Origin of the sequence: Marinitoga sp. 1154, assembly GCF_013363285.1 — a bacterium.
Classification (GTDB): Bacteria; Thermotogota; Thermotogae; order Petrotogales; family Petrotogaceae; genus Marinitoga.
Genome location: NZ_LBFB01000018.1, coordinates 1 through 50,749 on the forward strand (window position 1 = coordinate 1; position 50,749 = coordinate 50,749).

At 27.8% G+C, this 50,749-nt stretch carries 34 protein-coding genes, 3 tRNA genes and 1 rRNA gene; 19 read left to right on the top strand and 19 right to left on the bottom strand.

What is annotated here, in order from left to right; genetic code table 11:
• Window positions 1–4 precede the first annotated feature (4 nt).
• The 5 genes from rrf to XO12_RS08235 all read left to right on the top strand — a co-directional run bounded on the left by rrf (window position 5) and on the right by XO12_RS08235 (window position 3,041).
• Window positions 5–118, top strand: a 5S ribosomal RNA gene (gene rrf, locus XO12_RS08215).
• Between the two features lie 387 nt (window positions 119–505).
• Window positions 506–745, top strand: a complete 240-nt coding sequence (locus XO12_RS08220; protein WP_047266861.1) for a hypothetical protein — start codon at window positions 506–508, stop codon at window positions 743–745.
• A complete protein-coding gene (locus XO12_RS08225) occupies window positions 738–1,562 on the top strand; it encodes an ATP-binding cassette domain-containing protein (RefSeq protein WP_047266862.1) in 825 nt (274 codons plus the stop codon). The genes XO12_RS08220 and XO12_RS08225 overlap by 8 nt, the downstream gene beginning before the upstream one ends.
• The gene (locus tag XO12_RS08230; protein ID WP_175420096.1) at window positions 1,562–2,302 is read left to right on the top strand and encodes an ABC-2 family transporter protein; all 741 of its coding nucleotides are present in this window, start codon (window positions 1,562–1,564) and stop codon (window positions 2,300–2,302) included. The genes XO12_RS08225 and XO12_RS08230 overlap by 1 nt, the downstream gene beginning before the upstream one ends.
• A gap of 1 nt (window position 2,303) precedes the next feature.
• Window positions 2,304–3,041 carry an ABC-2 family transporter protein gene (locus tag XO12_RS08235; RefSeq protein WP_047266864.1) on the top strand — a complete coding sequence of 246 codons (738 nt, stop codon included), beginning with the start codon at window positions 2,304–2,306 and terminating at the stop codon, window positions 3,039–3,041.
• A gap of 32 nt (window positions 3,042–3,073) precedes the next feature.
• Here the strand turns inward: XO12_RS08235 and XO12_RS08240 are convergent, their stop codons facing one another.
• The 5 genes from XO12_RS08240 to flgA form a co-directional block, all read right to left on the bottom strand.
• The gene (locus XO12_RS08240; protein WP_175420097.1) at window positions 3,074–4,366 is read right to left on the bottom strand and encodes a hypothetical protein; all 1,293 of its coding nucleotides are present in this window, start codon (window positions 4,364–4,366) and stop codon (window positions 3,074–3,076) included.
• Between the two features lie 70 nt (window positions 4,367–4,436).
• On the bottom strand, window positions 4,437–4,703 hold the full coding sequence (locus tag XO12_RS08245; protein WP_047266866.1) for a rod-binding protein: 267 nt from the start codon (window positions 4,701–4,703) through the stop codon (window positions 4,437–4,439).
• Window positions 4,703–5,689 (bottom strand): flagellar basal body P-ring protein FlgI, encoded by a 987-nt coding sequence (locus tag XO12_RS08250; RefSeq protein WP_047266867.1) that lies wholly within the window; start codon window positions 5,687–5,689, stop codon window positions 4,703–4,705. Before XO12_RS08250 ends, XO12_RS08245 begins: the two co-directional genes overlap by 1 nt.
• Window positions 5,690–5,725: 36 nt before the next feature.
• Window positions 5,726–6,337: a flagellar basal body L-ring protein FlgH gene (locus tag XO12_RS08255; protein WP_047266868.1), complete on the bottom strand. Its 612-nt coding sequence runs from the start codon at window positions 6,335–6,337 to the stop codon at window positions 5,726–5,728.
• Window positions 6,334–7,254, bottom strand: coding sequence for a flagellar basal body P-ring formation chaperone FlgA (gene flgA / locus XO12_RS08260; RefSeq protein WP_175420098.1), 921 nt, complete (start codon window positions 7,252–7,254; stop codon window positions 6,334–6,336). Before flgA ends, XO12_RS08255 begins: the two co-directional genes overlap by 4 nt.
• 102 nt (window positions 7,255–7,356) lie before the next feature.
• Between flgA and XO12_RS08265 the strand changes: the two genes are divergently transcribed.
• Window positions 7,357–8,928 (top strand): NFACT family protein, encoded by a 1,572-nt coding sequence (locus tag XO12_RS08265; RefSeq protein ID WP_175420099.1) that lies wholly within the window; start codon window positions 7,357–7,359, stop codon window positions 8,926–8,928.
• 48 nt (window positions 8,929–8,976) lie between these two features.
• Here XO12_RS08265 and XO12_RS08270 read toward each other — a convergent pair whose 3' ends face one another.
• Together XO12_RS08270 and XO12_RS08275 are read right to left on the bottom strand one after the other, a co-directional pair.
• Window positions 8,977–10,455 (bottom strand): carboxypeptidase M32, encoded by a 1,479-nt coding sequence (locus XO12_RS08270; RefSeq protein WP_217683674.1) that lies wholly within the window; start codon window positions 10,453–10,455, stop codon window positions 8,977–8,979.
• Between the two features lie 32 nt (window positions 10,456–10,487).
• Complete coding sequence (locus XO12_RS08275; protein WP_047266870.1) at window positions 10,488–11,477, bottom strand: LacI family DNA-binding transcriptional regulator; 990 nt, start codon at window positions 11,475–11,477, stop codon at window positions 10,488–10,490.
• A gap of 111 nt (window positions 11,478–11,588) precedes the next feature.
• On the opposite strand from XO12_RS08275, the gene glmM reads away from it, so the two are divergent.
• On the top strand, window positions 11,589–12,914 hold the full coding sequence (gene glmM / locus XO12_RS08280) for a phosphoglucosamine mutase (protein WP_368493437.1): 1,326 nt from the start codon (window positions 11,589–11,591) through the stop codon (window positions 12,912–12,914).
• Window positions 12,915–12,980: 66 nt separating this feature from the next.
• Here glmM and XO12_RS08285 read toward each other — a convergent pair whose 3' ends face one another.
• Window positions 12,981–13,340, bottom strand: coding sequence for a response regulator (locus XO12_RS08285; protein WP_047266872.1), 360 nt, complete (start codon window positions 13,338–13,340; stop codon window positions 12,981–12,983).
• Window positions 13,340–15,847: an ATP-binding protein gene (locus XO12_RS08290; protein WP_047266873.1), complete on the bottom strand. Its 2,508-nt coding sequence runs from the start codon at window positions 15,845–15,847 to the stop codon at window positions 13,340–13,342. The genes XO12_RS08285 and XO12_RS08290 overlap by 1 nt, the downstream gene beginning before the upstream one ends.
• A 209-nt stretch (window positions 15,848–16,056) precedes the next feature.
• Here XO12_RS08290 and XO12_RS08295 point away from each other — a divergent pair, with 209 nt between their 5' ends.
• From XO12_RS08295 to XO12_RS08310, 4 genes are all read left to right on the top strand, one after another.
• A complete protein-coding gene (locus tag XO12_RS08295; protein WP_175420101.1) occupies window positions 16,057–22,761 on the top strand; it encodes a hypothetical protein in 6,705 nt (2,234 codons plus the stop codon).
• A 16-nt stretch (window positions 22,762–22,777) separates the two neighbouring features.
• Entirely contained in the window at window positions 22,778–25,336 is a 2,559-nt protein-coding gene (locus tag XO12_RS08300) for a hypothetical protein (protein ID WP_175420102.1), read from the top strand.
• A gap of 389 nt (window positions 25,337–25,725) precedes the next feature.
• A complete protein-coding gene (locus XO12_RS08305; RefSeq protein ID WP_175420103.1) occupies window positions 25,726–29,232 on the top strand; it encodes a hypothetical protein in 3,507 nt (1,168 codons plus the stop codon).
• A 1-nt stretch (window position 29,233) separates the two neighbouring features.
• On the top strand, window positions 29,234–30,463 hold the full coding sequence (locus XO12_RS08310) for a hypothetical protein (RefSeq protein ID WP_047266877.1): 1,230 nt from the start codon (window positions 29,234–29,236) through the stop codon (window positions 30,461–30,463).
• A 21-nt stretch (window positions 30,464–30,484) separates the two neighbouring features.
• On the opposite strand, the gene XO12_RS08315 is transcribed toward XO12_RS08310, so the two are convergent.
• On the bottom strand, window positions 30,485–31,093 hold the full coding sequence (locus XO12_RS08315) for a CoA pyrophosphatase (protein ID WP_047266878.1): 609 nt from the start codon (window positions 31,091–31,093) through the stop codon (window positions 30,485–30,487).
• Between the two features lie 76 nt (window positions 31,094–31,169).
• On the bottom strand, window positions 31,170–32,450 hold the full coding sequence (locus XO12_RS08320; RefSeq protein ID WP_047266879.1) for a Glu/Leu/Phe/Val dehydrogenase: 1,281 nt from the start codon (window positions 32,448–32,450) through the stop codon (window positions 31,170–31,172).
• Window positions 32,451–32,781: 331 nt separating this feature from the next.
• Here XO12_RS08320 and ackA point away from each other — a divergent pair, with 331 nt between their 5' ends.
• The 3 genes from ackA (at window position 32,782) to XO12_RS08335 (ending at window position 37,920) form a co-directional block, all read left to right on the top strand.
• Window positions 32,782–34,002: an acetate kinase gene (gene ackA / locus XO12_RS08325; protein WP_047266880.1), complete on the top strand. Its 1,221-nt coding sequence runs from the start codon at window positions 32,782–32,784 to the stop codon at window positions 34,000–34,002.
• Between the two features lie 484 nt (window positions 34,003–34,486).
• A complete protein-coding gene (locus XO12_RS08330) occupies window positions 34,487–35,152 on the top strand; it encodes an ABC transporter ATP-binding protein (protein ID WP_047266881.1) in 666 nt (221 codons plus the stop codon).
• Between the two features lie 14 nt (window positions 35,153–35,166).
• On the top strand, window positions 35,167–37,920 hold the full coding sequence (locus XO12_RS08335) for an ABC transporter permease (RefSeq protein WP_175420104.1): 2,754 nt from the start codon (window positions 35,167–35,169) through the stop codon (window positions 37,918–37,920).
• Window positions 37,921–37,983: 63 nt separating this feature from the next.
• Here the strand turns inward: XO12_RS08335 and XO12_RS08340 are convergent, their stop codons facing one another.
• The 6 genes from XO12_RS08340 to XO12_RS08365 all read right to left on the bottom strand — a co-directional run bounded on the left by XO12_RS08340 (window position 37,984) and on the right by XO12_RS08365 (window position 44,794).
• Window positions 37,984–38,838 carry a hypothetical protein gene (locus XO12_RS08340; protein WP_175420105.1) on the bottom strand — a complete coding sequence of 285 codons (855 nt, stop codon included), beginning with the start codon at window positions 38,836–38,838 and terminating at the stop codon, window positions 37,984–37,986.
• Between the two features lie 68 nt (window positions 38,839–38,906).
• Window positions 38,907–39,701, bottom strand: a complete 795-nt coding sequence (locus XO12_RS08345; RefSeq protein WP_175420106.1) for an ABC transporter permease — start codon at window positions 39,699–39,701, stop codon at window positions 38,907–38,909.
• A 12-nt stretch (window positions 39,702–39,713) separates the two neighbouring features.
• Entirely contained in the window at window positions 39,714–40,514 is an 801-nt protein-coding gene (locus tag XO12_RS08350; RefSeq protein ID WP_175420107.1) for an ABC transporter permease subunit, read from the bottom strand.
• Between the two features lie 11 nt (window positions 40,515–40,525).
• Entirely contained in the window at window positions 40,526–41,386 is an 861-nt protein-coding gene (locus XO12_RS08355) for an ABC transporter ATP-binding protein (protein ID WP_175420108.1), read from the bottom strand.
• Window positions 41,370–42,014: a TetR/AcrR family transcriptional regulator gene (locus tag XO12_RS08360; RefSeq protein WP_175420109.1), complete on the bottom strand. Its 645-nt coding sequence runs from the start codon at window positions 42,012–42,014 to the stop codon at window positions 41,370–41,372. Before XO12_RS08360 ends, XO12_RS08355 begins: the two co-directional genes overlap by 17 nt.
• A 275-nt stretch (window positions 42,015–42,289) precedes the next feature.
• Window positions 42,290–44,794 (bottom strand): alpha-amylase family glycosyl hydrolase, encoded by a 2,505-nt coding sequence (locus XO12_RS08365; protein ID WP_175420110.1) that lies wholly within the window; start codon window positions 44,792–44,794, stop codon window positions 42,290–42,292.
• A 274-nt stretch (window positions 44,795–45,068) separates the two neighbouring features.
• On the opposite strand from XO12_RS08365, the gene XO12_RS08370 reads away from it, so the two are divergent.
• The 3 genes from XO12_RS08370 to XO12_RS08380 all read left to right on the top strand — a co-directional run bounded on the left by XO12_RS08370 (window position 45,069) and on the right by XO12_RS08380 (window position 45,339).
• A tRNA-Lys gene (locus XO12_RS08370) sits at window positions 45,069–45,144 on the top strand.
• A 20-nt stretch (window positions 45,145–45,164) separates the two neighbouring features.
• Window positions 45,165–45,250, top strand: a tRNA-Leu gene (locus XO12_RS08375).
• 14 nt (window positions 45,251–45,264) lie between these two features.
• Window positions 45,265–45,339: transfer RNA gene (locus XO12_RS08380), tRNA-Gly, on the top strand.
• 64 nt (window positions 45,340–45,403) lie between these two features.
• On the opposite strand, the gene XO12_RS08385 is transcribed toward XO12_RS08380, so the two are convergent.
• Window positions 45,404–45,883 carry a metallophosphoesterase gene (locus tag XO12_RS08385; RefSeq protein WP_047266889.1) on the bottom strand — a complete coding sequence of 160 codons (480 nt, stop codon included), beginning with the start codon at window positions 45,881–45,883 and terminating at the stop codon, window positions 45,404–45,406.
• Window positions 45,884–46,000: 117 nt separating this feature from the next.
• Here XO12_RS08385 and XO12_RS08390 point away from each other — a divergent pair, with 117 nt between their 5' ends.
• Window positions 46,001–47,215, top strand: coding sequence for an MFS transporter (locus XO12_RS08390; protein ID WP_047266890.1), 1,215 nt, complete (start codon window positions 46,001–46,003; stop codon window positions 47,213–47,215).
• Between the two features lie 163 nt (window positions 47,216–47,378).
• Window positions 47,379–48,719 carry an FAD-dependent oxidoreductase gene (locus XO12_RS08395; protein WP_047266891.1) on the top strand — a complete coding sequence of 447 codons (1,341 nt, stop codon included), beginning with the start codon at window positions 47,379–47,381 and terminating at the stop codon, window positions 48,717–48,719.
• A gap of 93 nt (window positions 48,720–48,812) precedes the next feature.
• Here the strand turns inward: XO12_RS08395 and XO12_RS08400 are convergent, their stop codons facing one another.
• Window positions 48,813–50,075: an MFS transporter gene (locus tag XO12_RS08400; protein ID WP_047266892.1), complete on the bottom strand. Its 1,263-nt coding sequence runs from the start codon at window positions 50,073–50,075 to the stop codon at window positions 48,813–48,815.
• Window positions 50,076–50,749 lie beyond the last annotated feature (674 nt).

Consider the following 50,749-nt stretch of genomic DNA (forward strand, 5'->3'; position numbering starts at 1 on the left):
TTTGAGGGGTGCAGATACTGGATATGGGAACACGCGGAACCATGCCGAACCCGACCGTTAAGCATATCCAGGCCGATGGTAGTATGGGAAATCCATGCGAGAGTAGGTAGCGCCCCTCTTTTTATTTTACCCCCTGTTAAATAATCAGGGGGTTTTTTTATAATATATACTTGACAAAATATTAATAAAAGTGATATAATAGATATGAGGAGATATCTATGCCAACTGTAATCATATGGAAACTCCAAGCTTTATGGCTTAGTCCGAAACTATCTTTTTCCATATGATATTTTTAAAGCAGCCTTCAACGGCTGCTTTTTTGTTTAAAGAAAAATTATAAATTCACAGAAAGAAGTAAAAGATAACGTTTTATTTTGTCCAGCGATAAATTATTCTGAAAACAGGAATTTTTCAAAAATACCAAAATATATAGAAGATGTTTTTAATTTATTAAAATAAAGAGGAATAATGTTAGTTATATCGAGTTATATCGAGGAGTGAAATTATGATAAAATATTATAGCAATAATTACGGTGAAAGTTATTTGTTTATTGATATTAATAATAATATATTATTATTAAAAAATGACTGGGCAGACATTGGAAAACTTTTATTAGATGGATATACAATAAATGAATTACTTTCGCTATTTAATGATTTTATTGATGACAAAGAAAAATTTAATATAAGCTGCAAAACTTTAATAGAAAAATTTAAGTCTATAGAGGTGGGTAATTTTGATTGAACTTTCTGAAATTAATTTGAAAATTAAAAATAAAATTATTTTAGAAGACATAAATTTATCCTTTCCTGATAAAAAAACAATTGGCGTAGTAGGGAAAAATGGTTCTGGCAAAAGTACACTTTTAAAAATAATGGCTGGAATTATAAAACCCACGAATGGTAAGATTAGTGTCCTGAACTATGTTCCGTATAAAAGAAGCAAAGATTTTTTGAAAAAAATTTCTTTTGTTAATCCTCAAAAAGGGTTTCTTGATTATTCGTTACCTGCTATTGACTTTTATAAATTTTTATCCAAAGTTTACAAAATAAATAAGGAAGAATTTGAAAATAAAATTAATTATCTTGGAAAGATATTAGATATAGAAAAAAAGATTTATCAACCTGTTAGGTTATTATCTTTTGGTGAAAGAGTAAAGTGTGAAATTTTAGCTAAATTATTACATTCTCCAAAACTAATTTTTTTGGATGAACCATTTATAGGATTAGATATTGATACGAAAAAAAAATTAATTGAGTTTTTAAAAATTCAAAAAAAAGAAGATCGCACTATTTTTATTGTCACACATGAAATTAACATTCTATCTGAAATTGTTGATGAACTAATAATATTGGATAAAGGAAGAGTGTTAAGAAAAATTGATGAAAAAGAAATCGAAAAATTCAAGAAATTAAAAAAAATTATTTATGTATTTTCTGACGGTTCGACAAAAAGTGAAATCATACATGAATCAAAAATTCAGCATATTTCTCTAAAAAATATTAACTCAATTCAAATAAATGATATTACAATTGAAGATATATTGAAGGAGTTAATATAATGGAATATTTAGAATACAGCAAATTTTTATTAAAAAGATTAAAAATTTATAAAATAAATTGGTACTTGTATATTTTTCAAAATACTATTAATTTTTTCTTTTTATACCTTTTTTTACAATTAGGTATAGGAGAAAAAAATGAAATAATACATTATTATTTTGCACTTTCTTTTTTTCTATCTCATATCATTCCTGTAATAAAACCGGGTTTTTTTAATTTAGTAAGAAACGGAGAATTAGATAATTTGATACTATTACCTATAAATAAAATTTTGTATTTTTCTGTTGTAGAAATTGTATATCCTTTGTATAATATTTTTTTAACTTTACCAATCATTTTTGTTTTTTCATTTATCTTCAATATTCGTTTTACTAATTTAATTATTTTGATAATTATTTTTCCTTTTGCATTGTTGTTATCTTCTCTAATTTCAATATTATTTAGTTTAAGCGCTTTTTGGTTAAAAAAAGGAGATTCACTTTCGTTTTGGTCATATAGTTTATTTAAAATTATTTCTGGTGGATTAATTCCGCTTAAATATTTCCCTCAAAAAATCCGAGCAATTTTTGAATTTTTGCCGTTTAATTATATAATAAATTTTCCTGGAGAATCGTTTGCTAAGGGCACACTTGATATTCAGGAGTTTTTAAAATTAGTGTTCTGGATTTTTATAATATTTTTAATTTCTCAATTGTTTTATAAATTTGCAATGTCTAAATACGAAACTGCAGGTGGTTAATATGTTCATACAGAGTTTTTTAAATGGTATAAAAGTTAGAATATTGTTTTTAAAAGATACAATTTTAATGATTTTTTGGGGAATTTTTGAATTATTAATGACAATTATATTTTTTTCAGTAATAAAAATCAATTTCAAAATGGAAATTTCTGATGAAAAAATGTTTTTGCTAATCGGAACGGCGTTTATTGTAGAAACTATCTATTATGCATTTTTTGGTTCTTCTCTTCTTAATTTATCAAACCTTGTTGTGGAAGGAAAATTAGATAATTATATTTTACTACCTCGGAATATCAGCTGGATATTATCAATAATAAATATAGATTCCTTATATTTAATTACATTATTGCCGAATTTATATCTAATATTAGTTTCTTATAACTGGAATATTGAAGACTTTTTTAGATATATTATTAATGTTTTTATTATGGTGCTAATAAGGTATTCTTTTCAATTAATAATTTCTTCTTTTAATTTTATCTTTATTAATGTAAAGTTGCTTGAAGATACTATTAATAACCTTTTTTCTTATTCATATTTGCCTCGAAATATTTATACATCTTTTTGGAAATATATTTTTATCATAATTCCTGTAAGCCTTTTTGCAAATATTCCTGTAGAAAGTCTTTTAGAAAAGAAATATATAATAGAATATCTTATATTTGGTATTTTGTTACTTTTTATATCAAATATATTTTTAAAAAAAACATTAGAAAAATATATAAGTGCTGGTGGATAAAAAAACAGGTCTCAAAGAGAGACCTGTTTTTATTATTTCATTATAAAATTGAACTCAATTATATTTTTTCCATCAGGTGTTTTTGAAGCAATAGCGCTTCCTAATCCTCCAAATTCACCATCAAGACCTTCAACACCAAAAAAATCTTTTAAAAATGAAATTAAAGGTTTTAAATCAAGAAAAAATGCTCCAATATTAGCCTCAGGTATTTTGGACTTTAATTCTTTATACAATATATTATTGGATAATTTTTGAGAAGAATTTTCATATTTTTTTAATTCAATTTTGTTTAAATTTGATATGTATAAAAAGTCATCCTTTTTCCATATATACATAATCATGCTTTTTTCATTTACAGTTTTACTTATCTTTATATAATCTTTATCTAATTTTTCTTTTGTAATATCTTCAGGTATTATTTTTTCAATTTCATCAAAAGAACTATTGGTTTTAACCTTAATTTTCATAGCAAAATTTGATTCAATATCTCCTGTTTCATCATTCATTGATAAATTTATAGTTCCTGTTTGCTCAGCCCAATCTGATTTCGATAAAATCGAGTTGATTAAGTCTTCTGGAAGATTTATGCCAAATTTATTTAAATTCAAAGATGATCCATCAGGTATGTATGTTGTTTTTGAATAATATAAACCAAAAAATTCTGAGCTGTCAATGTTAACATTTTTTGGTGTGATTTGTGAATCAGTTAATAGGTTAAATTTACTATATAGGTAATTATCTTTTATATATGAAAAACCATATCCATTAAGTGTAGAAGTATTAATTTCTTCATAAATACCTGTTTCATTATATCTTTTTTTTGGTATAAAGTTTAATTTTGAGTTTTCGTAAGCATTTTTATTTGTGGTTATTATTAAATAATCCTGTAATTCACTTTGTTTTACAATATAATAAAAATTTATACCAGTATCTTCGGGCATTAAAGCATTTATGACTTTGCTGAAAACTTCTATATATTTTTTTCCATCGTCTAAAGGTCCCAATACAATTCCAAATTCATAATTATTGTTCTGTGGTTCAATAACAAATATTCCAACGTTTTTTTCAAATCCCGAATAGACTTCATCACTATTTAAATCAAGGGATTGGATATATGCATCTATCATTCCCGTTATCAGCGTTTCAGCATAAGTTGGATCATCCAGTATCTTTCCAAATATAGGAACGGTTTTTAAATCGTCGTATACGGTTTTTGCATTATTTAATACGATAACTGCTTTTGAATCTTGAGGAATAACTTCGTAAATGTTGGAAAAAACGGTTAATGATAATATCATAATTAAAAATAATAAAATTTTCTTCATAATCCACCTCCATAGATTTCTTATTCATGTTTAATTATACCATATAAAATAAAAGCTCCAAAATAGGAGCTTAAGGTTTTTGATAAGCTTTTAAAATTTCATTTATTAGAGGTTTCATATTATTTTTTGCTATAGAAATAGAATATTGGTCTATCAGCATTTCTTTGAACCATTTTTCAGTATTCGATTTTGGAAGCAAATCACTTTTAAATATTTCAGAATTATACATATCTTTAAATACTTTTGAGAAAACAGATCCAACCAGTTCTGCAGCAACATCTTCTTTTTTTATGTTGTTATAATTAGTTGGTCTTGAAAAGGTTACAGATGAAACCATTACATCACCACCAATTCAGCATATAGATAGCCAGCAGCCGAAAGATTTTGTATAATTGCGATAATATCTTGTGGAGTCGCTCCAGCAGCTTTTAAAGCGTTGACAAGATTATATATAGTGGCATCATTATCCCCTACTTTGCCATTATCAACAGAAATAACGAAATTTCCATAATTTATGGTAAAATCAGCAACTTTAACCTTTCCACCGAAAACTATAGTTCCGGTTTTTTCATTTATTACAATCTTGGCTTTTGAATCAGGATCAATTTCAACCTCTTCAATTAAAGCGAGGAATGAAATTAAATCATCAGAAAAAACATCCGGGATTTTAACTTTAACAGAAGAAGGATCAACAGCTTTTGCTAATTTTTGTCCAAATTGTGCATTGATAGATAATGCAGTTCTTGCCGCTGTAGTAATATCAGGATTTCTAAGCAGAACGGTAACGGTATTGTCTGAAACTATAGAAGCTGGTATTTCATTTTCTACAATAGCGCCATGAGGAATAAAACCAACTACTTTATTTCTTTTTTGTAAATTTGCTGTTGTACTAACTTCTACTCCGCCGGTTAAAACACTTCCCTGAGCTACAGCATATACCTGTCCGTCAGCACCATACAATGGAGTTTGAATCAAATAACCACCTTCCAGACTTTTTGAATCGCCAGCAGCTGTTACTACAATATCTAATTTCATACCTTCTTTATAGAAAGCAGGTATATCAGCGAAAACGAATACAACAGCAGAATTCTTTGTAGTAAAAGCATTTTGCAGATTTATATTTAAATTTTTCATCATGTTTGTAAGCAATTCTGAAGTAACTTTTCCTGAATCGCCAGTGCCGTTTAATCCGGTAACAACACCTATTCCAAATAACTGATTATCTCTGGCTCCTCTGAAATATGCGATATCTTTAAGTCTTATTGCAGAAAATGCAGATAGGGAAAATATAATTAGTAATAATATTAGTACCGTTTTTTTCATATTTCCACTCCTTTATTATATTTAGATATATAAATATTAGAAAAACAGATTTGATATTCCTGAAAGTAACCAGGCAAGCCATGTTTTGTTATTTGGATCTTTTTGCAAATCAGTATCTCCCTGATACCATATTTTTGCTTCGGATAAATTTTTCGAATCAATTATTCCATCTTTTATGGAAGATGTATTGGCATAACCTTCTATTATCATTATTTTTTTCTGTGAATCAACCTTAAATTCCTTTTTTCCTCGTATTTTTATAATATTATTATCAAGAACCTCAATAACCTTTGCTGATATGTATAAATTTACAGTGGCTTTGCTTTGAGACGAGGATTTTTTATTTGAAACTTTAATATTTTCTGGTTTATTTGCACCTAAAGGAAAAAATTTCATCAGATCTATATTTCCAATTGTATTAAAAATGGCACCAACTGTCCCCATTACACCTGAAAAAGGATCTGGATTATTATCAGATAGACTCAAAGATGGACTTTCAGAAACAGCCACGGTTATAATATCACCAGTTTCATAACTTTTTTCTGGTTTTGAAATTAAATTGCTGATTTTAGACTTTTTCCACAATGAATCACTAAAATTAATTGTAAAAATCAGCATTATAACTATCAAAAACGAAATCCTTTTCATTTTTTAGAGCCTCCTATATTGATTATTATTTTTGGTCCATAATATAATTTTCCATTTATTAATACATTTGTTTTTTCATTTCTTGCCATTACAATGTCGCCGATTATAGCGTCGTTTAAAACTTTTACCCATGATAGAATTTTCACACCGTCAAAATATACTTCTATTGGTATAACCTGTCCTGCTTTAACATCTGGAATTTTTTTTACCGCATTTTCATAGATTATTTCACCTTTTCTTAAATTCCTATTTGCCATAAATTTTGTTAAGTTGTTTTCATTGGTTTTTAATGGTGACATGGATAATGAATATATATCCATGATTTTTTTTTTCAATAAATTTAAGTTTAGTGGAGTTTTATAGGGAATATTTTCTTTAGCTACATATACATAATCATAATTTGAAACATTAGCTTTAAATGATATGTATTTTTTTAGATTTAAATTATCCAGTATTAAAAAGTTACCATATATGTTATTTAATGAACGACGATATGTTGTATCCAGAACAGTAGATATTTTTGTATCTTTCATATATTTGCTAATTTCAAAATTATTTATTGTAGCTTTAGGAGTATTGGTTAAAAATAATTCTTCGAAATATGTTTTTAAATATAATTCAGTATTTGATGAGTTGAAATTTTTAACTTCGGGAGAATATTTTATTGTAATTATTGATGATTCAAATGTAATATTTGTAAAGTTTGTTGTGGACAATAATAAATTTTTAAGTTTTGATGCTTCATAAGTGATGGAGTTGCCTGAGAAAAAGGCCAATGTTCTATCAAATTTTAAATCCGGGAAAATGTCTTTTAAAGAAAAAACCCTATCATATGATGTAATTGTTGCCGGAATTGTGACATTTGAAAATATGTATATATTAACAGTTATAAATATTAAAAACAATATTTTTTTCATTTAATCACCACACATATCAGTCTATTTTATTTTTCAATATTAGAAGATAAAAATCCTTATATGGTATAATAATTTAGATAATCAATTAATGGAGGTTATTATATGCCGATAGATGGTTTGTTGTTAAATAAATTAATAAGAGAAGCACAAATTTTTGAAGGAGAAAAGATTAGAAATATATATCAGCCAGTTAATGATGAAGTATTACTACAACTTCAAAGTGGATTTTTGTTATTTGTATTAAAAAATCCATCATACTTAATTAAATTGGAATCAAAACCAAATATGCCAGATACTCCGCAAAATTTTTCTATGTTTTTAAGAAAGAGAATAAAAAATGCAAAAATTATAAAAATAGAGCAATTGGGACTCGATAGAATTGGTTATATTGAATTATCTGTTATTGATGAAACATTTGAATTGAGAAACTATAAGCTGTATTTTGAACTTATGGGTAGAAATTCAAATATACTGCTTATTGATGAGGAAAATAAGATTATGGATGCATTAAAGAAAGGAGTATCTCCAAAAAGAAGTATTATGCCAGGGGCAAAATATATTCCTTTTTATAAAAGAGAATATATTAATATATTGGAAAATGAAAAACTTTATGATTTAAATCAACCATTTATGGGGTTTTCAAAAATAAGTAAAAATTTATTTTATGAGTATATTGAAAAATATGATTATATTTCATTTGTTTCAGAATTTCTTGATAATTTAAATGTTTACACTTTTGAATACAACGGTAAAAAAGAAATACTAGCATTTAAACCGGTAAATTTCAAATATGATGAATTCCAAAATCCATCAGAAGGATTATTGAATTTTTTTGAATTACAAAGTATGAATTCTCGTTTTTTAGAATTAAAAAAGCGTCTTGAAAAAACAGTTATAAAAGAGATAGAAAAATATGAAAGATTATATAAAAAATTAAAAAACGAGGAGAAAGAGATAAGAGAAATTCCAGATTTAGAAAAAAAGGGGAGACTTCTTCAAGCATATCTTTATCAATTTAAAGAAAAGACGGATTTTGTAGTGGTTGAAGATTGGGAAACTGGTGAAAAAATAAAGATAAACTTAAATCCTTTAAAAACACCGAATGAAAATTTACAGGTGATTTTTAAAAAGGTCCATAAATTAAAGTCAAAGGAAATACATCTTAAAGAAAGGATAAAGATAACAAAAAAGATGATAGATTATTTATATCAATTATGGCAGAGCATTAACTTTGTAGAAGATATAGAGACTTTGATGGAAATAAAAGAAGAAATGATTCAGGAAAAAATTTTACAGGATAAAACTAAAAATAAAAGAAGGAAAAGATCGAATTCAAAACCATATGAATTTGAATTTAATGGATTTAAAATTTTTGTTGGAAAAAATAATATTCAAAATGATAAAATAACGAGAGAAGCGGATAGGGAAGATATATGGATGCATGCTCAGGGGATTCCCGGAGCTCATGTGATAATAAAAACAAATAAAAAGGAAGTGCCTATGGAAGTTTTATTATTTGGGGCAAAATTGGCTGCGAAATATTCTAAAGGCAGGTATTCATCAAAGGTATCTATTGATTATACTATGAAAAAATATGTCTGGAAACCTAAAGGTTCAAAACCAGGAATAGTATTATACAATAATTTTAAGACATTATATGTAGAACCAATATAAAACATAAGGGCTGAACAGCCCTTATGTTTCTGTTCTTATAAATAAATCTTATAATTCATACACCATATTATATTTATTTTCAATATAATTTATAAAATATTCCGGATTAAGTGATTCACCAGTTACTATTTTAACTAATTCGACAGGTTCATATATTTTTCCTTTTGAATGTATATTTTCTCTTAACCATATTAATGCAGGATGTAAATTGCCATGTGATATTTTGGTATTGAGGTCTGGAATATCTTTTTTCATTTTATAATAAAATTGTGCAGAATACAGATTTCCCAGCATATAAGATGGGAAATATCCAAATGATCCATGAGCCCAATGAACATCCTGTAATACGCCTTCACTATCGTTTTCTGGAATAATACCAAGATATTCTTTCATTTTTTTGTTCCAGATTTCAGGTAAATCTTTAACTTCTATATTATCATTAATCAAAGCCTCTTCAATTTCAAATCTCAGCATTATATGCAGATTATAAGTTACTTCATCTGCTTCTGTTCTAATAAAAGACCTTTCTACTAAGTTTACTGCTTTAAATATATCTTCAGGAGTATATTCCTTAAATTCCGGAAAGATTTCTATTAAATCATTATAAAAATATTTCCAGAATTCAAGGCTTCTTCCTATAATGTTTTCCCAGAATCTGGATTGGCTTTCATGAATAGCCATTGAAGCACCATCGCCAATTGGAAGACCATAAAATTCTTCAGGTATTCCCTGTTCGTATAATGCGTGCCCACCTTCATGTATAGTGCTATATAATGAATCATTTAAATCATTTTCATTGTATCGAGTTGTAATTCTTACATCGTTAAAACCTATAGTTGTTGTAAACGGATGCATTGAAATATCCATTCTTCCAGCGTCAAAATCATATTTCATAAGTTTTAAAGCTTTTAATGACAATTCTTTTTGTTTTTCTACAGGGAAATATCCTTTCATAATAGATATAGGTTTTTTTCCATTATCCAATTTTTTTAAGTAATCAACCAAAAATTTTTTTAATGGATTAATAATTTTTTTTAATTCGGCTGTTGTTAATCCTGGTTCATATAAATCAAGTAAGGCATCATATCTATTTTCTTTATAGCTTAAATAATCAGCCATTTTTTTGGTTAATTCTACAACTTTTTCAAGATGAGGTTTGAATATGTTAAAATCATTTTTGTTTTTAGCTTCTTCCCATGAAGATTGCGCTTTAGCTGTTTCTATATTAAACTCTTTAAATAGTTCAGGCGGTATTTTTTTAAATTTTTCGTATTCTTTTTTTCCAACTTTTATAATAGCTTTTTCAATTTCATTCAAATTTTCTTTTTCAGCTTCTTTAATTAATTCTCCAATTTCATCAGAAACAGATAATTCAAAAGCTTTTGTTGAAATTTCACCTATTACGTCGGCTCTTTTATCTGCAGCTTTTTTGGGCATATGAGTTTCAAAATCCCACTGTAATAATGCCGCTGCAGTGTTATATTTTGATATAAGTAGATACCTGTCTTTTAATTTTTCAATTGACATAGCAATTCCTCCTTATTTTAGAATTTTAAAAGTTAAGCTGATTGCCTTATAATAAGTTTTGGATCAATAAATTTTCTAACCTTAAAACTTTTTTCCATCAATTCTATTAATTTTTTAATTCCTATTTTTGCCAATTTATCTATAGGCTGTTCTATTGTTGTTAATCTCGGTTTAAAATATGTGCCAATTTGGATATTATCAAATCCAATAACTGCAAGATCTTTCGGTACATTAATATGCAACTCATTGAGTGCCTCTATGACACCCAAAGCCATTAAATCAGTTTGTGCAAAAATTGCATCTACCTTTTTTAATAGTGGTTTATTTTTTTTGATAGTTTTTTTTGCAGCTTCAAAGGTTACATCAATATCCAGAATATATTCATTTTTTATATTAAAATCTTTTAAAGCTTTTTTATAACCATTAGTTCTTTCGATAAATTCGTGATTTATACTTAATCCGGATAAGGTTAAAATATTTTTATATCCCTTTTCTATTAAATACTTTGTTGCGATATAACCACCTTTTTGTTGATCTGTTCTAACAAAGTTAATATCTTTGTTAATGTAATTTTCTGAAAGATAATGTAAAAAGATATAAGGTATATTTTTTTCAAGTATAAATTCAACATCTTCTTTAGATATATCAGGATTCATAAGCAATAATCCATCAACACTCCTACTTTGAATCATTTTCTTTATATAATTTTTTTCAATTTCATATTCAATTCTAACATGATATCCTTTTAGTTGGGCCTCTTTGATTAACTTTCCTAAAAAATTAGCAAAAAATATTTCGCCTCTCATGTCATCAAAAAATTGAGGTATAATTACTCCTATTGTATTTGTCTTTTTTTTATTTAAGCTTCGAGCGGCTTCATTAAATTCAAAACCTAATTCTTCGGCTATTTTCTTAATCTTTTCTTTTGTTTTTTTTGATATATTAGGATAATCGTTTAAACTTCTTGAGACTGTTGATGGATTAACACCAGCAATTTTCGCAATATCTTTTATTGTTACCATATTTCTCACCTCTCTATGTTATAATAATACTACAACTTTTAATTTATGTCAATTTGAGTTATAATAGTATTAAAAAGGGTGAACACCCTAGTATTAAAGAAAAACATGGAGGTGTTAAAGTTGAAAAGGCTTTTTGGTACCGATGGTATTAGAGGACTTGTGAATGAAGAATTAACTGTTGATTTGGTATATAAAATAGGTAATGCTTTAGGAAGAATGTATGCAGGAAAATATGAAAAGCTGTTAATAGCAAGAGATACAAGGAATTCTGGCGAAATGATTGAAGCAGCATTATCTGCTGGGGCATTATCTGCAGGACTTGATGTTGAATTTTGTGGAATAATAACAACACCAGCGTTAGCCTATTTAACTAAAAGCGAAAAAACTCTTGGAGTTATGATATCGGCTTCACATAATCCGGCTAATTATAATGGAATAAAAGTTTTAGCAGAAGGATTTAAAATTTCAGATGATGATGAAATAGATATAGAAAATTTAATTTTAGAAAAACAACCTGAATATGTTCCATATGGGGAAATTGGCAAAATGAATTCTTCTCATTTAAAGGATAAATATATAGGATATATACTATCCTCTTACGATATGGATAATGTTCCGTATAAAATAGCAATAGATGTAGGAAATGGCGCTACAGGAGCATTAATTGATAAAATTTTCGGGGCTTTTGATTTAAATTATGATGTGTATTTTAATAGCCCTGATGGGTTAAACATAAATGAAAAATGCGGGTCTACACATCCAGAAGTTTTATCGAATATAATTAAAAATGATGGTTATGATTTAGGGATACTTTTTGATGGAGATGGAGATAGATGCTTGTTTATAGATAAAAACGGAAATTTGATTGATGGGGATAAATTAATGGCTATTAATGCATTGAAATTAAAAGAACAAAATAGATTAAATAATAATCTTGTTATTGTAACTATTATGAGTAATCTCGGGCTGGAAAAATTTTTGGAAAAGCATAATATTAATCTTGTTAGAACTGCAGTGGGAGATAAATATGTATTAGAGAAAATGCTGGAATCAGATGCGAAATTGGGTGGAGAACAATCAGGGCATATTATATTTCTTGATAAAGCAACAACTGGAGACGGTATTATAACAGCCTTGGAAACGTTGGAAACATTAACCTTTTTTGGTAAAAATATAAATGAATTGATAAATGAAATTCCGCAGTATCCTCAGTTATTAAAAAATATTTCTGTGAAAGATAAAAAGTCTGTTATGGAAAGTAAAAAATTAAAGGAGAAAATTAAAGAATATACATCTCTTCCTGATTTTAGATTAGTCGTAAGACCATCAGGAACAGAACATAAAGTTAGAATAATGGCAGAAGGTAAAGATGAAGGTCTGGTATATTCGATTGTAAATGAATTGTATGAAATTATAGAAGAAATAGATAAATATTAAAAACAAGCAGGCAATATCCTGCTTGTTTTTTTATAAAGCATTAAATAATACAGGTAAATATGAGCTTTATTTATTTAATACTTTTAGTATGGACTCAATAACTTTCTCCTTATCAAAAGGTTTTACTATATAATATGAAGCACCTTTTTCAATAGCTTCAAGAACTCGCATTTTATGTCCTAAAGCTGTAACCATTATAATTTTAGCATTGGGATCATATTTTATTATTTCAGATAAAGCTTTGATTCCATCCATTACAGGCATTGAAATATCCATAGTTACAATATCTGGTTTATGTTTTTTATATACAAAAATAGCTTCTTTCCCATCAGAAGCTTCAATAATATTAAAATTCAATGGTTTTAATATTAATTTAAGCTGATTTCTAATAAATGGAGCATCGTCAACTATCAAAATTTTAACCATTATATCACTTCCGGAATTATAATATGGAATGAAGTACCTTTATTGCATTCGGTTTTAACATAAATTTTCCCTCCGAGTTTTTCTACCTCTTTTTTTACAATCGATAAACCCATACCTCTGCCAGAAATCTCTGTTGTTTTTTCTGAAGTAGTTAAAAATTCCATAAAAATAAGATTCAATAGATCTTCTTTATTGTTATATTTAATATTTTTGGATTTTGCAATAACTTTTAATTTATCTAAATCTATACCTGCTCCGTCATCTTTTATAATTATATTTATATTATTATTTTCTTTATATAAATGTATTTCAATATTGCCAAAATCATCTTTTCCTTCTTCAATACGCATTTCAGGAGTTTCGATTCCATGAGATATGATATTTCTAAAAATATTAATCAAGGATTTTATCAAAGAAAAATATTTTTCTGGATCAACCAGTATTATATCCCTTTCAATTAATTTTGGTTCATTAATAGTTTTTCCTTCTTTTTTAGCCAGTTCTTTTGTGTATAGGAGATACGGTTTGATCAATTGAGATAAATTTTTATATCTCAATTCTTCGATTTCTTTTATAATGTGATGATTTTTATCAAAATGTTGTTTTAACTCTTTTTCAATTTCAAGTATTTTTATTTTAGGTATTTTTAAAATATCTTCATCAATTTTATGTCCTAATTCTTTTTGAATATTTGAAATTTCTGTATTTAATAGTTTTTCCAGCTTTTTAATAGCATCTTTTTTCAAAGTATTATTTAAAATTTTACTTTCAATTTCATGAAGTTGATGGGCGATATTTTTTAAGTAAAATTGAGAGAAAATACCTTTATAATTGTGAATTTCACCAAAAAAAGTTTTATAGTGTTTTATATCCATGTTTAATAGTGATTTGATTAATTTTTTAATTCCAGTTATATTTAATACGAAAGTATCATAATTTTTAATTATTTCTACTATTTTAGCCAGATTTTCTTTTTCCTCATTGATTTTTAATTGTAAATTCTTTTCAGTTGTGATATCTTTGAGCTTTACCATGATTATTTCTTCATGATCTATGAATTTGAAGAAAACTTCATAATATCCATTATTTATTTTTAATTCTGAAGGTAAAAAAGATAGATAAACCTCTTTCTTAAATTTATCTTTTTCATTAAAAACATCGTCAAATACTCTTTTTACAAAATCTTTATCTTTTGTGTCAAATAATAAATCTATAGCATTTATACCTTCAATATTTCTTGCAAAAATTCTGATACACTCTTTGCTATATTCATTTTTTACAATGAAGTTTTTGTCAAAACTGAAAAAACCTTCTCCTGAATTATCAAGTAAAATTTTTATATCTTTTGTTCTTTTTGATATGATCTCTTCGAGATCTTTGTTCCAACTTTCTAATATTTTATTTTTTACAGACAATTCTAAATTTAACTCTTTTATGTTTTTTAAAATGAGTAAAATCATTGAATTTATCAAGAAAAATATTGACCATTGAATAAGAGGCCTTTGCCACTTAATTATTCTTAGATCACCCATTATTTCGTATATAGCAAAAAAAGAAACCAATATTATAGCTCCAGAAAAAATGTAAGCTTTAAAATCTTTAAGTTTATAACCGATATATATATTGTATATCATTATAATAATATCCAATAACATTGCAAAATATAATATAGTTGAAAAATCAACATAATAATTATACTCAAAGCCGTTTGCAATTTGTATTATGCTGATAGTAGAAAAATAAATTATATGAAAATATAATAAAATTTTTATAATTTTTTTTGTAGAATAGTCAAATATATTATAAAAAAAACCCATTAAACCTATTGGAGAAAGATATTTTCCAACATCCATCATGTATGCCCAGAATATGTAATTTGAAAAAAAGTATTTGAATGTCTGAGTTTGACCAGAAATAAATATTCCTATACCCGCAGAAAAAATTCCTAGATAAATTAGGGCTTTTCTTATTTCTGAAGATCTTTGAAAAATAAGAAAATATAGATATAAAATAAATGAAATTATCAAAATAAAAAAACTAAAAACAACCAATAGAATTTTATCTAATTCCACAAAAATCTGATGTCTTAATAATTCTATTTCATTTCCAAGTAAAAATTCTCCAAAAAACCCAACATCTCTTCTTTTTGAAGACACTTTTATGATTAAATATTTATTCTGAAAATCTTCTGGTATTTTAAAAATACTTTTTGGGCTAAAAAAACTTTTTGCAAATGTGTTATATATAAGTGTATCTCCCACTTTCATACTGGAATTATCAAATATACCTGTTAAATATACTGCAGGTGTATCCAGTTTTATATCTGGTAGTTTATATCTTAAATAGAGCATTTTATTTTTATTTTCTATTGGAACACCTGGAGTTTTATATTCATGCCACGCGCTTTCATCTTCCCATTTATATTCCCAACCATTATACAGCTTAATATAAGAAAAAGTAATAGTAATTGCAAAAATAAAAAAAATAGAAAACAATAATTTTTTCATTGTATCACCTCGAAAAAATTATATCATATTTTTAGGAATATTATAAGAGCTATTAAATGGTATTTTTTATAAGCATAATATAACTTTTTAAACGATATTATGGTATAATTAAATTGAATACAACAATTAAATTATTATTAACCATTGAACCAGGAAGAATTTATAAAAGTCAAAATATTATCTTTTCATAAAAAATAGGGGGTGTGTGTATGAAAAGTTTTAAACGGATTTTTTTGTTTTTGATGATTTTAATGTTATTTATCATTTCATTTTCAGCTGTAAAAAGCGTGAGTATACGAACAAAAAATATAGATACATGGGAATTTAATGTGTCTCAAGATTATGCCATAATTACACCAGGAGTAATATTAAATGGTAATTTATTTAGTGCTACAGTAAAGAATGATACAAATCCTGCTACTATTTATGCGGACATTAGATTGGATGTATTAAGTGGTGATTGGGCAGGAGATTATTTAATTGTTAGATTTGGTCCAATAGAGCTATCGCCAAATGAAATATTTGTTTTAAAAAATACTGAAATATTGGATTATCTGGATAAAGTTGCTTTGAAAGAAAATAATATGACACATGTTTCAAATTTACAGGATACATCAGATTTTTTGAATTTAGAATTGGCAGAAGGAAAGTATTCACTGAATATAAAGATTATAGAAGTGGTTAATGACGAAGAAGTTGATAGAGGAGATAAAACAGCAGATATTGCAATAATAAAACCAGATCCGATAGAATTTATAGTCCTTCCTGAAGGTGATACATTATTGCCGATAATAAAATGGTCATTGAGCAGGGTTCCATGGTATTCGACAACAAAAAGTGTGTTGGAAATTGAGGAAAATGGGAAATTAATTTATAGTCATGCATTTAACCATAACAAACCAGATTCAAATAATCTGGATCTGGATATAAAAGGCTATCCAACAGGAGATAATATTGAAGATGGTATTTTTACTTATAATATAACCGGAGCAGATGATGATCCTGTCTTCAAAAGAGGTAAAACCTATACACTTAGAGTTATTATGAAAGATTCTGGAAACAATGAAATAGCAAAAACACTTGATGAAAAGGTTACATTTGATATAACATATCCGGAATTAATATATCCAGCTGGAGAAATTGATAATGTTAATCCGACATTTGAATGGTCATTTGAATATGACAATGAAGTTTCCTATTACCTTTTACAAATAGAAAATATAGGCAATTTTAAGGTTTATGGTTCTCAATCTTATGAATTAGAAAAATCGTTGGAGTGGGGAAAAACGTATAAATGGAAAGTTATTCCATACTATGAAAATAACACCCCGTTTATAAATCCCGATGAAATAGAATGGGTAGAATTTAATACCCCTATGAATAATCCACCAGAAATTCAAATAATAAATCCTTCTGATGGGGAATTTCTTGTATATGGTAAAACATATACTTTTGAAGGAGAAGCGATTGATAATGATCCACAAGATGGTATTTCAGAAACATGGTGGGAAATTGAGGGTAAAAGATTTGAAGGAAATGCAATAGATTATACTCCAAAAAGAAGATATATGGATAGTCCTTTGAATATTAAATTTTATGCAAAGGATAATTATAATAATATTTCTCAATCTGAAATAAATGTTTTTGTAAAACAGCCAAAATTAAAAATAATAAAACCTCAAAATGGGATGGTATTTTCAGCTGGTGAAGAGGTTGAATTTGAAGCATTTGTACAGGATTTAGAAGAAGATTTAGTATGGTATGATAATGGAAATGAAATTGGAAGCGGTGAATCAATTACTTATACTTTTGATGAATCAGGGGAGCATGAAATAGAGGTTAAATCTGGAGAACTTTCAGATTCTGTTATTATTCAAATTGAACTTGTACCATTATTGCAAAGTGAAGAAACTGAATTTGAGGTGTATGTAAATGATCCTGTTACTTTAAATGTTGATTATGCAAATTTGGATCCTGGTGAGATCAATTGGATACTAAACAATAGGGTTATAGGCAACGGTTCTGATCTGGAATATACATTTAAAGAGCCTGGCAATTACATAGTTATTGCCAGATACAAAGAATTATCAGTTACGTTTAATATATATGTAAAAGCTATTCCAGAAATTCGAATAGTTTCCCCACTTAAAAATGCCAGGTTAATGGCTGGCGAAGAGGTATTATTAAGAGCAGAGGGGGAAAATGTAGAAGAAGAAATTATATGGTATTTAGATGAAGAAGAAATAGGAAAAGGTAAGGAAATAAATTATACATTTTCTATAGAAGATGAAGGGGTACATTCCCTATCAATAGAATCTGGTGTGGCTTCTTATGAAATTTCTATAGAAATATATGTAGATAGATATGTTAAAATTGTCGTTCCAGAGGAACGATTGATAGTACTGGATATAAATCAGACATTTACATTTAAAGCGGAAAAGAAAAATATAAATGAAGAGATTCAATGGTTTATAAATAATGAATTTGTTAATAGTGGAGATACTTTTGAATATACCTTTGAAGATAGTGGAGAATATAATGTAAAAGCAAAATCAGGAGATTTTTCTGATGAGATTGTAGTAAAGGTGGTAGGTGAAAAATATCTGATAATAAAAACCCCTATCGATGGAGCAAAATTTGAAATTGGTCAAAAAATAGAATTTGTAGCTGATTCTAAAAATCTAAAAGAAGAACTTCGATGGTTTGTAAATAATAACGAAATCGGAACAGGAGAAAGAATATCATATTCATTTGATGAATCTGGTACTTATGAAATAAAGGTCGTTAGTGGCGAATTGGAAAGCTCAATTGCAATAGAGATATTACCGCAGGAAGTTTTAAATATAGTCTCACCTCTAAACAATGAAGAATTTTATATTGGTGAAGAAATTACATTTGAAGTTGATGTGGAGAATTTACGTGGTGATGTTCAGTGGTTTGCAAATGACACATTAATAGGAAGTGGTGAAGTCTTAAATTATACATTTAATAGACCGGGAGAATATGAAATAAAAGCCAAAAGTCCTACAAAAGAAAGGACTATAAGAATAAAAATATTGGAATCGCAGACATTAAAAATTATATTACCAGAAGATGGGGATATATTTAAGTTTGGAGATACAATTAATTTGAAAGCTGAAACAAAATATGAAACAACAATAGAATGGTATATAAATGATGAATATATAGGTGAAGGAAAGGATCTTGGATTTATACCAGAAGAATCAGGAACTTATGAAATTAAGTCAGTTGCAGATGATATAGAAAAAGTGGTTCAAATATATGTATATAAACCTGTGTCCAATTTATCAATAGAAGGCATTAATAATAATTCTATTTTCTTTAAAGACGAAACAATTGACGTAAATGCAGTATATGAATTTGATGAAGAAATTGGTATAAAAGAACAAAAGTGGCTTCTTGACGGAGAACTAATCTCTAAATCAAAAGAGATAACATTATCAAATATGAGTGTAGGAAAACATGTATTAATATTTAAAGTTATGGATAATATGAATAATTCTATTGAAAATGTTGTAGAATTTACGGTTTTGGATAGAATTGAATTTAAAATTGTTTCGCCTGAAGAAGGAAGTCATTTTAATCTGAATGATTCAATAAGATTGAAAATCGAGCTATTAAACGGAAAATGGGATCAAATAAAAGAAATAAACTGGTATTTTAATGGTAACAAAATAGTTAGTGGGCGCGATGCGCTTGTCTCAAATGTTGGTGAGGGAGATATTGTAGTTAAGGTTGAATTAATAGATATTCTCGATGAAGTTTACACAAAAGAAATAAATATAAATATTTCAGATAAACCAATACTTGACATACTGGAACCTATAAATAATTCGACATTTAAATATGGAGAAGAGATAAAAGTTGTGGGAAATGTATATCAAACAACATTAGAAGGTAAAACTAATTTAAATACAGATGATATACTATGGTATTTAGATGGAACAGAAGTTGGAAATGGAGGAGTTATATTCCTTGATGGACTGGAAACAGGCGTTCATACAATACAAGCAGAATATGGTGATTTGGTATCAGAAATTAAGATTGAAGTTCTCGAGCCGTTAAAGGCTAAAATTCTTGAATCACAGGAGTTTATATTTAATCCTGGAGAAGATTTATTAATAAAAGGAGAAGGAGATGGTGAATTAACCTGGTATTTAAACGGGAATGAAATTGGAAAAGGTTCAGTTTTAACTTTAAATACACAAAACATATCTACACAGGCAGAATTAACTTTAAAAGCGGTGTTTGGTGAATTTAAAAGTGAAGATTCAATTACGTTATTACCTAACTCAAAACCGATAATAGTATGGGATTCTCCAGAAAATGAAGAAAAGTTTGTAACAACAGCAAATATTTCAATAAATGTAAAAGCAGAAGATAAAGAAGACGGTCTATTACCATACGAATTGTTTGTCGATGGTGTAAATATTGGAGAAAATGTTGATTCATTATTTGCAGGCACTTTAAAACCGGGTACTCATAATTTGAAAGTACTGGTAAAGGATAAACTCAACACAGAAGCCGTCGAATCAAGAAATATAATTATTAATCAAAAACCAAATCCAACAATCATATCTCCTCAAAATAATCAGGAAATAACTGCAGGTATGTCTCTTATACTTGAAGCTATTGTTCAGGATGATGATTCCATTAATGAAGAAAAAATAATCTGGATGATTGATGGTGAAGAAGTTGGAAGAGGTTTGAAAGTTGAATATACAGGTATTTTAACTACAGGAGAACATTTTGTTGATTTATATGTTGAAGATTCAATGGGAGAAAGCGTTCAACTTTCATCAAATATACAGATAGTTGAAAAACCTAATATAAGAATAATTCAACCAATTAATGATTCAATAGTAAATGTTGGAGATAAACTCATATTACAGGCTGAAGCATTTAAAGGACCAAATTTACCTTATGAAGATGAAAAAGTATCATGGAAGTTAGATGGAAGTATTTTAGGGAATGGAAAAAGAATTGAGTTAAATACAAATATTTTATCCTCTGGTGAGCATGCAATTACTGCTGAGGTCGAAAACGTATCGGATACAGTCAGGATAAAGTTAAACACACCACCAGCTATAGATATAGTAAAGCCTATGGATGGAAGTGTGTTGAGTACAAAGGACTTAATAATTTTTGAATCTATAATAACAGATTCCGAAGATAATGTAAGACCTGAAAATGTTGTATGGTTTATCAATGGTGAGCAAAAAGGGACTGGGATTTCATTTAATGCGGGTACGTTGAAACCAGGCGATTATAGGATAATAGCTAAAGTAACAGATAATAATGGGTTAACAGGAGAAAAAGCTATATCTATAAAAGTAGTATCACCTTTAACAGCTAATATAATATCTCCTGAAGATAAAGTTGGTTTTTCACAAACGGATGTAATTAATTTAAATGTAAATATTTCAGGAGGATTGGAACCATATGATATATTATGGACTATAAAACAACCAAATGTTGAAGACAAAAAGTTAGATGGAAATAATTTAAAAATAAACGCTTATGAATTAGAATATGGGAATGCTCTTGTTTCAGTTGATGTAAAAGATAGTCTTGGTAATATTTATACCGAAACAAAACAAATTACTATTTTTGAAAAGATAAAAATTAAAATAGTAAAACCTATTACAGGTCAAGTATTTGTAAAGGGGCAGGAAAAAATAAATGCTGTGGCTCAAATATTTAATGCAGAAGGAAAAAATCCAGATATTGAATGGTTTATTAACGATCAAAAAGTTGGTAATGGTTTGGTATTATCAATTGATACAAATACCTTTGAAAGTGGTAATTATGTATTAAAGGTAATTGCTAAAGCACAAAAAGATGAAGATTCAGACATAGTAAATATAGCTATAAGGGATAAATTAAAGATGAAAATATTGTCGACTTATAATATAGTAAAATCAAGTGAAGAAATTGAATTAAAAGGGTTTGCATTAGATCCAATAGATGGAGATATAAATAATATTAATTGGAGTTCAAATTTGCAGGGTGATTTGGGAACAGGGAAAAATATAAAAGTGAAATTAATACCTGGAAAACATATAATAACTGCTGTAGCTAAAAATTCAAAAGGATTTGTAGATAAAGATACAATAAATATATTGAGTTTAGGTGAAATGAGAATATCCATAGATAGTCCATCCAATGGAGATGTTTTTACCGGAGCAGTTGAAATTCCATTTAAGGCTATAGTAATTGATGCAGATGGGACAAAAATACCTTCTGAAAACATTATCTGGATTTCTAATATAGATGGTCAAATTGGTAGAGGTTCGGAAATAAATAAAAAATTAAGTAAGGGAGAACATGAAATAACGTTAAGTGCTATGAGCAAATATAATGGTTCAATTACCAAAAAGATTTCTATTCAGGTACTGGAAGAAGTGAAAATAGAACGAGATCTTGTAATAAATATAGAAGAGGGATTATTAATTGTTCAGGGACAACCGATAGAACTAAGTGCTTATAAAATGGGAATTGATGATGATATTATATGGACTTCTGATATAGAAGGGGAGCTTGGTGTTGGAGATACTATAGAAGCTGTACTAACTGTACCTGGGGAACATGAAATAATAGCTACTGCAGGTGAAATATCGAAATCCGTTAAAGTAAAAGTAATACCTTATGAAGAAAAAAGAAATGTTCTTGGTGTGGTAGTTGCATTAAAAGGGAATGCTTCAATAAAATATAAAGATCAAATAAATGATTTGAAATTAATGGACCCCCTTTATGCAGGTGATACGCTTGTGATTTATAATGATTCAGAAATAAAAATTGTATTTACCACTGGAGTTCAAAAAATATATACTATAAACACAAATGAAGGCGTCAAATTTGCAAATAGAAGAGAAATTTCTTTTAATGAATAAGTTTAGGGGGGATATTATGAAAAGAAATTTAGGAATATTAATATTAATATTAATGATTTCAGCAATTGCTTTTTCTCAGGAAGTTATATATGATAAAGAAGTATATGAAGGGCAAAATGTAAAGATAAGCGTTAATTTTAAATCAGGTCAAACTTTTAATGAAGCTAAGCTGTTTTTTAGAGCATATGATGAAAGAAAATTTAATATATTAAAATTAAGAGTTTTTCAAAGTTCTGCGGAAGCTGTCATACCGGCAGCTCTGCTTACAACTACAAAATACAATTTTTATATTCAATTAGTTGATGATAAAGGAATAGTTCAGAGATTTCCAGAAGGATTTGGTAAATATTATCAGTTTGAAGTATTGCCAGATACATTAAAACCTAAAATCAAATTCATTTCACCACTAGCGGGACAAAAATTTTTTGATAATGAATTAATACCGATCGCTATTTTACTGGATGAAAATGAAACAGGAATAGATCCGAAAAGCATTTCTTTTAAAATTAATGATAAAAAAATAGAAAATTATAATTTAGAAGGAAATTTATTAACATATAAACTTACTAATGCTCCTTTTGGCGAATATAATATATATATTCAAGTTGCAGATAAGAAAGGTAATGTATCTAATCCAGATGAAATAAAAGTTATAATGAAGGAGAAAGGACCACCATTAGTTGAATTTACATTTAATAAAAGTTATGAATTAGCTTCTGAATTTAAATTTGAAAGTAAAATATCAACCACAAATGAATTGGTAGAAAAAAATATTATCGACTCATTACAGATGAAATTTTCTCAGGATATTAATTTAGGGTCAAACCTGAGATTATGGGTATTTAATTTAGGGTTCAGAACAACATTTTCTCAGGAAAGTACAGACATTGTTCAGTTATTTAAAGATTTTTCAAATCAATTAAATTATGATTTGAAAGACGCATTAAGGTTAATAAACCCCTTGACTATGGATGATTATACTATTTATGAATTACCAAGGAACATCGATGTAACGAATTCTTTGAGCGTTTATATGGATTTAGCTTTTTTAAAATATCAATTTTTTGATAATCAAATAAACTTCAATCCATTAACGGTAAATAATTATAATGTCAGGGGTCATTATGCAGAGGTGGATTTTTATCTGGCGAAGGCAGAATTTGCAGCTGGAAATAGTGATGTTGGAGTATTTGAGACCTCTTATCCAAGATATTTTGCTGGTATAAAAACAGGGATAAACCTTTTTGAAATATTAAAAACGGATGTAGATGTTTCTGTAATTTCTGATTATCAGGGGGCTCAGGACGATAGGTATATAAAATCATTGTTTAAAATTCCTGATACAGTAACTCCAAAACAAAATATTTTATTAGGGTTGAATACAGAAATCAATTTAGGATTAATTAATTTAAAATCCAATATTGGCGCGGATATATACGTTGATGATTCTTCAAATATTATAAGTGTAACGGATATGGCATCACAGGTTGCAGTTATAGCTGGCGATCCATCAATAAAAGATACAGTAGAAGGTTATGTAAAACAAATAGAAGATGTTTTCCCAAAAACATTTGATTATTTCCCAATATCAAATGGTATAATATCAGCGGTTACAGATAAATATTTATTAGGAACAGTTATTTCTCTGGAAAGTGAAGTTCCTTTCCTTGGCCTTGATTTATATTACTTAAAAGCAGATAAAAATTATAAATCATTGGGAGTTTCAGCGCCATCAAATGTAATGAAATATGGAGCTAAATTTAAAAAGAAAATATGGGTTTTAAACTTAAAAGGAGAGTATGAATTAAAAAAGGACAATACAACATTAGTAGGATTAGATGAGGTTTTAGGAATTGCTCTGGGAACAATGGATACAAATGAATTAATCAATAAAATTAATCCGTTAAATGATATATTTGGAGATGAAAAAATAACTTCACCAACAAAGGACGATTTAAGAAATATAACAGAAAAATATAAATTTGGAGCAAGTTTGAAATTAGGATTTTTGGGTACATTAGGTGGAGAATATTCATTTGAGCATCAAACAAATAATGCAGAATTTTTGATTACAAATGGTGCTACAGATGTGAGTGATAATGATAAAAAGGATAAGACAATAGTCGGATATTCAGCATCATTAAAAAATATGGGATTTAAAACAGATAATTTTTCAATAAAATTATCCTTTGATGCTGGATTAAAAGATGTTAATGACACAATAAACAATAGCCAGAGTATTCTTTTAACTTATGGGGCAAAAACGAATATAACCTTGTGGGCTATAGGGATAAATGGTTCCTATAAACAAAAACAGGAGGAAGATACTATTACGACAGAGATGGGAATAGGATTAAAGACAAAGTTAATACAGGGAGCTTATACCAATATTAAAAAAACAGATAAGAATAATCCAGAAGATATTTATTCCGACACTAACAAAATAGATATGAAAATGAATTTTAATGTAAGTATTACATCTTTCCAGATTGGAGCACAATTGCAATTGCCGGATTCATATACTGATCAGGAAGGAAAAATCAATGCATATGCAAAGTTTGCTATTTCATTTTAATAAAGATTAATCCTTGCATAAAAAATGCAGGGATTTTTGTATATTTTACAATTATTTGTGGTATAATTATATTAATATTAAATTTAAATCAATATTAAATTTAAAATAAATAGATACGATGTCCAAAAAGTCAAATTCACTCAGGCAGCTCGATTGCTTATCCTTAAAATTATTCATTCTCAGCCGTCGCTCAGATTTTTCATCCATGAAAAAGCTTCACTCAAAAAAACATCCTGTTTTTTTGACGGCTAACCCACCGTAGGTGCGTTAAGGGCAATCTTCGAGCCTTCGTTTCATTTTAGACTTTTTAGACAATATAGTTTTGTTGAACTTTTTGGATATTAGATTGTTAGAACATCTAAAAAAATAATAAAATTAGAGGTGATTTTATGAAAAAAGGTATTATTATAGGATTGATAATTATATTAATTTTATCCTTAGCATCATGTGTAAAATCGATAAAAGTAAAAACCAAGCCCAGAATAGGCGTTCCTGTGGCTGCTACGACAATATCACTGGATAATTATATAAACATTGAAGAAAGTATTAAAGATATTTTAACCGGTGCCACAGTGGAGTCTGTAGGTGGAGTGCAGACTATAAAATATGCAACGGGATTAAATGTTGATATGAGTCAGTCTTTTGAAAAAATAGATGCATTTAGTACTTCAATTAATCAGAGCATATCAATTCCAGATATTGATTCAATTGATCCTATAGCAATTGACATTCCATCAATTAAATCCTTAAATGAAATTAATGTTAGCGTTCCAGATTTTGATTTTACCCCACAAAATATAAATGTTAATGTTCCTGATTTAAATCCAGAACCTTCCAATCCGGATATAACCGTTGGAGAAATTGATGTGAACAATGCTGGTATTGAACTACCTACAATTGAATTATCTATTCCGGTTGCAGGCACTGCTGGGAATGGCTCTTCTACTTCAGATAAAATAAATTCTAACGGTTCATTTTCAAAACTTGTCTTTTCAACAGGAAGTTTAACTTTAGATGTAACAAATAATGATGATTCTGCAAGTGTTGAGGTTGATGGAATTATAACAAATCCTGATAACTCAGTAATAACAAGTAATATATTATCATTATCTACTAATAGCCCTGGAAATTTAATCTTTGACCTTTCAGATAAGTTTATTTCAGATGGTGCAACTATTACGCTAAGAGCTACTATAACCTCAGGCAGTGGAAATAATGGAACCCTTATAGCTGATAATTTAAGCTTTTCTGCTGGTACAAAAATAAAAGCAGCAGAAGGTATTGAGTTCTCTGCAACAAAAAATATTTCTCAAACTATTGATCCAAATATGGGAACAACCTCATTCTCTACAATTACAATTGATGGAACTTTTAATATTAATATAGAATTACCTGCTGAATGGCAAAATGTAAAAACAGAATTTGAAGCTACTGTATTATATAAATATGATATAACAAAAAGCATTGAGTTAACACATAGAATATTCAATTCAAATTCACAATTAGCATTCCAATCAAAGTCTCTCCCGCCAAATGGATCATTTGAATTCACTATTGATTCTACATTTACAAACACTGATAACGAAAAATCAAATATTGATTTCACAAAATCTCCTACTATTACCATCACTCCAGAAATTAGTGTAAAAAAAATAGAAGGGGTAGTTGTTAACAACACACAAAATATCAATTTACCTGATGATATAGAAAGCGTTTCTCTTTCTGGAGGAAATATATCTTTAAATATAACAGATACAGTTGTTAGTTCAATTGTTGCAAAAATGGTATACAATGATGGTACATCAGATAATGAAAAACAATTTGAATTAAATAATGATGGCGCTATATTAAATATGGATAATTTAGTTCTTACCGGAAAAGAAACAAATGATGCAACAATAATTGTTGAAAAGCTGGATCTAGATTTTGGTAATGCTGGATTAAATACCAGTTCATTAACAGCTAATATTTCTATAGAAAAACCTGCTATAATAAGTGTGACCTTAAATAAATCCATAAAACAAAGAATAGATTTACCTAACGATATTGAAAACGTTAAATTCAAAACAGGAGCTCTTAACGCTGCGCTGAATACAGGGAGCTTTACAAGTATTACAGGTGTTTTAGAAACTAAAAATGAGGATATTAATCTTTTAACATCTGCAGGAAAAATAGCCGTAGATTTAAGCAATAAACTATTAACTGGAACAGATGATGCTACATTAAATATCACTCAAATGACTATAGATTTTTCATCAAATCCGTTAGATTTTGGAAACATTTTATCTGTTTCGCCAACACTTGACAATTTATCTATATCAGAAGCTACATTAACAACAAATATCTTACAGGATATAAATTTACCTTCAGAAATAAAAAAAGTAATATTTGGCTCTGGAAACATAGAAATTACACTTAATAATGCGGAATTTATGAGCATAAGCGGAACGCTAACATATGATACAAATAAAACTTCTATGAGCGTTTCTTCTGAAGGAACAGCTTTAATTGATCTAACTGATTTAGAGTTAGGAAGTCCTGCAAATATTACAATTGACAGAGTAAGTATAAAATCCATACAGGGATTAGAACTCGGTTCTCAGATAACAGCAAATATTAGTTTAAATAATCCAAAAATCAAATATGCTGAAGTTTCAACAGATGAGAATCTAAACATAAGTAATATTCAAAAAATCGAATTCCCTGCTGAGGCAAAAGATTTATTGAATTCCATAACTTTTACAGGAACTTCCGCTATTAATATTGATTGGAATAATGAATTGCCTGTTGGTATAAATGTATCTATAAAAATACCGGAATTTGGTATTGATGATACTTTTGTAATGGAAAATAGCAATACTCACGAAGTTTCATTAACCGATAAAACAATAGATTTAGACAACCCTTTAAACTTTGAGTTTGAAGCATCACCTGCAAATTACGATGAAACAAATAATATTATTACTATAAATATATCAAACCCTTCAAATTATTTAACACCAGGAAATACGTACACATTATCAGCAACTATTAATCTTGATTATAAACTTGATGCATCTGTGAAACCAATAAGCAAGGATATTATACCTGAATCTGACCCTTTGAACTTTGAAATACCTATTTCAGAAGATACAACATTAACCTTAAATGATATTGATATTGAAGGATTTAATGCAAAAATTATAGGAACTATACCAGATAGTTTAGTGAATGAAAATAATTATATTACATTAATTGCAACCTATACTGTTAATAATACTGTAGAAACCACAACAACAGATGTAGTATTTGATGAGACCTCAATAAACAAAGATATTACAGAATTTTTAAAAACTGTGCTTAAAGGCGAAAATGTATATATGGCAATAAAATCAAGTGATCTTAATGTATCTTTAGAGGATTTAAGTAATTTTGTATTTGATTTTAAAATAGATTTAACCATACCATTGAGCTTTAAACTCCTAAAAAACGAAAATCTGGAAATAATTAAAATTGAAGGAAAAGATGATATTTTAGGAAGAAAAGAAGGAGATGACGAATCAGACTTACCACTTGATGTTGTCATAGGAAATCAAGGGGAATTGGTCCTTCATTTGAAATATGATAATACAACGGGATTAACTCCAGGACTAAAAATAACAGGGAAAAATAAAAACGGTACATTTTTATATGAGAAAGATATTGAGCTTGAAAATGGTGTAAATGAACTTATAATTAAATTTACAAAGGATGATATAGATAAAATTATAAATAACAACCCGTATTATATTGATTTTATAGGCTATATACCGCCAGATAAAACTCAGGAATTTAGGTCTGGTGGAGAATTAAAATTAAATGCCTGGATAGAAGTGGTAACGGATATAAATGCTGATTTATTAAAAGGTGGTGAATAATATGAAAAAAACTAGTATTATATTATTTATATTTATTATAGGTATTCTGACTTTTTCAAATCCAACAATAAATAAACCATGGAATTATTCATTCAACCCTGCCTTATTTGATTATGGAACAAGGAATCTTATAGATATTGGAGGGAATTTAACTGTAGATTTTGAACAGCCATTTATTAATTTTGGAGATTTTTTTAAAGAAGAAATGATAATAGACTTTAATGAAATATATGATAATTTAAAAGGGGAAAATCTTGATATTAATTTAGAGGCAAATGCTTTAATGTATGGAAAACTCCATTTATGGATGTTTTCTTATGCTAAATCATTTAATTTATATTCAAATACAAAATTATCTCTGCCAAATGATTTAATTAAACTAATATCATATGGTAATGTTGAAAATGGTGATTTAGTAGATTTGAGTGGAGAAGGTATTATTAATACAGATATTTTATTAGAAGATAATAATTACTTTTCCTGGATTGGTAAAAATTCTATAATTGGAATAAATATATCGAATTTTGCTCCCGTTGCAGTTTTGAGAGGAAATATAACGTTTAAACAAACGCCGGATATAGAAAATGCAACATTAAATATAGATTATTCATTATCAGGAAAGGTTTATAGTTCGTTTGGAATTTTGGATAAATTAATTGATAATGGAAATATGGATTTGGGTTATAATGATATTATGAAGTACTCTGGAACAAAGATAAGTATTGGTTATATTTCAAAAAAAGATAGATGGGGAGTGTCATTAAATGATATAGTTTTAAATAAAGCTAAAGTTAAGTATGAATATACATTAGAAGCTACCGGTAATCTAAATGTAGCGGATTTAAAAGTAATTTCAGATAATGCTACACCAATAATAGAAAAAATATCAGAAACATTAGACAAAGAATATCCGGAAATTTCTTTAGATTTACCGATGAATATTTCTGCTTTTTATACATTTAATTTTCTTTTTGATATAACACCACATTTGCAATATTTTTTTGAAAAAGGGCTGGCATGGGGTATTAATATAGATGGAAATTTATTGTTTATACCATTCTGGTTTGATATTAGTAATAATATAGATTATTGGTCACTAAATACCGGTTTTGGAATTAACTTGCATATATTGGATTTAAATGTTTCTGTTAAAAGTAACACAGCAGATTTTGGAGATGTTTTTGATTTTAATAATTTATCTTTTGAATTAAATGTAGCAGCTGGTATATAACTGGTATATAAAAAGCTCCCGTTAAGGGAGCTTTTTTATGAAATTATAAATAATTTTTGCTGTTAATCCCCATATAATTTTATCTTTATATATATAAAAATAGGTTTTATAAAAACCCTTTCTCCAATTATAATTTTTTCCATTCGGAATTAAATGATAGGGATAATTTTCAGGAGGAACCATTTTTACATCAACTTTATATTTTAAAGGAGAATAATTTATAAAAAAATCTAATGGGACAAAGAAAATTTCAGAAACTTCATCATAATTAAGTTTTAGATCGGAGTTTTTAAAATCTTTAATATATACTAAAAATGGATAAATGATAAAATTAAATGGCGTTGAAAAATAATTTAACTGGGCGACTTTTTCAACTTTTTCATGTGTGATTCCAACCTCTTCTTCTAATTCTCTAATTCCTGCACTATAGAGAGCTTCATTTTTTTCAACTGCTCCACCAGGTAAACTAACTTCTCCGGGCTGACTTAATTTATTTGATCTTATTTCAAATAGAATATGCAGTTTATTATTTATTTTAAGCAATGGAACCATTACAGAAAAAATTTTCAAATCCTCTGTGAAGTGCGCATTTTCTCCCCTAAATAAAATTTTAATATCGTTTATATCCATGATATTCCTCCAGAAAATAATATTTTTATTATATATTATATCATAATAAAAAAAATGCCCCTTTTGGGGCATTTAATCATGGATATATTCCTCTTAATCTTGTAGCAGTTGCAACTCTTTCAATTGCAATAACATATGCTGCAGATCTCATATCTGTTTTATATTTTTCCATAGTTTTAATAGTTGACCAGAAAGCATCTTTCATTTTTCTGTGTAATGCATTTCTAACATCTTCTAATTCCCAGAAGTAATATTGTAAGCCTTGTACCCATTCAAAATAAGATACAGTAACTCCGCCTGAGTTTGCAAGGAAATCAGGAACAATTAAAACACCTTTTTCATTTAATATTTCATCAGCTTCAGGAGTAATAGGGCCATTAGCACCTTCAACTATTAATTTAGCTCTAACATCCTTAGCATTCTTTTCTGTTATGACGTTTTCAATAGCAGCTGGAATTAAAATATCAACATCTAAAGTTAATAATTCATCATTTGTAATTTTTTTGAAATTAACTTCTCCATCATAATCGTTTAATCTGGTTTTTCTTGCAGAGATATAATCCATAATATCTCTTATTTCGTCTGGTGTGAATCCATCTTCTTTATAAACGCCTGTTGAACTATCACTGAATGCTACAACCTTCATACCTAATTCTTCTGCTGTCAATAATGCAGCATAAGTACCAACGTTACCGAAACCATGGACAGCAACTGTTAATTGCTCATTTGATTTTGTAAATACACCTTTGTCTCTTAAGTAATTAGTCGCTTCTTCAACACATACTCTAACGCCTCTACCTGTAGCTTCAGTTCTTCCTTTAGAACCACCTATATCTAAAGGTTTACCTGTAACAATACCGAGTACAGAATGTCCAACATTCATTGAATAAGTATCCATATACCATGCCATTACCTGTGGGTTGGTATTTACATCTGGTGCAGGAATATCCCTATCTTCACCTATAATTACCTGTATTTCTGAGAAAAATCTTCTTGATAGTCTTTCCAATTCTCCGTCAGATAATTCTTTTGGATTTACTGTAACTCCACCTTTACCTCCACCATATGGGATATCTACAACTGCAGATTTCCAGGTCATCCAGAAAGCTAAAGCTCTAACTTCGTCTAAAGTTACATCCTGATGATATCTAATTCCACCTTTAGCAGGTCCTCTAGCAATATTGTGTTGAACTCTGTGTCCGGTGAATACCCTTATTGAACCATCATCCATTTTTACAGGGAAATTAACTGTTAGTTCTCTTTTTGGTTTTGAAAGTACTGCTTGTAAATTTGGGTCTAAATCCATTACTTTACATGCTTTATCAAACTGTTTCAATGCATTTTCAAATAAGCTCATGCCAGCACCCTCCTCAGATAAAATAACTTCATTTTAATTTTAAAATTTTTTACCAAATAAAACAAGCCGTATATGAGTGATTTCCAGCCATATATGCGTATTTATTTTAGATTAGGTATAAAAATCTCTTTAGATTATATAATATGAAAAATTTTTCACGAAAAAAATTTCTTATTGATAATTGGTGTTTTTATTAACTTAATATTTAATTTTTTACTCTAATGCTTTTCATTTACTTATGAGTTAATCTAAACAAAAATAACTTGTTTTGTATTTTAAAAATTTATTTGATATAATGAATGTGATAAAAATTCCAAAAGGAGGAAGAAAAATGAAAGTACTCGTTATCAACTCTGGTAGCTCTTCTATAAAATATCAATTATTAGACATGACAACAGAAAAAGCTTTATCGAAAGGTTTAGTTGAAAGAATAGGTATAAATGGATCAAGAATTGTTCATAAAGTAAATGGCGAAAAACATATTTTAGAACATGAAATTCCAAATCATGAAGTTGGTTTGAAACTTGTTTTAGACTTATTAACAGATGAAAAATATGGTGTATTGAAAGATTTAAAAGAAATAGATGCAGTAGGTCATAGGGTTGTTCATGGAGGGGAACGATTTGCATCTTCAGTTAAAATTACTGATGAAGTATTAAAAACCATAGAAGCACTATCTTTCCTTGCTCCTTTGCATAATCCTGCAAATATAATGGGAATTAAATCTGCAATGAAATTATTACCAGGCGTACCACAGGTTGGAGTTTTCGATACAGCATTTCATCAAAAAATGCCATCAAAAGCATATTTATATGCAATACCTTATGAATATTATGAAAAATACAAAATTAGAAGATATGGTTTTCACGGAACAAGTCATAGATATGTAGCTAAGAGAGCTTCAGATATTTTAGGAAAACCATATGATGAATTGAAAATTATAACTGTACATGTTGGTAATGGAGCTTCTGTTGCTGCTGTTAAAAATGGAGTTTCTGTAGATACATCAATGGGGTTCACTCCACTTGAAGGATTGGTAATGGGTACAAGAAGTGGTGATATTGATCCTGCAATTGTTGAATTTTTGGAAAAAGAAGAAGGGTTATCCGCAAAAGAAGTTGTTAATATTTTAAATAAAAAGAGTGGGGTTTTGGGATTAACTAAAGGATTTAGTAGTGATATGAGAGATATTGAAGATAATGCAATTGAAGGTGATCCAGTATGTAGATTGGCATTTGATATATATGAATATAGAATTGCAAAGTATATTGGAGCATATGTTGCTGCAATGAACGGTGTTGATGCAATAGTATTTACTGCTGGTGTTGGTGAAAATTCACCTATAATGAGAGAAGAAATAATTGAAAACTATCTTGGATATTTAGGAATAGAAGTTGATAAAGAAGCAAATAAAGTAAGAGGTGAAGAAAAGATTATTTCCACAAAAGATTCAAAGGTAACAGTTATGGTAGTGCCGACAAATGAGGAATTAATGATAGCCAGAGATACAAAGGAAATAATCGAAAAAGGATTGGATGAATTAAAAATATAATATAAAAAAACGAGAAGGCTTTTGTCTTCTCGTTTTTTGTTATGTCAAATTTTTTATTATATTTTTATTATAAAAGTGTTATAATTATATTAGAGAATATGTGATTACGATGTCCAAAAAATAAAGTCGCTCAAACCTTGATTGTTAATCCTCAAAAATAGCTCATTATCGCCGGTCGTATCAGACTCACATCCATGTTCGGCTTCACTCAATTTTACCCTTAGATTTTTTATAAAAAATCTAAGGGAAAAGGTGAGCGATAGCTCAAAAGTTTTTTATAAAATCAAAAATATTTAAACCAATACCCGCGGTAGCGTGTATGGACAATCTGCGAGTTTTCGCTTGCTTTACTAATTGGACACCATATATGTGATTAGAATATCTAAAAAGTCAAATTCACTCAGGCAGTTTGATTACATATCATCAAATATCCGTGGTAGCGTGTAACACCGCAGATGTGCACTTATAGCAGGAGGTAAAAATTATGATAAAAACAATTAATTTAAAAAAAATTTATAAAAATGAAGGTGTTGAAGTTCATGCTTTGAAAGGAATAAATCTGGAAATTAAAGATGGTGAGATGGTTTCTATCTTAGGGCCATCTGGTTCTGGTAAATCTACACTTTTAAATTGTTTATCTGGAATAGATAAGCCAACAGAAGGAAAGGTTATTATAAACGATGTTAATATAACCTCTTTGAAGGATGATGAATTAACAACTTTTAGGGCAAAAAATATGGGATTTATTTTTCAATTTTTCAATTTAATCCCAGTATTAAATGCTGTTGAAAATGTGGAATTACCTTTATTAATACTTGGTTATAATGAAAAAGAGGCCAGAGAGAGATCAGAACAAATGTTAATAGAAGTTGGATTAAAAGATAGGATGAAAAATTTTCCCAATATGTTAAGTGGTGGAGAAGCACAAAGGGTAGCAATTGCCCGGGCTCTTGTTGCGGAACCAAAGATTATATGGGCTGATGAGCCAACAGGAGCTCTTGATACAAAAACAGGAATAACAATTATGAATTTAATAAAAGAATTAAATGAAAAAAATAAACAAACATTTGTTATTGTTACCCATGATCCCAGAATTACAGAATATACTCAAAGAATTCTGAAAATGGATAGTGGATGGTTATCTGAATGAAATGAGGTGATCTCATGGTTATTATATTGTTATTAATAATAGTAGTAATTTTAGTATTCTTTTTTGTAAAAGCATCTTTCAGTCCACATATTTTGAAAATATCCTTTAGAAATATATTTAGAATAAAAAGAGAATCATTTTTAATGATTTTAGGGTCAATGATAGGTGCTGCATTCATTATAGGATCATTAGGTATGAATGATTCCTTTAAAAATTATATATATAAAAGCGTTGATTTGTATTTTGGTGAAATTGATGAAGTTATAAATTCAAAGGTTAGTATAAATTATGAAGATATTAAACCCTTTATAGAAAAATTAGAAAAAGAAGATTTGATAGATGGTGTTATTCCTATTTATTTTAAGTTGTTTCCTGTAACAAAAAAAGGAAATATTAGAGGGTTAAAAATTTCTGAATTATCTCAGGCAAGTATAGTTGGGATGGATTATACCTTAATTGAAAATTTTGGTGAAAAAGAAATAAAAATACCATCAGAATTTTTAAAATTACGAGATAATGAAGCCATTATAACCAGAAGGTTAGCTGAAAGACTTAAAGTTTCAGAAGGAGAATATATAGAAATAATTACAGGAGCATCACCGATAAATCTATTATTTCCCAGGAGTTTTAAAGTTGTAAAAATTATAGATTTAAAGAGTATATTAAATTATAGGGGGTTGGATGCGAATAATGGTATAGGTACGGTATTTGTTACGTTAAATGCAGGGAGAAAAATTTCAAGGGTTCCGGAAAATCATTATTTTCAGATTTTAATTTCAAATAAAGGCGACTTTATTGAAGGAAATAAATTAACAGATAAAGTAAAAAAAATATATGAACAAATGAATATAAAAGCTGAATTTATACCGGTAAAGTCAAATCAAATAAAAGCTGTTGATCGTGGAGGGGTATCTTATATCTTTCTGGCTTTAAGTCTATTTTCAATAATTTCTGGTGGAGTATTGATAACAAATATGTATTCAATGCTTATAAGTGAAAGAAAAAGAGAGTTGGGAGTATTAAGAGCGATAGGATTTAAAAGAAGAGATATACGAAATGTAATATTCTATGAAAGTATATTTTATACATTATTTTCTATACCATTAGGTATAGCGACTGGATTGTTGATTTCCAGATTAACTTTTTCAAAAGTAACCTCGTTATTTAAGGAATTATCATCTTTTGAAAATATAATAGGAGAAATTCCTTTAATTGATGCATACTATATATCTTTAAACTCTATATTAATTGGAGTTGTAGTGGGAGTATTTCTTCCTTTGACAATAACATTCTGGTATTCATATTCGATAGGTAAATTGAATATTGTAAATGCTATTAAAGATTTAGAGGAAGAAAAGAAAAAAGGTAAATTTGGGAAATATAAGATAGTTATTGAAAATATATTATCTATTTTAATATTTTTAATTTCCTTAATATTAAAAATAGATAGCTTTATTATGTTGGGAATAAAAAGTTTTTTAATACTTCTTTCTGCGATTATGATTGTCACATTTAACTTAAAATTTATAGAAATATTTTTATTGAAATTGATAAAATTGAAAGGAAAATTTGTGCCCATATTGAAAATAGCTTTTTCATATCCTATGAGGAATAGAAAAAGAACAGGAGCAATTATTACTTTATATAGTATGGTTATATTTATAATAGTGGTTTTAACGATACTTCCATACATCCAACAAAAACATTTAAAAAGATCCAGAGATTCTTTGTTTGCAGGATTTGATGGAGTGGTTGTTGAAATGCCTACAACACTTTTGCCTATTAAAATATCAAAAAAAGATTTAAAAAGTGTAAAAGGTATTAAAGATGTTGGAGAATTTTACTTTATAGTAGCACATGAAAACAATAATGATTATGGAATAGTATTTGGTTCAAAAGAATTTTTTACAAAAAATAAGATAAAAATAAAAAAAAGTATATTTGAAGGACTTTCAGAAGATGAAATATGGCTGGAAATTTATAATAATCCAGGTTATGCTATAATGCCTGAGAGATTAACTGATCCAAAATATGGTTACAATTTTGAACTTGGTAAGACTTATACCGCATATATACCAGCTCAAACATTTGGTCCTAATAAAAGTGAAACATCAAATTCATCAGAAAGCACTATAACCTATAAAATAGTAGCAATAACTTCAAAAATAAGTGAAACACTTGCAATGGGACCTGTAATAAGTTTAAAAAACCCCGAGTTGGAAAAGTATAAAAAAAATGCAGTTCATGGTTTCTTTTTTTCAATTTATCCTGAATATAAATTGCAGGTAGAGGAATATCTTAAAAAGAAAAATCAGTTTTACATTTTTGTAGACGATTTACTTAATTTAGGATTAAAAGCATCTCAAGGAATGGTCAGTATATTCAATTCATTTTTATATTTTGGACTTATGATAGGAATTATTGGAATTGCAATTACAATGATGAAAGCTGTCAATGAAAGAAGGAGAGTTATAGGAATGTTAAAGGCAATAGGCTTTACAAAAAATATGGTATTTTTATCTTTTTTTATAGAATCATCTATTATTATAATCCTTGGGCTTATTATTGGAAATTCAGCAGGTATTTTTACAAGTTATTTGATTTTTCAAAAGTTATTTGAAGATAGTGGAGCAACTTTTCAAATTCCTTATTTAAAATTATTTATAACTTCGCTATCTTTTTACATGATTTCAGTTTTATTTATATATTTACCATCAAAATCAGCGTCAAAGCTTTCTCCAAATGAAGCCATGAGAGCTTTGGATTAAACTTAAACTATAAAAAAATCGCAGATTGTCAATCTGCGATTTTTTGTTTTCAATTTATAATATTTAAAATCGTACAGTAAAAGATAAATAATAATCAGTGGTAATAAAAGGAATATTAATATCTTTTAGAGGGTCTTCTTGATCAAGAATTTGTGTATATATTGAAACCATACTGACGGAATTATAAAGATAATCTGTAGGGTTATATCCTTGCAAAAATTGCAAAGCACCCTGTATAAGAGTTAGTCTATAACCAAGTTCCAGGCCGAAGACATCTCCAGAATAAAATCGAATTCCTGCTCTTGAAATAGAATATAAAGAATCTTCTTTTGCTTTTTTTATAAAAGCGTCAAAATCTGGATCATTTGGATCAGGGTTAACATTTACTGCTAATAAATATCCGCCTTCAATTCCTCCAAAAATTTCTAAAGAATCTGTTATATAATATCCAAGCTGTGAAAATCCCTTTGCAATTATTGAATTAAGTCCAAGGTTAAATTGTAAATCTGGATCTTCAAACTTCATTGTTATACCATACATAGATGCCTGTGCGTGTGTTTTTAAAGAAAATTTGCCAAAATTAAAATTATTATGGTTATATCCATTTAAATAATATATATAGAGATATCCATTATCAGGTCGTGGTTGTCCAAAATAAGAAGGAAACACAAAAGGATCTATAATACCGCCATTGATATTTAAAACCATGAGATCTGTTAAATAATATCTTAATCCGAGGTTATATACACCAAGTATATCGAGTAATGGTGCTGTGGATATTTCTAAATTTGAAACTGAATATCCAATACTTTCAAAATTAACAAATAAGCCTTTATCGTGTTGCGGAACAATGTCGGATTTTATTGCAAAGGAAACTATACTCATTATAACTATTATACCTATTATTATTTTTTTCATATTCCCCCTCCTTCTGGTTTTAAAATAATTTTAATACGTTATTATTATACCATAAAAAATCCAATATTTTAAATCAAAACATCCTCATTTTTAAATATCTGACTTGCGATATAAGTTATTAAAAATCCTAGTAAAATAATTATTATAGAATTCATTACATAAACTTTATAATATTTTACTGTATCTCCAAGCGGAATATATTTAAATATAGTAATATATCTAATCCATTCCCACTTTTCAACTACTGTACCAAACATATCACCTACGTACATAATTAAAAATACACCCATTGAGATAGAAATTGTATTAAAAGAGTTTTGAAAAATAACAGATAATAAAATGGTTAATGCTCCAAAAAATATTTCAATTACAAATAAATAAAGCGCAAATCCGGCTAAAATCGTTGCATTATATTCATAATTAACATAAATATTAAAAAGCAATAAAATACTTACACAAAAAATTGCTGCAAATATTGTATAATAAATAAACACAGCAAAAGCTTTTTTCAGAAAAATTTGATTCCTTGTTATTGGTTTAGTTAAAATATATTCTATTGTTTTAGTCTCATATTCATTTACAAAAACATTTGATGCCAATAAAATTGCAAATATTGCTGCAAATATTTCAGCCATAATCATAACCTTTGCACTAAAAAAACCTTCTGGTGTAATAAATGACTCATCTATATTAAAAACTTTAAGAATAAACTTTGGCATTGAGTTAATAAAATCCGTTAACATATCTGCATCTTTCATTATTCCATCAATAAATGGTGCTACTAACCAGGAAAACATCAATAAAATCATTGACCATATTAAAAAACTTTTATAATTAAATTTTAGCTCCTTTTTTAATAACATTTTTTCATCTCCCTAAATAATAATATCTTTTTTCTCAAAGATCTTTCGAGCAATAGATACAATTAATAATGACAAAATAATTATCATAAAAATATTAAAATAATATATTTTTTGATTAAGAACTATGTCCCTAATCGGCATATAATAAAATACGCTTATCCTTCTTAAAAATTCTGTATTTTTTACGCCCTCCGTTACAGTAACCCCAAAATACATAAAAAATAGCAGTCCAAGTGTTATTGAATTGGTTAATTTTCTTTTTTGAAAAAATAACGAAATCAACACACTAATAGATGCGAAAAAAATCTCTGTTGTTAATAAGTATAGGAAGAAACCAAACAATACTAAATTACTATAATCCTGATCAACATACATCAAAAAAAACATAACTATCGAACCATAAAAAACTAATGCCAATAATACAATATCTATAAAAATAACAAATATCTTATTAATATAAATTTTTGACCTGGAATATGGTTTTATTAATAAATACTCAATAGTTTTATTATCAAATTCTCCTGCAAATATTTTACTTGATAACATAGATGCATACAATCCGAAAAATATAAACATAAAAGTCATACCTTCCGAGCCAATAAGCCCTTCAGGTTTTGATAATATTTGAACATCCATATTAAATGCACTTAAAAATTGCTTTGGCATTCTCTCAAGGAATTTTACAAAAAACTCCAATTCTTTTATCATAAAATCTGTTAAACCTGCATATAACATATTAAACAATGTAATAACTATAATCCATATAAATAAATTTTTAAAATTAAACTTGAATTCTTTCTTTATTAATGTCATAATCTCACTTCCTATTTATATAATTCTAAGAAAATATCTTCTAATGCCGGATTTTTAATTTCTATATCCCTAAAATTAGTCTTTACTAAATCATTCAAAAAGTTTTTAAGTTCAAAGGATTTTACTTCAAAAGTATATATTCCATTTTCATTATTTTTATACTTATATTTTTTCAATTCATCTGTTAATTTCAAATCGTATATTACAGCAATTTTCTTTGAAATATCTTTCAGTCCTTCTATTGTTCCAGATTTTACAATATTTCCATCTTTTATCATTGCAAAACTATCACATAATTTTTCAACTTCAGATAAAACATGTGAAGAAAATAAAATAACAGCCCCATTTTCTTTATGTTTTTTTATTAATTTATAAAATTTTTGTTGAACCAATGGGTCTAACCCGTTTGTAGGTTCATCTAAAATTAAGTACTTTGGTTTGTGTACTAAAGCCTGTAAAATTGCTATTTTTTTCTTATTTCCAAGAGATAGAGCTTTAAACTTTTTATTAACCTCTATACCTAACAATTCGATAATTTCTTTCTCATATTCTAAATCAATATTTTTATAAAATGAGCGATTAAAAGCTAAAAATTCTTTAATTTTCATATCACCATAGAAATTAACCTCTCCAGGAATATATCCTATATCTTCTTTTATAAAATCAATTTCATATGGCATTCTTTTGTCTTCAATTAAAGCTTCTCCCTCATCTGGCTTTAAAAATCCTGTTAAAACTCTAATTGTTGTTGTTTTTCCAGCTCCGTTTGGACCAATCAATCCAAATATTTCCCCTTCTTTGATTTCAAAAGAAACATTTTCGATACCTTTGTGTTTGCCATAATATTTTTTCAAATTACTTATTTTTATCATAATTCCCCTCCTTTTTTTTAATTCCGTTTTCAAAAATAAATATTATTTGATTGGATAAATCAGCCATTTCATCCCAGGATAGATCTGTTTTATGTTTTTTTACATACTCTAATATAGAATTATTTAAATTTAATATAAGAAATGATGTAAACTTAAGATCAATATTTTCATAAATTTCTCCTTTTTCTTGTGCTTGTTTTAATAAAGAAAAAATCATTTTTTCTCCTTTATTATTTAAGTTTCCAGTGATTTCCTCTATAAATTGCTCATCTTCATTTAAAAATAAATAGCCAATTTGGGCAAATTCTGGAAAATCTTTTATAAATTTTAACGAAACATCAGTCATATTTTTCATTAAAGAAAAAATATCCATTTTGTCAATATTTTTATTGACAATATCATTTAAGTATTTTAATTTTGTCTCTGCAATTAAATCGATAATATATTTATATAAATCTTTTTTATTTTCAAAATATTGATAAAAGCTCCCTTTAGAAATTTTAGAATTTTTTACTATTCTATTTACACTTGATTTTGAAAAAGAGTAAATACTAAATTCTTTTATCGCTACATCTATAATTTTCTTACGTTTTTTTTCAGGTAAATTAAAAAATGTTTTTTTAGGCATTTAATCTCCTCCTTATGACCTAAAAGTCATATGACCTTATAGTCATATAATAACCCTTTTGTATTACAAATACATTAAGATTTTTCATTTTTAATCTTTGAATGTACTTTGATATTATGCTGAAAAATATAAAAAAAACAAAAACCAGGCCAATGCCTGGTTTTTGTTATTTATAAAAAATAATTATTAATTAAAGATAATTATAAAGATTTTCATTGTTTCATCTAATAATTCTAACTCTTTTATATATTGTGTTCTATCTATGTAATAATAGTTTAGTTTATTTTTATTAATATATCATCCATGATTTTCGGATCTGTTGGTTGTCCTCCACCAAATGCCCATTGACCACCTTCTGGAGTTAAAGGTCTTAAAACTGATTCTATACCATCATAATCATATGTAGTGATATAAATCTTCCACCCACTTAAATTATCTGTTTCTAAAACTGATAAAGGAATAGTAAAACTGATTGTTGCTAATTGTTTATTAACCTTTATTGTTGGAACAGGCGTAATTGGTTTTCCCATAGTATCTTTATTTGCACCCTCAGAACTATGAACAGAGACAATCCAACCAGTTAAATATAATTCATAATCCCAATCCAAATTATCAGGCATTTTAGCATTTTGCTGAGGTAAAACTTTAATACCTTCTTTATCGGGATTATCAAAGAAAATTTGAAATGTCACATGATCAAAACCATTTGCAGGAGACCAACTATCAGTAACTTCTTTCATTATCAAGTCTACTTTCAATTGTGTACCTATTTGTTGTATTTTAACAGCTTTAATATCAGCCTGATTTTTGAATGTGGTATCTAATGGATACTTATATGTTCCAAATGGTCCGAAATCATCTTCCAGTCTATCTTCTACATATGCTAAATCTTTCGAAGGAATATCTATATTTATTTCATATGTTTTAGAATAAGCATTAATAATAGGTATTTTTCCATAGGCTTTTACAAAGATTTTATGTTTTCCAGGTGTAAATTCCGATATTTTTACAGGAATTTGCCATTTTTCATTTTCTCTTTTATTTAAATTTAATGTTACATATTCCTTTTCTTCGCCATCAATTATTAACTTTATACTCTTAGCATTATTTGCTATACCTTTAATAACAAAATCTGTTTTATAACTTGATCCAGATTCTATATTTATTATTTTCACATAGGTATCTTTCTTTTTTACTGATTTTATTTCATTTGTTATTCTATAAATTGCAACAGCTTTTCCATTCATCAGAGTATTCAATGTACCTTTATACACAATATCTTTTCCTAACATATTTAAAGCAAATATGTTTTTTAAAACAATACCTTTTTTTAATCCAAGATCTATACCAGTTGCATATTTTCTTTTAGCATTTGTATTTATCATAACTAAATATTTTTCATTATTATTACTTATTGTATATGCTAATACTCCAGGACCTATTTCATCAGCAAATACAACATCAACTTTTCCATATCTAAAAACTGTATTTTCTTTTCTTAATTTAGTTAATGTTTGTATAAATTTATATAAATCATTCTCTATATCAAAATGATCTACACCTTTTGATGCAAATCCTCCTTTAAACATAGTTGCTCTAGTTTCTTCAAAACCTTGTTCTGTTCCATAATAAATTGTTGGAATACCTGGAATAGTAAAAATTAAGGTTAAAGCTTGTTTTAAATCGTTTTTAGTCGCACCTTTTAAAAATCTATCCATATCGTGATTATCAACAAAAGTTACCAACCTTTTCGAATCATAATATTGTTGTCTTTCTTTTAATCTAAAAGCAAGATATGAAGTAGGTTTTCCTTCTTTAAAAACACGTTTTATATCAGTTAGCAAGGGGAAATCTAACATAGAATTATAACCATCATCAAAATATTCTTTTAACGTTTTTTCTCCTGTGTTATCAAATGGTGGAGGAGTTATCCAGGCTTCTCCAAACACGATAAAATTATCTTTTCCTTCTTTTTTAGCTGTAGAATATATTCCATCTTTATCATTTAAAAATTTTTTCCAGAATTCATGAGGGACATATATAGCAGTATCTATTCTGAAACCATCTATTCCAACTTTCTTTATCCAGAAATTATACGAATCTTTTAATGCATCTATGACTATCGGGTTTTCTGTATTTAAATCATCTAAATTAGCAAATTCAGTATTTTGCTTATCAGGATTTTTAATTTCTGTTGGAAAATGATATATGTTCATTCTCCTTTGTTCTGGATCATTATAATCATTCATATCAAATGGATATTGAATCGGTTTTTTTGTTGGAATGCTTTTATCATTTAAAAAATATTTTCCATCTTTATATATAAAAAAATTTCCCACATGATTTGTTACGATATCCTGAATAACGTATAATCCTCTTTTATGAGCTTCATCTACCAATTTTTTATATATTTCAATATCCCCGAAATGTTCATCTACTTTTTTAAAATCTCGTGCCCAGTATCCATGGTATCCACCATAATTTACATAACCATCCCACCATTGATTTGCTACTGGTGGGGTAATCCATATAGCAGTAGCACCAAGATTTTTTATATAGTCCAGTTTTGATATAATACCTTTCAAATCCCCACCATTATATTTAGAATTTTCAAAACCAGCTTCTATTCCATTTTTAGTTAAAACATCGTTACTAAAATCTCCGTTGGCAAATCTATCGATCATTACAAAATAAATAACTTGATCTTCCCAGTTAAAAGAATTTGCATATGTTATTCCAAACAGTATTAAAAAAGATATAAATAGAAAAGATTTCCTCATTTTAACAACCTCCTTTAATTGATAAGTAAATTATAACAAATAATATCTGATTTAACATATAGAGATTTAAGTTATTATAAAGTTATAATCATAAATATTTTTTTATAAATAAATATTGTTCGATATAATTCTCTCTAATTAATTACAAAAAAACTTTCAAACATGTAGATTAAATATATCGAAAAAGAAAGTTTTTATTCTCTTAAATAAAAAAGTCTTTTCTTAACTTGACAAATGAAAAAAAATAATATATAATAATACTCGGATTGAGCGTGACCCGCTAGCTCAGGCGGTAGAGCACTTGACTTTTAATCAAGGGGCCCTGGGTTCGAGTCCCAGGCGGGTCACCAGTTTTTTATACTCTGCCATGGCGCGAGTGGCGGAATTGGCAGACGCGCTGGACTTAGAATCCAGTGGGATTTACCCGTGTGGGTTCAAGTCCCACCTCGCGCACCAACACGTTGTTTATTGCGGAAATAGCTCAGTGGTAGAGCACCTGCTTGCCAAGCAGGGGGTCGCGGGTTCGAATCCCGTTTTCCGCTCCAAAACACTCAAAGGCTCCATTACGGAGCCTTTTTTCTTTTTTTAAGAAACATATTTTATTATCTTTTATATCTCCATAATATTAACTTCTTTATCATGCGGGTCTATTAAAGCTATAGTTGCTCTATTTGTTAACCATCCAGAAGCTTCACCGGGATTAACAACAACTGTATCATTACTGTTTTTTCTATGAATAATTTCATGTGTATGTCCAAAAAATATAAAATCATATAATCCACTTTTTTCAGCGGCATTTAATGCATATGGCTCATGCATCATAAAAACTTTATAATTTCCTATTTCAATACTTCTTGGACCAATTAAAATTTTTCCATTTGATCTTTCACTTAGCAATAATTTTTCACCATCATTATTACCAAAAACACCATAAAAATCTATACCTTCTTTTAAAATGTAAGGTAAAACAAATGGAGCTACAAAGTCACCACAATGAAAAACAGCTGTAATGTTCTCTCTTTCGATAATTTTTTCTATTTCTTTCATTTTATACATATTATCATGTGTATCAGAAATCACCAGCCACATAAATTACCCCCTCCTTTGCCACTATCTATTATCATTATATCTCATTTAAAATTATTTGTCCACTTTTATGATATAATTATTTTAAAATTAGCAAAACAAACTAACGGAGGTGGAAAGATGGAAAGTATGAAAAGAAATTTCTATGCTTTCATCTGGCATGCAATCTTTTTAGCTATTGCTAGCTCATTTATAGAAATAAATACAGTTATACCTTCTTTAATATTAAAGGCTGGCGGCGGTGAAATATTGCTTGGAATAGTTACTGCTATAACAGTTGGAGTACCTTTATTGGCACAACTGTTTTTTGCTAGTTTTTTAGTTTCAAAAAAAAGAAAAAAGCCATATTTGTTAACAGGTATTTATCTCAGGATATTTTCGTTATTAGCAATAGGTTTGATTTTAATTTCAAGTATACCTGATAAAATGTTATTGGCATTAATAATTATAATTATTTCTATATTTTCATTTAGTGGCGTTTTTGCTGGAGTGAGTTACACTGATCTATTGGGAAAATCAATTCCAACAAAAGAAATTCAAAGAAAATTTATGAGTTATAGACAGATATCCCGCAGCTTTTTTGCTTTAATAAGTGCATTTCTGGCAAAATATATATTAAACACGTTAAATTATCCTAAGAATTATTCGAATATGTTTTTAATTGCATCATTTTCACTTTTTATAGCTTCTTTAGGTTTTTGGTTGATAAAAGAAAAGGAAATTGATACAAATAAGAAATTTCCTTCTTTTATAGAAGTGGTAAAAAATATACCAGAAATTTTATCTAAGGACAGAAATTTATTGAATTATGTGATTTTTAGTAATTTAACTGGATTTGGCCTTATTATTATACCTTTTTATATTTTGCTTGCAAAAAATTCATTTCCAGATGCAAAAAATATGATAGGAAATTTTTTATTATTGCAAATGATAGGAATAGTTCTTGCAAGTATTGTCTGGGGAAAAATCCTGCATAAGAAAGGGTATAAACACGTATTGTTTTTTTGTTCGGTTATGGGGATAGTTCTTCCTATATTATCATTGTTTTTAAGTAAAACAACACCTTATATATATTCTATGATTTTTTTGATATCAGGGTTTACATTGAGTGCAAGACAGATGAGTTTTGAAGGCGTTTTAATTGAAATTAGTACTCATGAAAACAGAGCTTTATATGTTGGTATTTCTGGAGCGTTAAATATAGTCACAGCTATCTTGCCTTTAATTATAGGTACAATAATTAAATATTTAGGTTTTAATTTGGTAATGCCTTTTGTAAGCGCGATGATAATAATTAGCTTATATTTCTTGGTTAAAATTGAATTGCATACTTAGAAATATAATAATACCCTTTTATAAAAGTTATAAAAGGGTATTAATTTTTGACTTTTTTTATCACATATATATTCAATTGACAGATAAATGTTTATATGATATAATAAAGAAGAAGAAATTTTTAATTATATGTGAATATTATAACTTTTTTGGAGGTGATTATATGAAGTATGATATTATTGTAATTGGTGGAAGTGCCGCAGGTTTAATTGCTGCTATGACATCAAGGAAGCTATACAAAGATAAAAGTATTTTAGTTATAAAAAAATTAGAAAAGGAATTAGTTCCATGTGGTATTCCTTATATTTTTCACACTTTAGGTAGTGTTGAAAAGGATTATATGGGAATAGAAGAAAAATTCAAAACTAACAACATTGATTTATTAATCGACGAAGTTATTGATGGTAATACTGATGAAAAAATAATAAAAACAAAGGGCGGAAAAGAATTTGAGTATGATAAATTAATTATTGCAACAGGTTCAACGCCTTTTATTATTCCAATTCCTGGACACAATCTGGAAAATGTAATGACTATTCCGAAAAATTATAAGTATTTAGATAATGTTCATGAAAAGATCAAAAATGCAAAAAATGTAATTATTATTGGTGGAGGTTTTATAGGTGTTGAAGTAGCTGATGAAATAAAAAAATCAGGAAAGAATGTAACCTTAATTGAAGCAAGGGACTACTTATTACCAGCTTCCTTTGATAGTGACTTTGGAGAAATTGCTAAACAAGAAATTGAAGGCGATAATGTAAAAGTGCTTCTAAGTGCTAAAGTTAAAGAAATTGTTGGAGATAATAAGGTTGAAAAAGCTATTTTAGAAAACGGGGAAGAAATTCCTGCTGATGTTGTAATATTAGCAACAGGTTATAAACCTAATACTGAATTGGCAAAAAAATTAGGAATAAAAATTTCAGAATGGGGCTATATAGAGACAGATGATTATATGAGAACTTCTATAAAAGATGTATATGCTGCTGGTGATTGTGTTCAACATAAGGACTATTTTACAGGTAAACCTTCAAGATTAATGTTGGCTTCCGCAGCGGTGTTTGATGCAAGAATAGCTGCTTCTAATTTATATAAATTGAAATTATTAAGAACAAATAAAGGATCATTAAATGCATATTCTACAATGATTGGAAGTAAAGCCTTTGCTGCCGCAGGCATAACAGAAGCTGTTGCTAAAGCAGAAGGTTTTGATGTCATTATAGGAAGAGCAGAGGTTGTTGATAGGCACCCAGGTAAGTTTGCTGATGCTTCCAAAATTATAATGAAATTGATATTCTCAAAAGAATGCGGTTTGCTATTAGGTGCTCAAATTGTTGGCGGAAAAAGTGTTGGAGAAATAATAAATATTATTAGTTTAGCAATACAAAAAGAAGTAAACGTAAAAGACCTTCTTACAATGCAAATTGGGACACACCCATTATTGACAGCTGCTCCTACTGTTTATCCTCTTGCAGTTGCTGCTGAACAAGCATTAGCTCAAATGTAATTCTAGAATTAAAACTGCCAGGAATCTGGCAGTTTTTTAGTTCGTGCATAAAATTACACAAATTATTTAAAGGTAATACAAAAAATTTATTAATTATTTTGTTTCAAGGGAAGGAGTAAAATCCATTTGCTCTATTTTTTTAGAAAAAACTATAACATCCAGTATTATCAATAAACTTATAGCTAAAAATATCCAATGCACTTCAACTCTATCTACAATCATTCCAATTACAAGCATTCCAAGTGGCGTTGCAGCTTGAAATATTACCCCTAATGCTGAAAATATTTTTGATCTGTTTTCATTAGGTATAATTCGTTGAAAATATACGCTTATGGGTGTATTTATAAAAGCATTTGTTATCCCCATTAACATTAGCAACGCACCAACCACAAGAAATATACTCCATATACTATTAAATTTACTTAAAAAACGCGGAATCAAAACAACGGCTATTAGTAAATTTAAAAATACCATACCATAAATTCCATTTCTAAATAATTTTTTGCTTTCTCTTTTTGAAAAAAATACTGCCAGTAATATATTACCTACTAAAATCCCCAGAGTCCACATCATTTCAAGAAGCCCATATTGTTGGGGTGAGAATCCTATCACTTCTCTAAATGTATAAGGGAACAATACTGCAAACATTGGATTAAACAATAAATTCAAAAAAATTGCCATAAGAATTAAATTTTTTAAAACATAATTATTGAAAATATAGCTCATTGATTCTTTAAGATCATTAAATATTATTTTTGCATTTATTTCTGCAGTTAAAGTGCTTGTTTTCCTATATTTTATAAACATTTCACTAAATGCTGATAATATAAAAGAAATCCCATTTAAAATAAAAACCCATTGCATTCCAAAAAGACCATAAATAACCCCGCCTAAAACAGGACCCATTATCATTGAAGCACTACTAATACTTTCTGTTACAGAATTAGCTTTCATTAAATCTGATTTAGAAACAAGGTCAGGAAGCATTGCGCTTGTAGCCGCTCCAAAAAAACTATCAAGAATAGATATTAAAACCTGCGTGATAAATAATACAATTAAATTTATTTTTCCAATATATGTCATATATGCAAGAAATAATATAATTATTCCCCTGACATAATCCATTGAAACCATAATATTTTTTCTGTTATATCTATCGCCAAGTACTCCGGCAAATGGGGCAATTATTAAAGCTGGTATCATGCTTATCATTGCAAATAATCCCATTTTAGTTCCAGAACCTGTTAAATCCAATATAAATAAAGGCATTGCTACCATTTGAATACCACTACCAACTAAGGATACCATTCTTCCAATAACATAAAGTAAAAAATTTCTTTTTTGTATTTTATTCATAAATAATCACATCCCTAAATTTGATATCTTTTCATTTCAATTAAAATATCCTTTAGATTTTCCATTTCTTCAAATCCTTCATAATACGATTTAATTCTTCTTTTTCTATTCTTCAATTCTCTCTTTTCAAACATAACTTCACCTCCTAAAATTGATATCTTTTCATTTCAAGTAAAACTTTTTCTAAATTCACCATTTCATTAAATCCTTCATAATACGATTTTGTTTTTTTAAATTTCATATGATCACCCCCGAAAAATTTTTATTCATACTTTTAGTTTTTTAAAATTTTTAAAGTAAGATTTTAAATTTCGAATATATTATATCAAATTTTTTAAATGTTGTCAAGTGCCATTTTGATTTTTTGATTTTAAAATATATTTTTTATAAAATCATTCTCTATAAGTTCAATATATTTAATTCTAAACTTAATAATTTCAAATAGGTAGTATAATATAAACTGTGTAAAAATAAAAAAAGGTAGAGAAAAATAAAAAGAAAGTGAAAAAGAAAAGAACGATTTTTAGTGGAAGAATAGCAATGCCAAGAAAAAGGAAAGAAGAAAATGAAAAAATTCTTGGTAATGTTGATAGAGAATTCATATATACCAAGCTCCAAGTCTTGAGGTTGCTGAGGCTGCACTTGTAGAATTTGAAAAAATGGGGCAAAACTCA

Excerpts from the sequence above, each read along its gene's own strand:
- XO12_RS08220 (WP_047266861.1), top strand. The coding sequence starts at position 506 with ATGATAAAATATTATAGCAATAATTACGGTGAAAGTTATTTGTTTATT.
- XO12_RS08230 (WP_175420096.1), top strand. The coding sequence starts at position 1,562 with ATGGAATATTTAGAATACAGCAAATTTTTATTAAAAAGATTAAAAATT.
- XO12_RS08235 (WP_047266864.1), top strand. The coding sequence starts at position 2,304 with ATGTTCATACAGAGTTTTTTAAATGGTATAAAAGTTAGAATATTGTTT.
- XO12_RS08240 (WP_175420097.1), bottom strand. The coding sequence starts at position 4,366 with ATGAAGAAAATTTTATTATTTTTAATTATGATATTATCATTAACCGTT.
- XO12_RS08245 (WP_047266866.1), bottom strand. The coding sequence starts at position 4,703 with ATGGTTTCATCTGTAACCTTTTCAAGACCAACTAATTATAACAACATA.
- XO12_RS08250 (WP_047266867.1), bottom strand. The coding sequence starts at position 5,689 with ATGAAAAAAACGGTACTAATATTATTACTAATTATATTTTCCCTATCT.
- XO12_RS08255 (WP_047266868.1), bottom strand. The coding sequence starts at position 6,337 with ATGAAAAGGATTTCGTTTTTGATAGTTATAATGCTGATTTTTACAATT.
- flgA (WP_175420098.1), bottom strand. The coding sequence starts at position 7,254 with ATGAAAAAAATATTGTTTTTAATATTTATAACTGTTAATATATACATA.
- XO12_RS08265 (WP_175420099.1), top strand. The coding sequence starts at position 7,357 with ATGCCGATAGATGGTTTGTTGTTAAATAAATTAATAAGAGAAGCACAA.
- XO12_RS08270 (WP_217683674.1), bottom strand. The coding sequence starts at position 10,455 with ATGTCAATTGAAAAATTAAAAGACAGGTATCTACTTATATCAAAATAT.
- XO12_RS08275 (WP_047266870.1), bottom strand. The coding sequence starts at position 11,477 with ATGGTAACAATAAAAGATATTGCGAAAATTGCTGGTGTTAATCCATCA.
- XO12_RS08285 (WP_047266872.1), bottom strand. The coding sequence starts at position 13,340 with ATGGTTAAAATTTTGATAGTTGACGATGCTCCATTTATTAGAAATCAG.
- XO12_RS08290 (WP_047266873.1), bottom strand. The coding sequence starts at position 15,847 with ATGAAAAAATTATTGTTTTCTATTTTTTTTATTTTTGCAATTACTATT.
- XO12_RS08295 (WP_175420101.1), top strand. The coding sequence starts at position 16,057 with ATGAAAAGTTTTAAACGGATTTTTTTGTTTTTGATGATTTTAATGTTA.
- XO12_RS08300 (WP_175420102.1), top strand. The coding sequence starts at position 22,778 with ATGAAAAGAAATTTAGGAATATTAATATTAATATTAATGATTTCAGCA.
- XO12_RS08305 (WP_175420103.1), top strand. The coding sequence starts at position 25,726 with ATGAAAAAAGGTATTATTATAGGATTGATAATTATATTAATTTTATCC.
- XO12_RS08310 (WP_047266877.1), top strand. The coding sequence starts at position 29,234 with ATGAAAAAAACTAGTATTATATTATTTATATTTATTATAGGTATTCTG.
- XO12_RS08315 (WP_047266878.1), bottom strand. The coding sequence starts at position 31,093 with ATGGATATAAACGATATTAAAATTTTATTTAGGGGAGAAAATGCGCAC.
- XO12_RS08320 (WP_047266879.1), bottom strand. The coding sequence starts at position 32,450 with ATGAGCTTATTTGAAAATGCATTGAAACAGTTTGATAAAGCATGTAAA.
- ackA (WP_047266880.1), top strand. The coding sequence starts at position 32,782 with ATGAAAGTACTCGTTATCAACTCTGGTAGCTCTTCTATAAAATATCAA.
- XO12_RS08330 (WP_047266881.1), top strand. The coding sequence starts at position 34,487 with ATGATAAAAACAATTAATTTAAAAAAAATTTATAAAAATGAAGGTGTT.
- XO12_RS08335 (WP_175420104.1), top strand. The coding sequence starts at position 35,167 with ATGGTTATTATATTGTTATTAATAATAGTAGTAATTTTAGTATTCTTT.
- XO12_RS08340 (WP_175420105.1), bottom strand. The coding sequence starts at position 38,838 with ATGAAAAAAATAATAATAGGTATAATAGTTATAATGAGTATAGTTTCC.
- XO12_RS08345 (WP_175420106.1), bottom strand. The coding sequence starts at position 39,701 with ATGTTATTAAAAAAGGAGCTAAAATTTAATTATAAAAGTTTTTTAATA.
- XO12_RS08350 (WP_175420107.1), bottom strand. The coding sequence starts at position 40,514 with ATGACATTAATAAAGAAAGAATTCAAGTTTAATTTTAAAAATTTATTT.
- XO12_RS08355 (WP_175420108.1), bottom strand. The coding sequence starts at position 41,386 with ATGATAAAAATAAGTAATTTGAAAAAATATTATGGCAAACACAAAGGT.
- XO12_RS08360 (WP_175420109.1), bottom strand. The coding sequence starts at position 42,014 with ATGCCTAAAAAAACATTTTTTAATTTACCTGAAAAAAAACGTAAGAAA.
- XO12_RS08365 (WP_175420110.1), bottom strand. The coding sequence starts at position 44,794 with ATGAGGAAATCTTTTCTATTTATATCTTTTTTAATACTGTTTGGAATA.
- XO12_RS08385 (WP_047266889.1), bottom strand. The coding sequence starts at position 45,883 with ATGTGGCTGGTGATTTCTGATACACATGATAATATGTATAAAATGAAA.
- XO12_RS08390 (WP_047266890.1), top strand. The coding sequence starts at position 46,001 with ATGGAAAGTATGAAAAGAAATTTCTATGCTTTCATCTGGCATGCAATC.
- XO12_RS08395 (WP_047266891.1), top strand. The coding sequence starts at position 47,379 with ATGAAGTATGATATTATTGTAATTGGTGGAAGTGCCGCAGGTTTAATT.
- XO12_RS08400 (WP_047266892.1), bottom strand. The coding sequence starts at position 50,075 with ATGAATAAAATACAAAAAAGAAATTTTTTACTTTATGTTATTGGAAGA.